We start from the raw sequence: 55313 nt of genomic DNA, 5'->3' as shown, positions 1-55313 counted from the left end.
TGCGGGTTGAGCGCCATGTAGTCGGGAGTGCGGTGGTCCATCCTCGGCAGGCTGACGAAGCGGGGCTCGTAGTCGAGCCCCTTGAGCGCCAGCGCGATGCGCAGCCGGTACGAGGTCGACGACCTGAAGAAGGTATGGAGCGAGCGCATCGCCGCAGCAGTCAGTTTGACGCGGCGTTGAGGATTTCGTCGGGCGTCGATGAGACGACCTCGACATATTTGGGCACGAACTTGCGGCCCTCGATCAGGCCGACGAAAGCCGGCTTGATTTCTTCGGCCAGCACCTTGCGGATCTTGGCGTGCTCGACGATGTCCGACCACTCGGCAATGAGGAAGAAGCGTTGCGGATCCTCGGTGTCGCGGCACAAGACGCCGTCCTTCACCTGGGCCCAGGATTTGTGCATCGGGTTGCCGTCCGAATAGTCGAATTCCTCGAACAGCTGGACGAATTCGTCCTCGCGTCCGGCCTCGACCCGAAAGTCGTAGATGTGAAGGAAGTTACCCTTCGTCGCCAGTGGTTCCTGCGCCATGGTGCTCTCCTTTTCCAGTGTTCCCAATAATCATCAGTGTACCGCCTTTTATTGCATGCGCAAGGCGCAATGCCTTGCTGGGAAAGGGATTCGCAGCCGTCGGCTTGCCTTCGATCGGCCTGTTACTTCGCTGAAAATATGCGGCGGTACCGCTCTTTCCCGCCGATCGGGCAAGAGCTAGACATTGGGTAATCGCAAGCGAGGGAAAAAGCGTGGCAGCCAAGTCGGCAAAGACGACAGGGACACGGAAAAAGGCGGCGGCCGAGCCGCACCAGCCAAATCCCGAGTTGCAGCAGCTCATCGAAAGGCTGCCATTGTGGAAGCGGCCGGGCTATCTCATCCGCCGGCTGCACCAGGTGCACTACGCCCTGTTTTTCGAGGAATGCGAGGGCTTCGGCATCACCCCGGTGCAATACGGGCTGCTGACCATCCTCTCCGGCAATCCCGATTCCGACCAGATCTCCCTTGCCCAGGCGCTCGGCATCGACCGCACCAATGTCGCCGACGTGCTGTCACGGCTGGCCCAGCGCGGGCTTATCGAGCGCACCCGCAGCACCGAAGACAAGCGCATGGTGCTGGCGCGGCTGACCGCCGAAGGGGAAAAGCTTGTGGCGGCCATGCACCCGGCGATGAGCCGTGCCCAGGACAGGCTGCTCGACACGCTTGCTGACAAGGAACGCGAGGCGTTCCTGTCGACGCTGATCAAGTTGCTCGAGGCCAACAACAAATATGGCCGGGCGGCCCTTGCCACCGCCAAGTTCGGCGACTGACCGACAGTCATTGGTTGCTGTCCGCGCGGCCTACCGGTTCCAGCAGGCGACGAGATGGCCGGGCGAGCGCTCCGACAGCTTGGGCGCTTCCTTGCGGCACTGGTCCGACGCCAACGGGCAGCGCGTCGAGAAGCGGCAGCCGGGCGGCGGGTTGACCAGGTCGGGAATCTCGCCGCCATAGACGATGCGCTTGCGCTGGCGCTGGGTGCGCGGATCGGGCACCGGCACTGCCGACAGAAGCGCCTCGGTATAGGGATGGATAGGATGATCGTAGAGATCGTCCCGGTCGGCGATCTCGACCATGCGCCCGGCATAGAGGATCGCCACCCGATGCGAGATGTGGCGAACGACGGAGAGATCGTGGGCGATGAACAGGTAGCTCAGGCCCAGCTCCCGCTGCAGGTCTTGCATCAGGTTTACCACCTGCGCCCGCACCGACACGTCGAGCGCCGACACCGGCTCGTCGGCAACGATGAACTCGGGCTGCAACGCCAGCGCCCGGGCGATGCCGATGCGCTGACGCTGCCCCCCGGAAAAAGCGTGCGGAAAGCGGTCATGCGCATCTGCTGGCAGGCCGACGACGCGCAGCAGTTCGGTGATGCGGTCGCGCGCCTCGTCGACATGGCGCACCAGCCCGTGCACCAGCAGCGGTTCGGCGACGAGGTCGATCACCCGCATGCGCGGATTCAGGCTGGAATACGGATCCTGGAACACCAGCTGCATGTTGCGGCGGAGCTTTCGCAGCGCCTCACCCTTGGTGTTGGTGATGTCCTTGCCCTGGAAGACGATCTTGCCTGACGACGCACTGATGCGGCGCAGCACCGCGCGGCCGGTGGTGGTCTTGCCGGAGCCGGATTCGCCGACCAGCCCGAGCGTCTCGCCGGGCCTGAGGTCGAAGGAGATGTCTTCCAGCGCCTTGAACGCCTTGGGCCGCCCCCAGAAGCCTTGCGCGCCGGTTTCGTAGGTCACGTCGAGCCCCTGCACGCTGAGCAGCGGCGGTGCTGGCGGCTGGGCTGGCACGGGGTTGAGCATCGATAATTCCTGTCAGGGGAAGGACGGCGACATCAGCGGCGTCGCCCAGGCCGGCACCGAGGGCTGCCAGCAGGCGGCTTCCGCGTTCGGGCGGATATGTTCGAGCTGCGGCGCCTTGCGGCAGGCCTCGCCCGACAGCGGACAGCGCTGCTGGAACGAACAGCCCTCGGGCGGTGTCACCAGATTGGGCGGCGTTCCCTCTATCGAGACCAGCCGGTCCGACACCTCGTCGAGCCGCGGCGTCGAGCGCAGGAGCCCTTGCGTGTAGGGATGCGCCGGGCGCTCGAACACGTCCTCGGCAAGGCCGGTCTCGATGATCTGGCCGGCATACATCACCGCAACCCGGTGACAGAGCCCGGCGACGACGCCGAGATCGTGGGTGATCAGCACCACCGAAAGGCCGAGCGACTGCTGCAGTTCGGCCAGCAGTTCGAGAATCTGCGCCTGGATGGTGACGTCGAGTGCCGTCGTCGGCTCGTCGGCGATCAAAAGCTCGGGCTCGCAGGCAATCGCCATGGCGATCATCACGCGCTGGCGCATGCCACCTGAGAATTCGTGCGGATACTGTTCAAGCCGTCGCCGCGGCGCGCTGATGCCGACGGCCGCAAGCAGCTCCTCGGCGCGGTTGCGCGCCTGGGTGCGCGTCATGGCAAGATGCCGTTCCAGCACCTCGCTGATCTGCGTGCCGACCTTCAGCACCGGGTTCAGCGAGGTCATCGGGTCCTGGAAGACCATTGCCACTTCCTTGCCCCTGATATCGCGGGCGAAGCGCTCGCCATCGGTGCCGAGCAGCGAGCGTCCCTTCCACCTGATGTCACCGGAGGCGATGCGGCCGGGCATGTCGATCAGCCCCATCACCGCCTGTGCCGTCACGCTCTTGCCCGAGCCGGATTCGCCGACCACGCCTAGCGTCTCGCCGCGGCCGATGGATAAGGTCACGCCGCGCAGGCCGTGCACCAGGCCGCGCCGGGTGTCGAACTCGACCTTGAGCTTCTCGACTTCGAGCAGCGGCATGCCCGTGCTGTTGGCGACGTTCATGAGCGGCCTCCCTGGCTCTTGGCTTCGGGGCTTTGCATCTTCGGGGCGCGGCGGGCCTGCCGGGCGGCCAGCTTGGCGCGCTGGTAAGCGAAGCGCTTCTCGCGTTCCTGCGGGTCGGTGGTGACGCGCACCCAGCTGGCAAAGAGGTTGACGGCGAGCACGGTGACGGCGATCGACAGGCCGGGGAAGGTGATCAGCCACCAGGCGACGAAGATGTAGTCGCGGCCGTTGGCGACATCCAGGCCCCAGCTCGTCGCCGGCGGCTGTACGCCGAGCCCGAGGAAGGACAGGGCTGCTTCCGCCAGCACGATGTTGGTGAATTCGAGGATGCCGAGCGTCAAAAGCGGCGAGATCAGATTGGGCAGGATGTGGCGGAACACCACCCTGGATGTCTTGCAGCCGATCATTTCGGCAGCCTCGACATAAGGCGTCTGGCGCACCGAAAGCACGATGCCCCGCACGACGCGGGCATAGACCATCCAGTTGGTGATCGCGAGCACGATGATCATCGTCGTCATGCTCGGGCCGATGACCGAGATCACCAGCAGGATCAAAAGCAGGCCCGGGAAGGCCACCTGTACGTCGACGATGCGCATGATGATGGAGTCGGCGCGGCCGCCCTTGAACCCGGCCCACAGGCCGAGCACCACGCCGAAGGTTCCCGCCGACAGCACCACGACAACGCCGACCAAAAGCGAGGCGCGGGCGCCGTAGATGACGCGCGAAAGCACGTCGCGGCCGAGATGGTCGGTGCCCAGGATGTGGTCCCAGCTGCCCTTGGGCAGCCAGGCCGGCGGCTTGAGCCTTGAGACGACCGACTGCGCTGCCGGATCGTAGGGCGCAATCAGCGGCGCGAAGATCGCCATCAGCAGAAGTGCCACGATGACAGCGAAACCGAGCGTGCCGAGCTTGTCAGGCCAGAGTTCGCGGCCGAACTCGTCGAGCTTTGCCCAGAGGGACGGGCCGCGCCTTGAGGTCTTGGCGGTCACGACCGGCGTCGTCACAGGCATGGGGATAGCCATCTCAAGCCAACCTTATCCGGGGATCGATGAGTTTGTAGATGACGTCGAGGCCGACATTGATGACCACGATCAGCACCGCCACCGTGAAGACGATCGCCTGCAGCAGGAACAGGTCGCTCTTCTGGATCGCCTGCATGGCCGTCAGCCCGAGGCCGGGCCAGGCGAACACGGTCTCGACCACGACGGTGTAACCGGCCAGCGCACTGATCAGCTCCCAACCTGCCAGTGTCACGAACGGCACCAGCGTGTTGCGCATCGCATGCACCATGACGACGCGCGGAAAGCGCAGTCCCTTGGCGCGCGCTGTGCGCACATATTGCTGATTCAGCTCGTCGATCATCGACGAGCGCACCAGCATCACCAGCCGCGCCAGCGACGGCATGGCGAGCGTGATCGCCGGCAAAATGAAATAGGGCAGGCCGCCCATGCCCGATGTCGGCAGCCATCTCAGCGTCACCGCAAAGAACACGATGAGGATGAGCCCGAACCAGAATTGCGGCAGCGACAACCCGAACAAGCCTACGAAAACAGTGGTACGGTCCACCCATCCGCCGGGCCTTAGTGCCGCGATCGCGCCCAAAGGCAGCGCCAGCACGATCGCCAGGCCGAGGCCGGCGCCGATCAGCATCAGCGTGTTGGGCAGGCGTTCGAGCACGACATCGAGTGCCGGCCGGCGCTGCCACAGGCTTTCGCCGAAATCGAGCCGCGCGAGATCGCCGACGAAATCGACGAACTGCTCGCCCATCGGCCGGTCGAGGCCGAATTGCTGTGCGAAGGCCGCGCGCTGCGCGTCGGTTGCCGAAAGCGGCAACATGACCTTTACCGGGTCGCCGACCATGCGGGTGGCGATGAAAACGATCAGAGTCACACCGATGACGACAAGCAGGCCTTGTCCGATGCGGCGGAGCAGAAAACCACCCATAGCCCTCTCCATTGCCTGAAGCCGGCTCCCCCGAGCCGGCCTCAGAATTTCCGGGGTCCGCTTATGTTTTTATGTCGGACCCGCGTTCTCCAATATTATTCCGTGACCTTCATCTCCTTGACCAGGAGTTTGGAGTCGACACGCGGCTGCCATTCGAGGCGCTTGGAGAAGCCGTAGATGTCCTGCTGGTTGAGCAGCGGGACGAGATACGACAGATCGTACGACTTCTTGGTGATGGCGTCGTACATGGCCTGGCGCTTCTCGACGTCGGTCTCGATCCTGGCGGCGTTGATCTGGTCCGACATTTCCTGGTCGCTGTTGGACGCGGAACTCGCCTTGCTCTGTAGCACCGATGTCATTTCACGGTCGACGTCGAGCAGTTCGTTGGAGTTCGACAGGAAGACCGCATCCGGCCGCTTGTTCTTGTCGAACAGCTGGTTGAGGTACTCGCCGAAGTCCTCGATCTTGATGTCGACGTTGAGGCCTGCATCCTTCCAATAGGCGCCGACGGCCTCGATCAGTTCGCGGTCCTTGAGCCAGCGGCCGGCTTCGCCGACGAGCTTGACGGTCTTGCCCTCGGCGCCCGCTTCCTTGATCAGGGCCTTCGCCTTGTCGACGTCGAACACGTAGTCAGGCAGCGCCTTGTTGTAGCCGAAGGCCTTGGGGTTGACGACCTGTCCCTTGGCCGGCGTGGCGTAGCCGCCAAACAGGCTCTCGGCTAGCGCCTTGCGGTCGACCGAAATGTTCATGGCCTCGCGGACGCGCGGGTCCTTTGTCACCTCGTTGTCGGTCGACACGATCATGAGCGTCGTTTCGAGGCCGCTGACGGCCGCGAATTTCGGCGCCTGCTCGGCGAATTCCGGCAACAGGTTGGTGATGACGTCGAGCTCGCCGGCCATCAAGCCCGACAGGCGGGTGCCGGACTCGCCGACGAACCGGTAGGTCACCTTGTCGATCGCAGGTGCACCGCCCCAATAGTCGGCGTTCTTCTCCAGTACGATATCCTGGCCGCGGTTCCAGCTGGTGAACTTGTAGGGACCGGTGCCCGAAGGCGCCTCGGCAAACTTGGCATCGCCCGAATAGGCGGCCGGGATCATCTTCATCCAGTACATGCGCGACGGCAGGATCGGGTCGGGACCTGAAGTCAGGATGCGCACGGTCAGGTCGTCGACCTTCTCGGCGCCGGTGATGGTGCCGAAATAGGCCATCTGCTCGGACTTCAGCGCCGGGTCGATGACGCGCTTGACGCTGTTGACCACGGCGTCCGCATTGAACGCCTCGCCATTGTGGAACTTGACGTCGGGCCGGAGCTTGAACTCCCAGGTCTTGGCGTCGACCTGCGTCGGGGCCGCAGCCGCGAGGCCCGCGACCAGCTCGCCCTCGGGCGTGCGCGCCATCAGCGTTTCATAGACGTTGTCATTGATCGCGCGCTCGCCGCCGTCGTCGCGCACCTGCGGATCGAGTGTCGACGGCTCGGAGCCAATTGCGATGGTGATGTCTGCTGCCTCCGCCGTCAGCGGCGAAAGCGCCATGATGGCCGCCAAGGCGGCACTGCTTGCCAGTCTCGTCAATAAGTTCATCGGTCCACCCATTAGCTATGACAATAAAAGCGAGCGAAGTGCGCAGTCTTGAGCTGCGCTGATATCGCGGGTCGCCACATCCCTCGGCAAGAAGAGTGGATTGTATGCAATCGACTGTCAAGCGAATGTTGATCAACTTTTGGCCTGGCATGATGCGGTCAACTGAAGGTGCCCTGAAACATCAATCAAATAGTTGAAATTGCTCAAAATTTAGAACGCGATTGCTGAAATTTCGTTCATGAATAGCAGCTGCGCAGATCGCGATAGCCAGCTTTCTGGTCATTTCTTGCATATAGTATACCAAAAATGGCCACGAAATGGCCAGACGGGACGCTGTTATGGCTGTTTCCAGGGGGAAGACCGAGTGCCAATAGAGCGCGGGACCGACCCTGGCATCAAGAGTTTTCGATGCAACCAGACACAGTTTCGTATTATCGTGTCTACCGGGACGACTTTATTCTCGGATGCGTGTTGCTGACGTCATTGGTGATGACGCGCCTCATTCTGGCAATAAATCTTCCGGACTTTCGTCAGCTGCTATCGCAATTCGCGAACCGAGGGCTACCAGGCATTTGGATCATGCCTGGCATCGGGCTTCGCCGGTCGAGTTGGGATATTGACTGACCAAGATTCCGCTTGGCGTCCAATTTGTCGGTTACCTGCTCGGCGACTATGCGCTGCTTGTCGCCGCCGGTCAGCTCGAAATGCGCTGTTCCCCGCCTCTTTAGGCGCGGGTGTCACGCCTGGCTGAAATAGCGCGGCGGCAGGTGCACGGCATCCGGGTTCAACCGCTCGAACACCGCAGCCATGTCGAACAGCCGGTTCTCGGACCCGCTTGCGCCCAGAATCTGCACGCCTGCCGGCATACCGCTTGCCGCCTTGCCGAAAGGAAAGGCAAGTGCCGGGTGTCCGGTCAGGTTGGCCAGGATGTTGGGGATTGGCTCCTCAAGAAAGTAGAACTTGTCGACTGTCCTGAGCGGTCCGGCCGAGGCGAGCGCCCCCGGCATCAGCAGGGCATCGACCCGCGCCAGCTGCGTATCGAGCTTGTGCCTAAGGATGCCGCGCAGCCGTTCGGCTGCCACGAGGTCGGTTGCGGCAAGGCATTCACCCGCCAGCGAGCGGCCGCGGAACATTTCGCCGAAGGCGGAAAAATTGCTGCGCACCTCGGTGCCGTATTGGGTGGCGATCTCGGCCATCATCACGATGGCGCCGGGCGCGTGGAAGGTCTCCAGCGGCGGCAGGTCGACTTCGACGATCTCGCCGCCATGGCTGGCGAAAAGCTCAAGCGTCTTGGCCATTGCCGCCGCCATCTCGGGCCTCAGCTTGTCGCTAAGCCCCCAGCCGTCTGGCGATATGCCGAGCCGCATGCCGGCGAAGCCCGGCTCGTCGGCATAGGGCGGCCGCGTCCATTTTGTGCCCGACATCACGGCATGCAGGATGCGGCAGTCCTCGACCCGTGCCGCGATTGGGCCGCAATGGTCCATCGAGCGGGCAAGCGTGTCGACGCCGTCGACCGGCACGACGCCGAAGCCCGGCTTCAGGCCGACCATGCCGCACATGGTCGAGGGCAGGCGGATCGAGCCGGCCGTGTCGGTTGCAACCGAGCCCTTGCACAGCCCGCCGGCGACGGTCACGCCCGAGCCGCTCGACGATCCTCCGGGAAACATCTCGGTATTCCAGGGGTTGCGCGCCGGCGGAAACGGCAGGTCAAAAGACGGTCCTCCGAAGGCGAGCTCATGGCAATTGGCCTTGCCGATGACGATGGCGCCTGACGCTCGGAGGCGGCTCACGACTGGCGCGTCGGCCTTTGGCTTCCTGCTGAGCCGCGAATGCGAAGCGCCGGTGTTGGGCATGCCGGCGACATCGACAATATCCTTGACCGAGACCGGCACACCGGCCAACGGGCCGACCTTCTCGCCGGCCGCGATCCGCGCGTCGAGCGCCCTTGCCTCCGTCAGCGCCGCATCAGTCGCGACATGGACGTAGCCTGACAACGCGCCGTCGAAACGCGCGATGCGGTCGAGGAAATGGGCTGTTACCTCCACCGCGGAAATCTCCCGCTGCGCCACCCCTGAAGCGATCTGTGCGATCGGCATGCGCTCGAACGGCGTCATCGTCCGACACCCTTGTCGTGCTCGGCGAGCAGCTCGGCCACGCGCCTGGCCAGCCGGTCGAGGATGGCTGTGCCGCGGGCGAAGTCGGCGACCTCGGCAGCAGATGCTTCCTGAGGCAACGAGATCGCCGGGCCCGCCGGCGTCGGCGTGGGAGGCGTGGTCACTTCACGCATGGTTCCTCCACATCGAGGCAAATTTGGAATTGATCAGTATACATCTGATGTGCATTCTGCATTTAGAGGATGTAGGGAGAGAGATTGGATTTGTTGGAAAAGCGCTTTGACGTCGTGGTGGTTGGCGGTGGCATTGTCGGCCTTTCGGTAGCTCTGGAAGTCCAGTCGCACGGTCTCTCGGCAGCCATAGTCGATCCAGGCGTGGTCACCGACCGAGCGTCCTACGGCAATGCTGGGGTGCTCAGCCGTGGCTCGATCTTCCCGATGGCTGCGCCCGGCATCCGCTCCCGTTTGCCGCGTTATGCGCTTGGACGCGACATTGCCGTCCGCGCCCGCTTGCGCTCGCTGCCACATCTGTTGCCCTGGCTGACGCGTTTCCTGGTTGCTGCGGAGGAAGGCGCCTGGCGCCGCGCGGCCGCCGCTCTCGACCCGATGGTGGCGCAAGCCTTCGACCGTCATGTCGCGATGGCCGAACTGGTCGGCGGCCGCCATCTCATCAAGCGCAATGGCTGGTTGAGGCTCTACCGCAACGCCGAGGAGCTCGCCGGCAGCAGGCTCGAACGTGAGGTGCTTGCCCAGCAGCGCGTCAGCTTCCACTGCCTCGACGAGGACGAGATCCGCCAGCTCGAACCGCATCTTGCCCACCGCTTCACCCACGGCATCTTTTTTCCCGACACCGGCTCGGTCGAGAGCCCGGGCGAACTGGTCGAACTGTATCGCGCTGCCGCCGAGGCGCGGGGCGCCGCCTTCGTCGCCGGAGCGGCCGATGCAATCATCGAGGCCGAGGGGGGAATGGCCGTTCGGGCAGGCAACCGCCGCATCGAGGGACGTCATGTTGTGCTGGCAGCCGGAGCACGTTCGGCAACGCTTGCCGCAACCCTCGGCTATCGTTTCCCGCTGGCGGCCGAACGCGGCTACCACCGCCATTTTGAGTTGCCCGACGGTGTCGAGCTGCGCCGTCCGGTCTATGACGCTGCCGGCGGTTATGTACTGTCGCCGATGAACGGCAAGGTCAGGCTGCTCAGCGGCGTCGAGCTGGCGCGGCCCGACGATCCGCCTGACCACGTCCAGATAGAGGCTGTCGAGCCCGATGCGCGCAGGACGCTGGCCTTCACGCAGCCGGTCGAGGACACGCCGTGGCTGGGCAGCCGCCCGTCGACGCCTGACGGGCTGCCGGTTATAGGTCGCGCCGCGCGCCATCCACACCTGGTCTTCGCCTTCGGCCACGGCCATATCGGCTTCGCAAACGGTCCGGCCACAGGGGCTATCGTTGCCAGCCTGGTCGCCAGCCAGAAGCCGCCGCTGCCGGTCGAGGCTTTTTCGCCGGCCCGCTTTGGCGGCTAGGCAACCCATGGCAAACCGGCTCACGGCAACGTCAGCCCGCCGTCGACATGCAGTGCCTGGCCGGTGATCTGGCTCGCCTCCCGCGACAACAGGAACTGGATCGCCGCGGCCACATCGGCCGGTTCGGTCAGCCGGCCCGTCGGTGTCACCGCGATGGCCTTTTCCAGCGCCGAACTGGTGGCCGCGAAATGCCCCTTTGGGTCCTTGCGGGTGAAGCCGGGCACCACGCAGTTCACCGTCACGCCCTTGGGCGCGAGCTGGACCGCCATCGATTTCGCCAGGGCCTCCAGCGCACCCTTGCCGGCCGAGGTCGCCGGGAAGTGGATGTCGGCGGTGCCGAAGATATGGGCGACGAAGGAACTCACCACCACGACGCGGCCCAATTCGGAGGCCTCGAGATCGGCCATGGCCGCATTGACCAGCCTGAGCAGCGCCGTTGGCATCGTGGCGAAGGCCTGCTCCAGATCCTGAGGCTGCACTTCGCCCAGCGTCGAGCGCGCCGCCTGGGCGGCGTTGCTGACGATCTGGTCGACGCGGCCGAAGCGCTCGCGTGCCGCCGCCACCATCCTGGCCGGCACCTCGGGGTCGGCCAGATCGCCGACGACCATGTCCACCACGGCACCTTTCCGCCCGCAGATCTCGGCCACTTCGCCCAGACCTTCGGCGTTCTTGCGCGTGTGCAGCACCAGGCCGACGCCCGGCGCCGAAAGCCGCCGCGCCGTCTCGGCGCCGATACCGCTGGCTGCCCCGGTGATGAGCACGATGCGATCGAATGTCCTGGCCAAATCCCTGTCCCCGCTCTGTTGAGAAATATGTCTAGAGGCTGACGGCTCACGCGCCCAGAGCCAGCCCGTCTTTGCGTTTGTCCGAACCGCCGAGCAAGCTGCCGTCCGCGTCGCGCAGCACGAACTGCGCGCCGCCGAAATCGCTGCGTCCACCAAGCTCGCCAGCACCTTCGGGGTCGGTGTAGCCGGCGTCGCGCAGGGCGCGTGCGATCCTGTCGGGCGTGCCCGGCTCGATCGCCAGTTGCTTCGCGCCTTCCAGCCGCCAGCGCGGCGCATCGATTGCCGCCTGGAGCTTCTCGTTCCAGGCCGCCAGCCGCACCATCATCTGCACATGGCCCTGCGGCTGCATTGCTCCTCCCACCACGCCGAAGCCGCAGTGGAAACGGCCGCCCTTCAGCGCTGCCGCTGGCACGACCGTATGATAGGCGCGCTTCGACGGTCCCGGCCCGTTGATATGTCCCGGTTCCGAAAAGCCAAAGCCACGGTTCTGAAGCACGAAGCCATGACCCGGCACGCCGATGCCTGAGCCGAAGCGTTTGAAGATGCTGCTCATCAGCGTCACCGCCAGGCCGTCGCTGTCGACGACCACGGTGCACACTGTATTCCCGGCTGGATCGGCCACCGTCTCCTTGGCATGCGCCAGCGCCCGGCCCACCGCCTGCACCATGGCAAGCGTGGTGCCGGGGTCGTCACGTTCCAGCGGCAGGGCGTCCAGTTCCTCCAGCGCGTCAAGCACTGCCACGCCATGGGTGTTGGGCGGGCATTCAAGCATGGTCAGCCCACGAAAGCTCCGACGCAGCGGCTCGCCGAAATCGCCGCGATGGGCGGCGAAGTCTCCTGCGGACAGCACGCCGCCGCATGCCTGATTGGCGGCAGCTGCGCGCTGCGCCGCGTCGCCGAGATAGAAGGTATCGGGTCCGTCGGCTGCGATAGCCTGCAGGACTTTCGCCAGTTCGGGATTGGCGAAGCGTTCGCCCGCGCGCGGCGCGTTGCCTGAACGGTACATGGCGGCCGCGGCCGCATCGCCCTTGATGATCGGTTCGAACAGCGCCCATTCGCGCGCCGCAATGGGCAGCACCTCGAAGCCGCCGGCGGCAAGCGCGACGGCAGGCGCCAGCAGCTGCGCCATCGGCAACCGGCCGTGGCGCATATGCAGGTCGAACCAGCCGCGCACGGCACCTGGTACGGTCACTGACAGGGCGTGTCGTTCGGGGATGCGCCGGTTGGGCAGCCGCTCCAAGATATCGGCGGTCAGCGCCGCCGGCGCCCGGCCGGTGCCGTTGTAGCTTGTGCCACGGCCATCGGGCTCGACCAGCATGGCCAAGAGGTCGCCGCCGATGCCTGTTGCCATCGGCTCGACCACCCCGAGGATGGCGTCGGCCGCGATCGCCGCATCGACCGCCGAGCCGCCGGCCGCCAGCATGTCGATTGCCGTGCGCGCCGCCAGCGGATGGCCTGTCGCCACCATCGCGTTCTGGCCACGTACGCCGTTCGCCGGATCGTTCATCTCAGCCATTCCTTTCCTCGCTCCGGTCATTCGAGCTACGACATACTGTATGCGCATGCTTGAAACATGCGGACGAAGCGACTGTAGAATGCGGCTTGCGTCAATGTCAATTTGGTATACAGTATTCCAAATCAGATTTGAAAAAGCCATTCAGCCGACAGGGGAACCCGATGACTGTGCCGATGAACCCGGATGAATTTCGCACTGCGCTGGAAAACGCCATCAAGGGCAAGAGCGCCAACAAATCGCCGTTCTCGATGGCCTGGGCCAGCGGCAAGCTGAGCCGCGACCATCTCTCGCGCTGGGCCGAGAACCACTACCACTATGTGGGGCCGTTCGCGGATTACCTCGGTTACATCTATTCCCGCATGCCCGAGCAGTATGTCGAGGCCAAGGATTTCCTGCTCGCCAACATGTATGAGGAAGAGATCGGCGGCGACCGCCACACCGATCTGCTGATACGTTTCGGCGAGGCTTGCGGCACATCTCGTGAGCGCATGACCGACCCGGAAAACATGTCGCCGACGACGCGCGGCCTGCAGAGCTGGTGTTACGCGGTGGCGATGCGCGAGGACCCGATCGTCGCCGTTGCCGGGCTTGTCGTCGGCCTCGAATCCCAGGTGCCGTCGATCTACCGCAAGCAGACGCCGACGTTGCGCGACAGCTACGGCTTTACCGACGAGGAAGTCGAGTTCTTCGACCTGCACATCGTCTCCGACGAAATCCACGGCGAACGCGGCTACCAGATCGTGCTGGAGCATGCCCGCACGGTCGAGATGCAGGAACGTTGCCTGAAGATCTGCGAGGTCGGCGCCCAGATGCGCCTGCTCTACACCACCGCACTCTACAACGACTATGTCGCCGAGGATGTGAAGCTCGGCCGCGTCGCACCCATGGAGCCGGAGCTTGCCGGTATCGGCGGGGTTTGAGGCTCGCACATGCCGACAGTCGTGATCCACAAAAACGGTGAAGCCTTCACAGGTGAGGTCAAGGACGACACCAACCTCGTCGTCCGCGCCGGCATCAAGCAGTTTCCCTATCCGCACCTCGCCTACAAATGCGGCATGGGAAAATGCGGCACCTGCGCCAGCCGCATCCTGGCCGGCGCCGAGCACCTGCCGCCGCCCAACTGGAAGGAGAAGAAACAGCTCGGCGACAAGCTCGACGAGGGTTTTCGGCTCGTCTGCCAGCTGTGGATCAAGAACGACATCGAGCTCCGCCAGGAGAAGGTGACGGAGCAGGCCTAGCGCAATTCCAGGAAAAGTGGGCAGCGGTTTCCGTCCGGAATTGCGCAAAGCAGAGCCAGCCGAGCCGGAAGGCGCGGCACTTCCCGAACAATTTTGCCGGCAATGCTTCGGTGGCGTCGGCGTGATCAGCAATCAGCACGAGGTGGACAATGTATGTGGTTCTGACGACCAAGCCGGGCGAATTCCGGACCGAGATGAGCCCCGGCGTACAGCCGGTCGAGACCTACGACTACATCTTCTACGGCCGCAAGCGCGCCAGCTTCACCATCGCCAAGCTGACCGATCAGGACCAGACGCGCATCCGCATCGTCGAGGACGAGCCGCCGCAGATCGAGAACAACGTGCCCTGCAAGCTGTTCGAGAAATTCTCGTCCGTCGAGGAAGCCCGCCACGAGCTCAAGACGCTGACCACCTACGGCAGCATGGACATCCAGCTCAAGCTGGTCTGACCGGCCAACAGCATCGAACGCGCCGATGATCAACATCACCTTCATCACCAACGACAACAAGCAGGTGTCCGCGCCCGAAAACAGCAATCTGCTGCGCGTGTCGCTGCGCGAGAAGGGGGGCATCCCCTTCAAATGCGGCGGCGGGCTGTGCGGCACCTGCAAGTGCCGGATCGAGACCGGCATCGAGAACACCGATGCCGTCAAGCCCAAGGAACGCAACCACCTGACGGCAGACGATCTCGCCGCCGGCTTCCGCATGGCCTGCCAGACCTTCGTGCTCGGCGACGTCGCCGTCTCCTGGGTGCCAAAAGGACGCTGACGCGCCTTCGAACGCAGAACGACTTCCGAAAGCAAACGACCAATGACTGAGCGACACCTGAACTACATCGCCGGCGAGTGGCAGCCCGCTTTCGGCGGCGCCACTTTCGAGGACCGCAATCCGGCCGACGAGCGCGACCTCATCGGCCTGTTCCCGGATTCGGATACCGTCGATGTTTCCGCCGCCGTTGCCAGCGTCTCAACGGCCTGGCCGGCTTGGGCGGCGCAGTCGCCGGAGGTTCGCGCCGACGTGCTGTTCCGTGCCGCCGACATCATGGCCCGTCGTGCCGACGAGATCGCCGCAGAGCTGACCCGCGAGGAAGGCAAGACGCTTAACGAGGCGCGCAACGAGGCAAGGCGCATCGCTGCCAACTTCCGCCTCTATGCCGGCGAGGCGCTGCGCCTCAATGGCGAGACCTATCCGAGCGAAAGCGCCCAGCTGGTGCTGTCTCTGCGCCAGCCGGTCGGCATGGTCGCCGTCATCACCCCGTGGAACTTCCCGCTGTCGATGGCCGCCCGCAAGCTTGGCCCGGCCCTTGCCGCCGGCAACGGCGTCGTCTTCAAGCCGTCCGAGGTCACGCCCCTGATGGGCCAGCGCCTCGTCGAGGTGCTTCTTGAGGCCGGCCTGCCGCCCAAGCTTGTGGCGCTCGTCCAGGGCAAGGGCGCCAAGGTCGGCCAGGCGATCACCGCGAGCGCAGGCGTCGATGCGCTGACCTTTACCGGCTCCTATGCGGTCGGCAAGCAGATCGCAGCGTCGCTCTCCACCGACACCCGCGTCCAGCTCGAGATGGGTGGCAAGAACGCGACCGTCGTGCTTTCAGACGCCAGCATCGACAAGGCCGTCGCCACCATCGAGCGCGGCGCCTTCGGCCTCACCGGACAGGCCTGCACCGGCACCAGCCGTGTGCTCGTCGCTCGCCCGCTCTATGCCGAACTGGTGGCGCGGCTCGAAAAGTCTGTTGCCGCCATCAAGGTCGGGCCGGGCACGGCAGACGGCGTGCAGATGGGCCCGCTTGCCACCCGGGCGCAATACGACAAGGTCTTGGCCTATGTCGGCATCGCCCGCGAGGAGGGCGGCCGCGTCGTCGGTGGCGATGCTTTGCGCGAGGCCGACCAGAGCCTTGCGCATGGCTATTTCGTTCGCCCCGCCGTCGTCTCCGATCTTCCGGAGACCAGTCGCCTTTGGCGTGAGGAGATTTTTGGACCGGTCGTCGCCATCCGTCCCATCGACAGCCTAGACGAGGCGATCAGGCTGGCCGACGATACCGAATACGGCCTCGCCGTCTCGCTGGTGACCGGCGATCTGCCGTCGGTGCTGCGTTTCGCCCGCGAGACCCAGCACGGCATCGTCAAGGTCAACAGCCCAACGACTGGCGTCTCGCTCAACGCGCCGTTCGGCGGCCTCAAACATTCGAGCAACCAGGCGGCCAAGGAGCAGGGCGGCGCCAACGTCATGGACTTCTACAGTCGCATCAAGAGCGTCTATCTTGGGGCCTGACATGCTCCAGCGCCTGACTGAGCTGATGCCCGGCGACTTCGTGCCGGGCCATCTGTTCGGCATGGGCGCCATGGTCTTCGTCGCCGCCTTGCTGCAGGGCATAGGCGGTCTTGGCTTTGCCATGGTTTCGGCGCCGCTTGCAGTGCTGTTCTTTCCCGAAATGGCGCCCGGGCCGCTGCTGGTGCTCGGTGCCGGCCTGGCGCTGCTTGGCCTGCTCCGCGATTTCGATGCCGTCGACTGGCCGAGCGTCACCACGCTGATGGTCGGGCGTGCCGGCGGCACGCTGCTTGCGGGCGCGACGCTCGCGGCCTTGCCCACCAATGCATTCTCGATCGTCTTTGCTCTGTTGATCCTCGCGGGCGTCGGCCTCAGCTTCGCCGGCTGGAAGGTCAGGGCATCTCACCCCAACATGGCGATCGCCGGCCTCGCCTCGGGGCTGATGGGCACCATAACCTCGTCGGGCGCGCCGCCCTTCGCCATTGTCATGCAATATGTGCCGCCGCGTCAGATGCGGGCGACCATCAGCTGTGTCTTCTTCGCCGGCGCCATCCTGTCGCTGCTGATGCTCGCTTACGTCGACCGTTTCACACTGCCGCAGCTCTGGCTCGGCATCCTGTTGTTCCCGCTGATGCTCGGTGGCTTCTTCGTCTCCGGCCGGTTCCATCGCTATTTTTCGCCGCGTGGTGTTCGTTTGCTTCTGCTCACCATGTCCGGGCTCGGTGCGCTTGGCATTCTCGCGAGGACGGTTGTCCAATGAGCCTGCCTCACATCACGGATGAACTGGTCGAGGCAGCCGTCTCCGCCGCCGATGCACGCGCGGCGCTGGCCGATGCCTTCCAACGTTTCGGGCGTGAGGAAGCGGCGATGCAGCCACGCATCCGCAGCGAGGCCGCTGGCATCAAGTTGTCGACCCTGGGCGCGGTCATCCCCGGTCAGGACGTGGTTGGCGCCAAGGTCTACACCACCATCAAGGGCCAATTCTCCTTCATCATCCTGCTGTTTTCCTCGGTCGACGGCCGCGCGCTCGCCACCTTCGATGCCGGCGCCATCACAAGGCTGCGCACCGCCGGCTGCTCTGTCATCGCAGCACAGCAACTTGCCCGTCCGGAAGCTGCGACGCTCGCGGTCTTTGGCTCCGGTCCGCTCGGCCGGGCACATGCCATCCAGATGGCCGAAGTCTTCCCGCTCAAGCGTGTGCTGTTGGTCAGCCGCTCGTCCGATCCTGCCCTGGCGGCCGGGCTGGAAGCTGCCTGCGGCGTCCCTACGCGACTGGCCACAGCAGAACAGGCGGCGTCAGAGGTCGACATTCTGATCACCGCCTCGCGCTCGCCATCAGCGCTGTTTTCCGGTGACCTGCTCAAGCCCGGGTCTTTCATCGCCGCCGTCGGTTCGAGCCTGCCCAACACGCGCGAGCTCGACGACCGGGCAATGGCCCGTGCTTCGCTTGTCGCCGTCGAATGGCGCGAACAGAGCCTGCGCGAGGCCGGCGATCTCGTGCTGGCAGATTCCGCGGCGCTCACGCCGGACAAGATCGTCGAACTCGGCGAGATCCTTGCCGGCAAAGCACGCGGCCGCACCAGCGCGGACGAGATCACCATCTACAAGTCCGTCGGTGTCGGCTTGCAGGACATCGCGTTGGCCGGATTGGCTTATCGGCGGATCGTCGGCGGCTAGCCGTGGACGTCAGGCGTGGGCCGCGCTGATGGCAGCGGCCACCGAGAAGCCGCCGACGATCAGGGCCGCCGCCCGGTAGGAGTGCCGGCGGAGCGCCGCCGGAAGTGCCGCGCCCAGTGCCGTCCAGCCGATGCCGGCCAGCGAGGAAAGCAGCACGAAGCAGGCCACGCCGGCCGGCTGACTGTCTGCCATCAGACCCGGGATGACGATGGTGCCGACCAGCATCGCCTTGGGGTTCAGCATAGTCGTCACGATCACGCGCCAGAATGCACCCTGCCTCGCCTTGATGTCGGGCACGACCGGCTGCCGCCACAGCCTGGCCGCCGAAACCAGCAGCCAGGCCGACGCGATGGCCCTCATGACGGCGAGCGCCACTGGCGTGCCGTGAAACTGCTCCTGGAGCACCAGGAACAGGCTGACGGCAAGTGCATAGCCCAGCGCCTCGGCCAGAGGCAGGTGGAGCGCCTTGCGCAATCCCATCGCCGCGCCCGATGCGGCCAGGATGGTGTTGGTCGGCCCCGGCGTCAGCAGGATGGCCAGGGATGCGGCGACAAACGACAGGACTGACATCGGGGTATCCATGGCTGCGTGAAGCTCTCGGCCATTTATGCCCGCGCATGGAGGCCGACCTTGACCCAGGTCAAGCCGTTGTCCAGCAGTCATGCTGGGACGACGACAATCTGCGCCATCGCCTCTGAAATTGCGCCTGCGCCGATCGTCTGCCTCTACCCTTTCTTCGCGGCCTGTCGAGCCTGCTGCAGGCTGACCACTCCGTCCCTGGAGATCGTGTAGTTGCCGCCATTTCGGGACACGACCAGCCGCTTGGCTTTCAGCACCTTGAACTCGGCGAGGCCGGCGCCCTCGAGGGACCAGCCCTCGCGGGTGACGAACGATGCTTCCAGAGGTCGGTTCCTGGCGTCCTTTTCAAGGATGATCGTGCCGCCGAACGACAGCACTTCGAGCGCTTTGCGCTCCTTCTTCGAGATGTTCATGATGTTGAGTGTCCGCAATCCCGGCGACCAGGCACCGGGCGTCATCCATTATGGCAAGCTGTGGGCTCACCGATTTGGCTGAACACGGCCCCGGTCCACGCAATGCGTGAAGCGGGGCTTTAGCGGGACTCAAAAGAACAGGTCATGATGGTGCGGAGCTATAGGTCCGATTGCGGCGGGCTCAAGGCGGCCCCGCCGGCGATAGCGGTCAGCGACCCTGCAAAACCCGGATCAGCTTGCTGTTGTCCGCCGTGCGGGAATCGAGATTGACGTAGTCCTGGTAGGTGATGCGGTTGCTGGCCATGCCGTTGATCAGGCGCTTGCAGAAGGTGGCCGCATAGTTCTTCGGATCGATGTTGAACACCGCGGCCATCTCGGCCTTGTCCTTGGCCGAGCGGGCATTCTCGTCCTTGATGCAGCTGTTCATCGTTTCGCGCTTGAGGGCAGGGCTGCCGGCCAGAGTCGTCTGGGCGGTCTTGTATTCGCCTTGAGACATGGTGGTGCAACCAGCGAGAATTACGGAGATGCCGAGGAGCGCAGCCAAACGAATCATTCTTACACATTCCAAATGTTCTGAATATTTTTCTCGAAATGATCAGAACTGAATGCTGCCTGCAATCGCAAAGGTATTTCAGGAAAACTTGATATTAAAGGATCGAACTGGCGATGTCGTCCAGACAAGTGCTTCGGTGTCTACCACCACCGTGGACTTGGCTCGCATATGATCATGTAGCATTGCATGTAGCGAGCATATTCGGCCGTGCCCGGTTGCGGCCATTTGCGGCTGTCGCTGTAGCCTTTCAGCAGGCTGGAGCACTCGCTCCTCTCGGGATCCATGAAGTCGAAGACGATTGTGGCAGGCGAAATCATCGTCATGCCCGCCAAGATAAGGCACCCAAGACCTGCTGTCAGGAAAAGGTGGACATTGCGCATGGATACACCAAATACAAGAAAGGTGAATTCTTGCGACTACATGCCGAAGGCATCAAGAAATACGGATAAGAAGGCGTTTACGTCAAGTCGTCAATTTGGAACGACTTGACAGTGCAAAGGGATGGCCCATGCCATCTATGGGACGGCGCAGGTGCTTATGGCGCCGACTTCATTTGCCGTTGGCAAAACCGATGGTCGCTGCCGCCTAATCCTGCGGAATTTCCGCGGCATTGTAGACATGCCGTGCGGCGAGCAAGGCCGCGAGTTCGCTGTCCCCGGCGATCACAGCGCGCAGGATGCCGGCATGCTCTTCCCAGTTCTGGCGGCCGCGGCGCTTGCTGACAGGCGCAAACAGCATCACCGTGCGGTCGCGCAGCGAGCGCACCATGTCCTGCAGCACCGAATTGGCGGCAACAGTCGCCAGCGCCTCGTGGAATTCGGTGTTCTGGCGCGACAGAAGAACGGGATCATCGGTGTCGGCGAGCTTTGCGCCGTCGTCGAGGATCTTCTGCAGGGCGGCAATCTGCTCGGGGTCATGGCGCTTGGCCGCAAGCTTGGCGTTCAGCGCCTCGAGCGTCGCGCGCACTTCCACCAGTTCGTGCTTCTGCTCTTCAGTGAAAACGGTGACGGATGCGCCGCGGCGCGGCTCGATGGTGACGATGCCCTCGGCGGCGAGCTCGCGCAGCGCCTCGCGCACCGGCATGCGCGACACGCCCATCTCTTCCGAAAGCTTGCCTTCGACCAGTCGTTCGCCGACGCCGATCTCGCCGCTGACGATGCGCTCGCGCAGCGCATTGGTGATCAGCTTGGTCAGTGGCGCGTGAATTTCACCCAAAATGGCGGTCATGTGCACTTCCTGGTAGCGGTGCGAATCAACCTGCGGAAGCAATTCCTTAGGGAGGATGATACAGGCGAGCAAGGATTGATTACAATATTCAATCCTGCGCAGCTTTTGGGATGATCCGGGCCGTTCATGCCGCGATCTCCTTCCACAGCCCGAGTCTTGCGCCGCCTTCGAGTGCGCCGAAACGCGAGACGCGACGCTGCTCGCCAAATGTCATGACAGTTGCTTCAGCGGCCTCGGGGTCGAGCGGCCGCCAGTCGTGCAAATGAGCAGACGGCGTGCCATCGCTCACGAAGGCGGCCCACGCCGCCATCATTGCCGTGGAAAGAGCGTCAGCCTCTGCACCTGCGCCTATCTTGCCTGAGAGATGCGGATGCCCGTGCATGCCGAAGACGAAGGGCACGCAGGCCGCATGTGGCGTGCCGCCGGTTTTCGCCAGTGGCCAGGCGAGATCGTAGAGGAAGGCCGGCTGGCCGCATCCCGCATGCCGCTGCGCCAGCCGCAGGATTGGCGCCCGGAAGACGAGGTCGCCATAGATCGCCAGCCATCGCACGGTGGCGTCGGTGCCCGGCATCGCCTCGCGATAGGCCTCATCAACCATCTCAGGGCTGAGTGCGTCCTCAAAAGCGTAATGCAGCGGCAGGAGCCTGGCGATGGCCGCGCCAAGTGCCGCCTCATCGGCGGGTGGCGCCAGCGGCGACAGGCTGGTGCCGTCGGGCAGGGCGAGGTCGTACCAGAATTTCGCCTCGTCGCGGGTGAAGCCGGTGAGTAGCGGCACGTCGGCCGGTTGTCCGTCATGCGGCCATGCGAGTACCAGCTGGCCATCGAGCGTCGGCGCCGTGCGCGGCCGTGGGAACCGTCCGGCAAAACCGCCGTCGCGCAGCAACGCTGCCTCGCGCTTGACGATGTCCATGCCGTCGAGTGCGCGCAGACCACCAGCATCGGTGCCTAGTGCCGCCGCCACCGCCTCGGTGTACTCGGCCGCCTCCTCCAGTCCGACGAACATCGGCGGGCGAAACAGTGGTGGGCTCTGGGCGATCACACCACGAAACAGGCATCGGCACGCGGGGTTCTGGGCCATCAGCACGGCGTTTGCCGCCCCGGAGGATTGCCCCGCCATGGTAACCCTGGCCGGGTCGCCGCCGAACGCTTCGATGTTGTCACGCACCCAGCGCAGCGCCGCGATCTTGTCCTGCATGCCCCAGTTGGCGTTGAGACCTGTCTCGGGGTCGGTAAGATCGGGATGCGCCAGCCCGCCCAGCGGCCCGAGCCGGTAGTTCGCCGTCACCACCACGATGTCGTGCTCGCGCGCCAGCCGGCTGCCGTTGCACGCGGCAGCGCCGCCATGGCCATTGCGTGTCGCCCCGCCATGGAACCACACCATGACGGGAGCGCGCCGCGCGTTCTCAGGTGCCCAGACGTTGAGCGTCAGGCAGTCCTCGTCCATGCGTTGGATCGGCTCGTTCAGCCATGTCTGGCTGTCGCTGAGCAGTTGCGGTGGCGCAGCGCCGATGCGGTCGGCGGCGCGAATGCCGCGCCAGCCCGGATGCGGTCGCGGCGAGCGCAGGCGGAGTTCGCCGACCGGTGCCGCCGCATAGGGAATGCCAAGAAAGCGCCCGACGCCGTCGCGGCTCATTCCCGCGATACGGCCTCCTGATGTCTCGGCGACGCTGTCCATGTGCGGCCTTTGGCGCCTACTCCGCCGGCACCAGCGTGTGCTGGAAATTGAAGGCGTCGGAATAGATGAAACCGGGATTGGCACCGCGTTCGACGAACAGTTTCTTGGCGCTGGCGATCATGTTGGGCGAACCACACATGTAGATGGCGTGTTCGGAGAAGTCGCCGATGTCCTCGGCCGCCACTTCCTGCACATAACCCTGCCGCCCATCCCAGTCCGGCCCGGGGCGAGAAAGCACCGGCACATACTGGAAGTCGCACAGCCGCTCGCCCCACGACTGGATCTCGTCATGCAGATAGAGGTCCTCTTCCGTCCGCATGCCCCAATAGAGGCTGACGGGCGGGCAGTCGGGATCGTCCATCAGCGATTCCAACATGCTCTTGATCGGTGCCAGTCCGGTGCCGGTCGCCACCATCAACAGTGGCCGGAAGTCCTCCTTGCGGCAGCAGAAAAGGCCATGCGGCAGCTCCACATCCAGCCGGTCGCCGGGCTTGAGCGTGCTCAGGTGCCCGTCGGTGAAATGGCCGCCGCTCACCCGACGGATGTGCAGGTCGACGGTGCGGCCGTTTGGCGTTGAGGCCATGGAAAAGCTGCGCTTGTTGCCGTCGCCAAGCATGACGTTGAGATATTGACCGGGCCGATAGACCAGCCCTTCGGCATTGGGCAACGCAAGTGTCAGATGCACCACGTCGCGGCCCATCGCCTCGACGGCTGCCACCTCGGCGGTATACCGTTCCGGGTCCGAGCACGGTTCCATCGGCCGTTCGGTCGAGATCACGAGGTCGCTCTCGGGCCGCGCCTGGCAGGCTAGTGCGAAGCCCTCATCCTCGTCTTCGGGCGACAGCGCCAGCGGATATTCTTCGTAGCGCACGCAGCCTTCCATCAGCCGCACCCGGCAAGTGCCGCAGCCGCCCTCGGTACAGTCGTGCAGCAATTGCACGCCCTGGCGGATCGCCGCCATCAGCACGGACTCTTCTGAATCGACGGTGAACTGATCCTCGGTCTCGAGGACGCGCACAACATGGCCCATCCATGTCTCCACTGAAGGCTGGGGCGGGTAGCCCGCTGCTATTTCTTGATGTCGGCCTGCACCATCACCTTGTGGCCTTTCGGCTCCAGCAGCATGGCCAGCGCCTGCAGCGCCGCCAGCCCGCAGGCGATGTCCTGTTCGCCATTGCCGCCGCTCAGGCCGACGCCGCCGATTACCTCACCATCGACGACGACGGGAAAGCCGCCGACAAAGGCGGCGAAACGGCCCTCGAAGCTGAGCTGGATGCCGAAGGCTTCGTTGCCCGGCAGGGCAGGGCCGTTCGGCGGGGTGGTGAACAGGTGGGTCGAGCGCTTGTGGCCGGCGGCGGTGAAGGCCTTGTTCCAGGCGATCTGTGGTCCGGTCACCCGCGCGCCGTTCATGCGTTCGAGCGCGATCGGATAACCGCCGTCGTCGGCGATGCAGACGGTTTCGGGAACGTTCAGCTCCAGCGCCTTGGCCACCGCCGCCGCCACCATGACGCGGGCTTCTTCGACTTCGAGTTTGAGGACCTGCTTCACGTTTCCGTCCCTGTCATGCCTATGGCTTTATTGCGCTTTTCGGCGGGGCCCGAACATATGCCCCGCCGCTTGCCTCCTGGTCAGGCGGCGAGGTTCAGTTCTTCGAGCGGCAGCTCGGAGGCGACATAGTCATTGTAGAGTGCCGTGGTGTAGAGCAGCCGCATCTGGGCGCCGACCTCGCAGATCTTGAGGCAGCGTTGCTGCATCTCGACGCTGCGGGCGTGCTCCAGAACGATCTGGTAGCCGCGTTCGCCGTGGATCTCGTCGGAGACGATATGCAGGTCGAAGAATTCGACTTCCTCGTCGGTGAAGCCGTACTTGTCGCGCAGCGTGGGCGTCTGCTTGCGGTAGATAGACGGCACCTGGGATTCCAGGCCCACCACGAGGCCGGCGACGGCGACGATGGGATCTTCGCGCATGGCGACTGAGTAGCACCAGCTCTGCAGGGCGCGCGTCGTCGGCGACATGTTCTCGGGGTCACGAATTCTGGCGGCCGTCGTGCCGCAGGCCTCACCGAAGCGGATCAGCAGATCGGTATGGCGGTCGCCGCCGATCTCTTCCTCATACATGTTGGCGAGCAGGAAATCCTTGGCCTCGGTGTAGCCCTCGGGCATGCGCGCGTAGATGTAGCCGAGGTAGTCCGCGAACGGTCCGACATAGTGGTAGTGGTTCTCGGCCCAGCGGGCGAGGTGCTCGCGGCTCAGCTTGCCGCTGGCCCAGCCGACGCTGAAGGGCGACTTGTTGGCGCTCTTGCCCTTGATGGCGTTTTCGAGCGCGGTGCGGAATTCGTCCGGATTCATGGCGACGGTCATTCAATGCTCCCCGAGGGCTACTGGCCTGTTCAATTTGGAATACTGTATACCAAATTGCTTTGCGTGCAAGCCCTGGCATTGCGCCGGACCCTCCCGCCTGGGTTGCCGCCCATCCACTGGTCAGGCAGCGGCAGTTCGGTTAGCTTTGTTTGTCCGAAACAATCGGGTGAACCTTTTTGCGGCGACACGCGACTATGCAGACAGGAGCCCGGCGGTGACCCCGGCCATGAACATCGCATCCGACCCCATGTCAGATCGCGAGCTCGTCGGCCGGGTCGCAAACGGCGACCGCGCCGCCTTGCGGCTCCTGTTCACGCGTCACCACGCACGGGTCTACCGTTTCGTGGCGCGCCAGACGGGATCTGAAGCCGTGGCGGATGATGTAGCAAACGAGGTCTTTCTGGAGTTGTGGCGCCAGGCGCCGCAATTCGAGGGCCGGTCGGAGGTGTCGACCTGGCTGCTCGGCATTGCGCGTTTCAAGGCGTTGTCCCAGGTGCGCAAGCGCAAGGAGGACTGGCTCGACGACGACGATGCGGCGGCCGTGCCCGACGATGCCGACACGCCCGAGGTCGTCACCATGAAAAAGGACAAGGGGGCCGCCCTGCGCGGCTTCGTCAATGCACTGGCCGAAGAGCACCGCACGGTCATCGACCTTGCCTATTACCATGGGAAATCGGTGACCGAGATCGGCGAGGTGCTCGACATTCCGGTCGCCACCGTCAAGACGCGGATGTTCTACGCCCGCAAGAAGCTGGGCGAGGCCCTCAAGGCCGCCGGATATGACAGGGGCTGGCCATGAGCGCTGCCGAAAAGATGACACGCCGAGATGAGATCGAGACGCTGCTGCCCTTCTACCTCAACGGTACGCTTGAAGGAGCGGAGCTGGCAGCCGTCGAGGACTGGCTCGCCAGCGACCCCGCCGCCATGGATGCGCTCGAAGCCGCCGAGGCCGAGTTCTCTGGCACTATGGCCGCCAACGAGGCGATGCGCCCGCCCGCCGATGCCCTGAGCCGGTTCTCCAGGATGCTCGAGGCCGAAGCCGGCCCCGCGCGTGAGCGCCGGTCTCAATCCTTCCTGGCACGCGCCTGGCAGGGTTTCATGGGCCTGCCGGTCGGCGTCGCCTGGGCTGCCGCAGCGGCTCTGCTCGCCTTCGTCGTCGTCCAGGGCGTCATGGAACGGCCCGGCGCCGGCGGCAACAATTTCGAAGTCGCCGGCACCGGCGAGGACGCAGCAAAACTGCCCTTCGCGCTGGTCACATTCAAGCCGGACGCCAGGATGTCCGAAATCGCGGCACTGCTTGGCGACGAAGGCGCAAGCATCATCGACGGCCCGACCGCAAGCGGCGTCTTCCGCGTCGCCATCAAGGCCGAAACGGTCGCCGACTACGATCGCATCCTCGGTGTCATCGCGGCGTCGCCGGTCGCCGACACGGTGACCGCTGGCCGGAAGCCTCAGGGATGAAGAGGCTTGGGGGCAGGGCCTGGCTGATGCTGGTGGCGGCACTGTTCGCCGCCAGCCCCGCCTTCGCCCAGACCAACGACCCAAACCTCACGCCCGAGCAAATCGACTGCCTGAGCAAGGCCACCGCCGCAACTGCCGCCGACTGCCTGAAGCCAGGCGGCGGAGGCGGAGGAGCGGGCGGCAGTGGCGCCGGAGCATCCGTCGGCCTGCCCGACATGCTGGTCGATCTCTTCGCCAATCCGGGTGGACCTTCTGCGCCCTCGACCACGTCGCCGCCATCGACGGTACCTCCGTCCAGCGTGCCGGTGCCCACGCCCAATCCGCAGCGCGGCGACGGCGGCCAGGCGTCCGCCTCCGATCCCGCCAGCTCGACGCCCTCTCCGCCGGCGCCGCCGCCGAACCAGGCATCGCCTCAGGGCACAGCCCTTGCTGTGGCGCCGCGTGCTATCGAGGGCGCCTTCGTGCCTGACGAGGTGCTGGTGACGGTCGATGGCGGGCCCGCAGTCGCGCAGGCAGTCGCTCAAAGCTTCGGCCTCGATATCCGTTCGCAGCGCCAGTCGCTGCTGCTCGGCACAAGCCTTGTCCGCTACGGCATCCCCGACGGCCGGCCGGTTCCGATCGTGCTCGCCCAGCTCGCCGGCGATGGCCGCACCACGGCGCGCGAGCCCAACCACATCTACGAGCTGCAGCAGGCGGCCGCTGCACCCAATTTCGCCTTCCAGCGCATCGCCCTCGACGAGGCTGAGGCCAACGGCGAGAATGTCGGCATAGCCGTCATCGACACCGCGCTGGACGACACCCATCCGGCTCTCAAGGACGTGATTGCTGGCGAGTTCGATGCCATGCCCGGCGTCAAGATCACTGCCCGCGACCACGCCACCTCGGTTGCCGGGCTGATCGCCGGCAAGGGCGCGTTCAAGGGCATGGCCCCGGGCGCAAAAATCTTCCATGCCCGCGCCTTCGAGGGCGGCAAGTCCAACATGGGCATCATTCTCGATGCGCTCGACTGGGCAGCAGCGCAGGATGTGCGCATCGTCAACATGAGCTTCGTCGGGCCCAAGAACGCGCTGCTCGACCAGGCCTGCCGCGCCGCCCGTGCTCGTGGCCTGATCCTTGTCGCCGCAGCCGGCAACAACGGCCCTGGCGCACCCTATGGCTACCCGGCAGCCTACAACGGCGTCATCGCCGTCACCGCCACGGATGCGAAAGACGCGCTGATGAAGCAGGCCAACCGCGGGCCTTATGTCTATGTCTCGGCGCCCGGCGTCGACCTCATGGCGCCCGTCGGCGGGGGCGTCGATCTCGTCACCGGCACGTCCTTCGCCGCTGCCGTCGTCAGCGGCGCCATCGCCAACATCCTCCACAAGTCGCCCGACCGCAGCGCCGACTGGGTGGAAAAGGCTCTCGCCGACACGGCCGTCGACCTTGGCGAAAAAGGCCGCGACGCCGACTTCGGCTTCGGGTTGATCAACACGAAAGCGGCTGAAGCGGTGAAGGAGTAGCGGCGTCCTCTGTTTTGCGCCAAGTGGAAAGCCCACCGAGGTGAAGAGCCACCTCAAGTGCAGCGGGGGCACTGCAGCTGCCTCCCCGTCCATGCAAGAATGTGCCGGAGCGCGTCGCCGACCAGTTCACGGCCGCCCCCATGCATGATCCACGCGCCCCTTACCGCGCGCCCGCAATCGATCCACGCACGACGAGATCCACCGGCCACACCTCGCCGCGTGCCCCGTCCTCGAGCCCCGAAATCCGTGCCGCCAGTCGCTCGGCGACGCGCGCTCCGGCGGCTCGGATCGACGAGCGTGTTGTCGTCAGCGGCACCGAAAAATGCTCCGGCCGCAGCCAGGGGAACACGTCGTCATGGCTGACCAGCGACAGGTCGCGCGGGATCGACAGATTGAGGTCGCGCGCGGCACGCACGACGCCCAACGCCATGATCAGGCTCGAGCAGACGATGGCCGTCGGCCCGCCCGACGTTTCGAGCAGGCTGCGCGCGGCGCGATAGCCGTTCTCCTCGGTCATGGCGACCGAGCGGATGTTGTTGGGCTCCAGAACCAGCCCACTGGCGCCGAGCGCCCGCCGCATGCCGCGCTCGCGGAAGATGGCAAAGGTCTGGGTCTCGTCGCCGTTGATCAGCCCGACGCGCTTGTGGCCGAGCTGCAGCAGAAGCCGCGTCGCATCGTGGAAGGCGCCGTCATTGTCGATGTCGATGAAGGGGTAGTCGAAGTCGAGCCCCTCGCTGCGCCCGTGCACGATGAAGGGAATGCCGAGCTGGTGGACAAGGGCAATGCGGGTGTCGGCCTCGCGCGGCGCCGAGATGTAGAGCGCGTCGACCTGCTTGTTGGCGATGACGCGCCGATAGGTCGTCTCCTCGTCCTGGGCATCCGCAGGGCTCAGCGCCAGGTCTAGCTCGTGGCCGCGGGCATAGTCGCCGAGTCCGGACAGGAACTCGACGAAATGCGGGTCGATGTCAACGGCGGCACCGGTTGGCATGACGTAGCCGATCATGCCGGCCTTGCCGGTCGCCAGCCGTCGCGCGCTCGGGTTCGGCCGGTAGCCATGGCGCTTGGCCGCGTCCATCACCCGCCGCCGCGTCTCCTCGCTGACTTCGGGGTAACCGTTCAGCGCACGGCTTACCGTCGTCTGCGAAAGCTCGAGCATCTGCGACAACTGTTTGAGGTTCACCGTGCCCTCGAATCTCAAAGCGCTTTAAATTCGCCGCCCCGCCCAAGCGGGCGAGTGTCGGCAGCATGCCCCAAGATAGGCGTCCCGAACGCCGCTTTGAAGCAGAATTTGCTGCTGCAGCGCCAAAAAATCGTGCTGCGCCGCACATCGCTACTAATTTAAATCGATTAGCTACACGAGGCTCTTGACTCGTTGGTCGTTCGGTGGCGTGATGAGTGCAGCCAAAGCGCTTTGAAATGCCGTTGCGTAACGCGGTTGCAGGCCGCGCGATCATCGGGCACAGTTCAAGGCGTCTCGGCCGGCGGAGGGAGGTTCCGCCGGAACGTTCGGAACCAACGTTTTCGATCCACTGGGAGGACAATCATGAGGAAGACCCTGTTGCTGGGTGTGGCGCTTGCGGCCGTCGCCCTGAGCGCCCCCGCATCCGCGGAGCTGAAGTTCAAGCCGGGCGAAGACCCGCGCTTCACCTGGTCCAATTTCGACGACCTCAAGAAGGTCGACCTCAAGGGCGAGACGCTGACCGTGTTCGGGCCCTGGCGCGGCGAGGACGAAAAGCTCGCCCGCTCGGTGCTCGACTATTTCTCGGAAGCCACCGGCGCCGAGGTCAAATACTCCTCGTCCGAAAACTACGAACAGCAGATCGTCATCGACACCCAGGCCGGCAGCCCGCCCAACATCGCCATCCTGCCGCAGCCCGGCCTGATCCAGGATCTCGCTTCCAAGGGCCTGCTCTCGCCGCTCGACGAGGGCACCGCCAGCTTCGTCAAGGAGAACTACGGCGCCGGCCAGTCCTGGGTCGATCTCGGCACCTTCAAGGACAAGGACGGCAAACCCGGCTTCTACGGCTTCCCCTTCAAGGCCGACCTGAAGTCGCTGGTCTGGTATGTGCCTGAGAACTTCGAGGAAGCCGGCTACAAGGTTCCCAAGACCTGGGAGGACATGCAGGCACTGACCGACAAGATCGTCGCCGATGGTGGCGTGCCGTGGTGCATCGGCCTGGGGTCGGGCGGCGCCACCGGCTGGCCGGCCACCGACTGGGTCGAAGACATCATGCTGCGCACGCAGTCGCCAGAGACCTACGACAAGTGGACCAAGAACGAGATCCCGTTCAACGATCCGGCCGTCGTCAACGCTCTCGACATCTTCGCCAAGATCGCCACCAACGACAAATATGTCGACGGCGGCAAGGCGGCGGTCGCCGCGACCGACTTCCGCGACAGCCCCAAGGGCCTGTTTGCGGTCCCGCCCAAGTGCTACCTGCACCGCCAAGCGTCGTTCATCTCGTCCTTCTTCCCTGAAGGCACCAAGCTCGGCCAGGATGCCGACTTCTTCTACCTGCCGCCGATGGCGGCCAAGCCCGAGCTCGGCAATCCGGTGCTCGGTGGTGGCACGCTGTTCACCATCGCCAAGGACTCCAAGGCGGCGCGCGCCTTCATCGACTTCCTGAAGATGCCGCTCGCCCACGAAGTCTGGATGGCCCAGTCGGGCTTCCTCACCCCGCTCAAGACGGCCAACAAGGAAGCCTATGCCAACGAAGCGCTGAAGAAGCAGGGCGACATTCTCGTCAATGCCTCGACCTTCCGCTTCGACGGATCCGATCTGATGCCGGGCAAAATCGGCGCTGGTGCGTTCTGGACCGGCATGATCGACCTCGTCGGTGGCAAGGCTCCGGCCGATGTCGCCGGCGACATCCAGAAGAGCTGGGACGCGATCAAGTAACAGCGTCTGGCTAGCCCCCTCGTCTTGCCGCCTTGCGGCCGCCTTCTCCCGCCAGCGGAGAAGGTACCGGCGGCGCCGTTCCCGGTTACCCCCTCCCGCTAGGAAGAGGTTGCCCCGGGTTGCCGCGAAGCGCAGGCGAGGGGGCGTCCTTCCGACACTGGCAGTCTGCTCGAACAGCCCGTTGAAAAGGGACTAATCCCATGACGGCACAGATACTTTCAGCCATTTTCACAATCATCGTCGGCGTCGGCGGCTGCGTCGTCTACTACTGGGGCGCCAACAAGCTTCTCGACCTTGCCTTGCCGTCGCGCGGCGTCTCGGGTGCTGCGGCGGTCGACAACCTGCGCCGCCAGGGCCTTATCCGGCCATGGCTGTTCGTCGGTCCGGCGATGCTGATCGTCACCGTCTATCTCGTCTATCCTGTCATCGAGACGCTGCGCCTGTCCTTCATGGACCGTGCCGGCCAGAACTTCGTCGGTCTCGCCAACTACAGCTGGGCCTTCGGCGACCGCGAGTTCCGCAACTCGATCTTCAACAACCTGCTGTGGCTCGCCGTCGTGCCCGCCGCCTGCACCTTCTTCGGCCTGATCATTGCCGTGCTGACTGACAAGATCTGGTGGGGCAACATCGCCAAGAGCCTGGTCTTCCTGCCGCTCGCCATCTCGTTCGTCGGCGCCAGCGTCATCTGGAAATTCGTCTACGAATACCGCGCCGACGGCCAGACCCAGATCGGCATCCTCAACGCGGCCGTGCAATATTTCGGCGGCAATCCGCAGGTGTGGATCTCGACGCCCTTCTGGAACAACTTCTTCCTGATGATCATCCTGATCTGGATCCAGACGGGCTTTGCCATGGTCATCCTGTCCTCGGCCCTGCGCGGCATTCCCGAGGAGACCATCGAGGCGGCCGTCATCGATGGCGCCAATCCGTTCCAGATCTTCTGGAAGATCATGGTGCCGCAGATCTGGGGCACGATCGCCGTTGTCTGGACCACCATCACCATCCTGGTGCTCAAGGTCTTCGACATCGTCCTGACCATGACCAACGGCCAGTGGAACAGCCAGGTTCTGGCCAATCTCATGTTCGACTGGATGTTCCGTGGCGGTGGCGACTTCGGCCGCGGCGCGGCGATCGCCGTCATCATCATGCTGGCCGTCGTGCCGATCATGATCTGGAACATCCGCCAGGCCAATCGCGAAGGCGGGGGAGGGCACTGACATGGCCGCTTCAAGGGGAAAGTCCTTCATCGGTCGTTTCGGCGTCCATATCGCAGTGCTCGTCTTCGTCACCATCTGGACCATCCCGACGCTGGGCATCCTCGTCAGCTCCCTGCGCGACAAGGACCAGCTGGTGGTCTCTGGCTGGTGGACGGCGCTGTCGACCTCGTCCGAAACCCAGGCCGGACGAACCGACACTGCCGAAAAGCAGGTCGAGAAGGACGGCAAGTTCCACATCATGGGCAACCTGTTCGGCGCCGGCGATGCGCGTACGGTCACGGCGTTCGGCACCAAGGCGCAGCAGCCGACGCAGTTCGAAGCGGGGACCGTCGCCGACCTCGGCGAGGGCGTCGTCCTCAAGGTCTCCGACGACGGCTCCTATGTGATGTCCTCGCCCACGGCATTCGAGGGCAGCCGCGGCCAGCGTATCTATTATTCGGCTTCGATGCCGCCGCGCTTCACCCTCGACAACTACCGCACGGTGCTGTTCTCCGAGGGCATCGGCCGTTCCTTCATCAATTCGCTGACGGTCACCATTCCGGCCACCATCATCCCGATCCTGATTGCCGCCTATGCCGCCTATGCGCTCGCCTGGATGCGCTTTCCCGGCCGCGCGCTTTTGATCGCCGTCATCATCGGCCTGCTCGTCGTGCCGCTGCAGATGTCGCTCATTCCGCTGCTCAAGCTCTACAATGGCGTCGGCCTGTTCTTCGGCGTGCCGGCCAAGACCTATCTCGGCATATGGCTGGCGCATACCGGCTTCGGCTTGCCCTTCGCCATCTACCTGTTGCGCAGCTACATCGCCGGCCTGCCACGCGAGATCATGGAGTCGGCCCGCATCGACGGTGCCAGCGACTTCGAGATCTTCGTCAAGATCGTCTTGCCGCTGTCCTTCCCGGTGCTCGCCTCCTTCGCAATCTTCCAGTTCCTCTGGGTCTGGAACGACCTGCTGGTAGCGATGGTTTTCCTCGGCTCAGGCTCCGACCAACTGGTGCTGACCGGCAAGCTCAATGCGCTGCTTGGCTCGCGCGGCGGCGACTGGGAAATTCTCACCACCTCGGCCTTCGTCACCATCATTGTGCCGTTGATCGTGTTCTTCTCGCTTCAACGCTATTTCGTCCGCGGCCTGCTCGCGGGCTCAGTCAAGGGAGGCTAGCTCCATGCAGGCCGCAATGCGCAAGTTCGAAAACCCTGAGACCGCAGTCGACCGCGACTGGTGGCGAGGGGCGGTGATCTACCAGATCTACCCCCGCAGCTTCCAGGACTCCAACGGAGACGGTATCGGCGACCTCAAGGGCATCATCTCCCGCCTTCCGCACATTGCGGAACTTGGCGCCGACGCGGTCTGGATTTCGCCCTTCTTCAAGTCGCCGATGAAGGATTTCGGTTACGACATCTCGGACTATCTCGACATCGACCCGATGTTCGGCACGCTCGCCGACTTCGATGCGATGATATCGGAAGCGCATCGCCTCGGCCTCAAGGTGATGATCGACGGCGTCATCTCGCACACCTCCGACCTGCACCCCTGGTTCAAGGAAAGCAGGTCGAGCCACGACAACGCCAAGGCCGACTGGTACGTCTGGGCAGACGCCAAGCCCGACGGCAGCCCGCCTAACAACTGGTTGTCGATCTTCGGCGGCTCGGCCTGGCAGTGGGACACCAGGCGCATGCAGTACTACCTGCACAATTTCCTGGCCGAGCAGCCCGATCTCAACTTCCACAACCGTGACGTCCAGGATGCATTGCTCGACGTCACGCGTTTCTGGCTGGAGCGCGGCGTCGACGGCTTCCGTCTCGACACCATCAATTTCTACTTCCACTCGGCCGGCCTCGAGGACAATCCGGCGCTGCCTCCGGAGGAGCGCAACGACCAGACCGCACCGGCTGTGAACCCCTACAATTTCCAGGATCACATCTACGACAAGAGCCGGCCCGAGAATCTCGAATTCCTCGCCCGTTTCCGCGCCGTGCTCGACGAATATCCGGCGGCCGCTGCTGTCGGCGAAGTCGGCGATTCCCAGCGTGGTCTGGAGGTCGTGGCGTCCTACACCGCCGGCGGCGACAAGGTGCAGATGTGTTACGCCTTCGACTTCCTGGCGCCCGAGAAGATCAGCGCCGCCAAGGTGCGTTCCGTGCTCGAGGACTTCGGCAAGGTCGCCAGCGACGGCTGGTCGTGCTGGGCCTTCTCCAACCACGACGTCGTCCGTCACGCCTCGCGCTGGGGCATGGGCGAGGCCGATCGCACCGCCTATCTCAAGGTTGTCTCGGCACTTCTGATGTCGCTGCGCGGCTCGGTCTGCATCTACCAGGGCGAGGAGCTCGGCCTGACCGAGGCCAATCTCGCTTTCGAGGACCTGCAGGATCCCTATGGCATCCGCTTCTGGCCCGAGTTCAAGGGCCGCGATGGCTGCCGCACACCGATGGTGTGGAACAAGGATGCCGCCAATGGCGGCTTCTCCAAGGTCAAGCCGTGGCTGCCGGTGCCGGCGGACCATCTGGCGAAAGCCGTCGACACCCAGGAGGGCGATGCCGCCTCGCTGCTCGAACATTACAGGCGCTTTCTTGCCTTCCGCCGTGCCCATCCGGCCCTTGCCAAGGGCGATATCTCGTTCCTAAAGGCCGAGGGCGATGCCATTGCCTTCAGCCGCCGCGAGGGCAACGAGGAGATCGTTTGCGTCTTCAATCTCGGCAGCACACCGGCTACGGTCGATCTGGGAGGTCGTGGCCTGCAGCCCCTTCAGGGGCATGGGCTCGATGGCAAGACCGATGCCGGCGCAGTCCGGCTCGCTGGTTACGGCGCCTGGTTCGGGCGCTTCGTCTGACCGCAAATTAGGTACTGGGAGGAAACCATGGCCGATCTAACGCTCAGGGACGTTAAGAAGTCCTACGGCAACCTGAACATCCTTCATGGCATCGACCTCGACATCAAGTCGGGCGAATTCATTGTCTTCGTCGGCCCCTCGGGCTGCGGAAAGTCGACGCTGCTGCGCTCGATCGCCGGGCTCGAGGAGATCACCGGCGGCGAACTGCATATCGCCGGCGAGAAGGTCAATGATGTGCCGCCGTCCAAGCGCGGTATCGCCATGGTGTTCCAGTCCTACGCGCTCTATCCGCACATGACGGTCTACGACAACATGGCCTTCGGCATGAAGATCGCCGGCGAGAGCAAGGCCGAGATCGACAAGCGGGTGCGTGCCGCGGCCGATATCCTGCAGCTGACCAAATATCTCGACCGCCTGCCCAAGGCGATGTCGGGCGGCCAGCGCCAGCGCGTCGCCATCGGCCGCGCCATCGTCCGCAACCCAAAGGTCTTCCTGTTCGACGAGCCGCTGTCCAACCTCGACGCGGCACTCCGTGTCGCCACCCGCATCGAGATCGCCAAGCTCAAGGAATCGATGCCCGAGACGACGATGATCTACGTCACCCACGATCAGGTCGAGGCGATGACCTTGGCCGACCGCATCGTTGTGCTCAAGGACGGCCGTATCGAGCAGGTCGGCTCGCCGATGGAGCTCTACAAGCACCCGGGCAACCTGTTCGTCGCCCAGTTCATCGGGTCGCCGGCCATGAACATCCTGCCCGCCACCATCGAGCGTGCTGGCGAGACCAGCCTCGTTACCCATGTCGCCGGCCGCAAGACGCCGGTACCGGTCGCCACCCCCGCAGACGCCCAAGGCAAGGCCGTCAGCTTCGGCGTCCGCCCCGAGGATCTCTACGTCGCCACCAATGACGATTTCCTGTTCGAAGGCATGGTCGATTATGTCGAGCAGCTCGGCGAGGTCCAGCTCGTCTATGTCGACATCGGCCGCCCCGAGCAGCCACTGACCGCCAAGCTGCCCGGCAATGTCGAGATCAAGCGCGGCACGGTGATCCGGCTTTCCGCCAGCCCCGACGATCTGCATATCTTTGACGGAGATGGGCGGTCGTATGACCGGCGGCGGACCGCTGTCGCAGCATAGGGCTTTTTGACCAAGCGCTTGTGGATTTGCCTTTTGTAGTTGGCCCCGACGGCAGGTTCGAGGGTGAGGCTAGATGCGACGTCCCCCTCTCCCTGCCTGCGGGGGAGGGCAAGCGTGAGGGGGCAATCCGGTGATGTTGCCGCCCCTCATCTGCCTGCCCGCATTCGATGCTCCAAATGCCAAGCAGTGGCTTTTCGTCCGCCGCGCGGACCGCATCTCACCTCCCCTTAAGGACGGGGAGATGCGCTACCCGGCGAACTTATTCCACCGTCACCTGCCTCTGCTTCAGCTCCGTCCGTCGCTTGGAGGCGAAGAACGCCGATACGAATGTCAGGCTCATCAACAGCACGATCGTCGGCGCAGGCGCGCTGTCGAGGAAAAAGCTGAGGTAGACGCCTGACAACGAGCACGAGACCGCCACCAGGACCGACACGAGGAGCATGCGCTCGAAGCGGTCGGTGACAAGGTAGGCGATGGCGCCCGGCGCGATCAGCATGGCGATGGCGATGATGATGCCGACCGCCTTCAGCGCCCCGACGATGGTCAGCGACAACACCACGAGTAGCCCGTAATGCAATAGCCTGACCGGCAGGCCGATGGCCTGCGCGTGCTGCGGGTCGAAGGCGTGCAGCAGAAGATCGCGGCGGAAGAGGCCGATGGCACCGGTCGCCACCAGCGCGATCACGCCGGCCTCCACCACGTCGCGCCAGCTCACGCCAAGCATGTCGCCGAACAGGATGTGGTCGAGATGCACGTCGGTCTGGATCTTGGTGTAAAGCACGATGCCGAGGCCGAACATGCCAGAAAAGACAATGCCCATGACGGTGTCTTCCTTGATCCGGCTGTTCTGCTTGAGATAGCCGGTCGCCAGCGCGCAGGTCATGCCGGCGGCAAAGGCACCGACCGCCAGCGGCAGGCCGACGATATAGGCGAGCACCACACCCGGCAGCACCGCATGGCTGATGGCATCGCCCATCAGTGACCAGCCCTTGAGCACCAGGAAACACGACAACAACGCCATCGGCACCGCGACCAGCAGCGAGATGGCAAAGGCCTGCTGCATGAACGGGAAAGCGAAGGGCAGGGTAAGGGTTTCGATCATGGTCGTACCTCGCCGGAGGCGCCTTCCTTCTCCCCTTGCGGGAGAAGGTGCCCCGAAGGGGCGGATGAGGGGTGCTGGACGGAGTGCAATTGAGCAACAGATTCGTATGGAAGCGCTGCACTTCTTCCAACACCCCTCATCCGACCGCCCCCTCGACAAGCTCGGGGTCGGCCACCTTCTCCCGCAGGCGAAGAAGGAAGATTTTGCGCGGCGCTCATACCCCTGCCTCCAGCTCCAGCCGTGCCCGCCGCCGCGCCGCCAGCATCCCGTGCTTCGGCGCAAAGACGAACGCCATCAGGAAGATCAGCGTCTGCAACACCACGATAATTCCCCCGGTCGCCCCGTCGAGAAAGTAGCTCGCATAGGCGCCGACGAAGCTGGTCGCGCTGCCGATCAGGACACTGATCACGATCAGCCGCGGAAACCGGTCGGTGAGCAGGTAGGCGGTCGCGCCCGGCGTCACCACCATGGCGATGACCAGGAACGCACCCACCGTCTGCAGCGCTGCCACCGTCGAGGCCGACAGCAGCATGAAGAACAGCACCTTGAGCAGATCAGGATTGAGCCCGATCGAACGCGCGTGGTTCTCGTCGAAGAAGGCGACCATCAGGTCTTTCCATTTGGCGAGCAGGATCGCCAGCGAAATGCCGCCGATCAGCACCAGCTGCAGCGTATCAGTGGGTGTCACCGCCAGGATGTTGCCGAGCACGATGGTCTGGATGTTCACCGAGGCCGGCGACAGCGAGATCATGAACAGGCCGAGCCCGAAGAAGGAGGTGAAGATCAGCCCAATGATGGCGTCTTCCTTCAGCTTGGTGCGCTGGTTGAGGAACAGCATGGCGCCCGCCGCCAGCCCGCCCGACAGGAACGCGCCGAGCGCGAAGGGCAGGCCGAGCATGTAGGCGCCGGCGACGCCGGGCACGATGGAGTGCGAGAGTGCGTCACCGATCAGCGACCAGCCCTTGAGCATCAGATAGGCCGACAGGAAAGCGCAGACGCCGCCGACAAGCGCTGACACCCACATCGCGTTGAGCATGTAGCCGTAGCCGAACGGCTCGAACAGCGTGGAGATCATTTCCGTCGCCCGCCTTTGCCAGCGGCATCGTCATTGCCGTTGCCGTCGCCATAAATGACAAAGGGACGCTCGTCGTCGGTCAGCACCGTCACCTGCCGCGTGTCGGCATCGTCATGCAGTTCGGAGCCGCCGAGGATGAACTGGCGCAGCACGCCGCCGAAGGCCTTTTCGAGATTGGCCTTGGTGAAGGTTTCGGCCGTCGGGCCGGCTGCCAGCACCGTCCGGTTGATCAGCACGGCGCGGTCGCAGAAGCGCGGCACCGAACCCAGATTGTGGGTCGACACCAACATCACCCGGCCTTCGTCGCGCAGGCCCTGCAACAGCGAGATGATCGCTTCTTCGGTGCGCACGTCGACACCGGTGAAGGGCTCGTCGAGCAGGATCAGTTCACCCTGCTGCGCTAGCGCGCGGGCCAGGAACACGCGCTTCTTCTGCCCGCCGGAGAGTTCGCCGATCTGGCGCTTGCGGAAGTCGACCATGCCGACACGTTCGAGCGCGGCATCCACCGCCTCGCGGTCGATGCCGCGCGTCATCCGCAAAAAGTTCATGTGGCCGTAACGGCCCATCATGACGACGTCCTCGACAAGGACGGGGAAATTCCAGTCGACGTCTTCGCTCTGCGGTACATAGGCGACGAGGTTTTTCCTGAGCGCTTCGCGTGCCGGCTGGCCCAGGATCTCGACGCTGCCCGATGCCAGCGGCACGAAGCCCATGATCGACTTGAACAGGGTCGACTTGCCCGAGCCGTTGACGCCGACAAGTGCCGTGATGGTGCCGCGTGGAATGGCGAAGGAGGCGTTGCGCAGCGCGGTGTGGCCGTTGCGATAGGTCACCGAGATGTTGGCGACGTATAGCCCGTCGCCGGGAGTGGCCGCCGCCTGGGGCCGCCCTTTCAGGGGCATGGTCATTGGGTCAGCCCCTTGACGATGGTCTGGGTGGTGACGCTCAACAGGTCGAGATAGGTCGGCACCGGGCCGCCCTCGTCGCTCAGCGAGTCGACATAGAGCACGCCGCCATATTTTGCGCCGGTCTCCCGGGCGACCTGCTCGGCCGGCTTCGACGACACGGTGCTTTCGCTGAACACAGCCGGAATGTTGTTGGCCCTGACGAGGTCGATCACCTTGCGCACCTGCTGCGGCGTACCCTGCTGGTCGGCGTTGATCGGCCAGAGATAAACCTCCTTCAGGCCGAAATCGCGCGCCAGATAGGAGAACGCGCCCTCGCTGGTGGCGAGCCAGCGTCGCTCAGCCGGAATGGTGTCGATCGCCGCATGGATCGGCGCCACCGTCGCCTTGATCTTGTCCGAATAGTCAGCCGCGTTCCTCGCGTAGGTCGCGGCATTGGCAGGGTCCTTCTCGGCAAAGGCCTTGCGGATGTTCTCGACATAGATCAGCGCCGCTTGCGGAGACATCCAGGCATGTGGATTGGGCTTGCCGCTATAGGGTCCCTCGGCGATGCCCATCGGCTCGACGCCATCGGACACCACGACCTGCGCCACTCCGTCGAGATTGTCGAAGAACTTTTGGAACCACAGCTCAAGGTTCAGCCCGTTCCACAACACCAGGTCCGCCTTCTGCGCCCGCAGCATGTCGCCTGGCGTCGGCTGATAGTTGTGGATCTCGGCATTCGGCTTGGTGATTGATTCCACCTCGGCGGCATCTCCGGCGACATTGCGGGCAATGTCGGCGATCACGGTGAAGGTGGTCGCCACCTTCATCTTCTCGGCCATGCCTTCGGTGGCTGAGAAGCCAAGCATGGCAATGGCGGCGAGGGCGAGGCTTAGTCGTTTCATCTTTATCCCGTTTCCCTGTGCGCAGGCCCGGTCCGGCCGGCAGCATGGCGGCGAACGTAACGGCAGCCCTCCGGCGTGTCAATGCAATTGCAAATCGTTTGCAAGTAGATATCTCGATGACGGGCTGGCTCGATGCCGACCAGCAGGCTCTCCGGTTGATCGGGATGCCACCTGGTCGGTGCGAGCCAGGCGCACCAAACAGATCGGATACCAACGAAACGAACACCGTTGACCGGTATCGGAGCATGCTGCTGCCAATTGCCCCGCCCATGCATCCATTCGGGCCTCGGCGCGTTTCCGTTTGCCAATCCCAAACAAGGAGAACGGTCGTGTCAGCCAATTCAGCCATTCGCGAGCATATGGAAGTCATCGGCGCCGACGGCGTCCACATCGGAACTGTCGACAAGGTCGAGAACGGCCGCATCAAGCTGACGAAAAAAGACAGCGGCGAAGGCCGTCACCGCGGCCACCATCACTATATCTCCACGGCACTCGTCGCCGAAACCGAAGGCAACAAGGTGCGCCTCTCGGCCAACGCCGATGTTGCGGTCACCTTTGAGGAAGAGGGCAAGGCGGGCTAGGCGGTAACGGGGCGGGCTGCCGGGCAGTCCCCATCGTCCCCACCCAGCCTGCAGTCTGCCGCCGGTTGCGCCGAGGTGACGCAAATTGTGCCACCGACGCTCTCGTGGCTGTGCGGTCCTGGCCTTACCGTTGAAATCTCTGATGCGCGGCGACAGCCAGCGTGATCGTCTCGGGCAGATCAGGCCGAACTCTTTCTGCCGCTTTAGCTTGCGCCGTGAGCGGTCGTCGGATGGCGCGCATTGCCAAGCCGGAGCGACGCCCCGCTCAGCCCACCTGACAGACGCCCCCGCATCCGCCTCACCCGGTGGTGATTTTCCGCGACCAGACGGGGAAGAGTTTCCACGGACTTTTTGACAGTCTCGCCCATGCCCGGGTCTGCGCGACGTTGCTTGGCTCCCAGGTGTTCTGCGCTCGACTGGGATGACGGACGCGACCTGCCTGCTCCCCTTGTGGGAGAAGGTGGCCTCGTGAAGCGAGGTCGGATGAGGGGGCTGGAAGAAATGAAGGATGCAGAAAACAACCACTGAATGGTGCACAATTCCAAATGCTCCACTCCGTTCTGCGCCTCTCATCCACCCCCTTCGTTGCAGCCTCTCCCACAAGGGGAGAAGGACGTACGCACACACCTCATCTGGGGAATGTGCGCATAAACTTTTGCAACTGGGTGTCATCTGGCACATAGTCGCGCAATGAAGAAGACTGCCCCCAAACCCGTCCTCAAGAAGCCGGATTATGAAAAGGCGCTCCGCAAGGCGGGCATTCGCGTCACCCGTCCACGCAAGGTGATTCTCAACATCCTGCGCGAGACGGAAGATCATCCGGACGCACTCGAGATATTCCGCCGCGCCGAGCAGGTCGACAAGAGTATCTCGCTGTCGACGGTCTACCGCACCATGAAGCTGCTCGAGGAAATGGGCGCCATCCACCGCCATGCCTTCGAGGGCGGTCCATCACGTTTCGAGCAGGCTGGCGGCGACCATCACGACCATCTCATCGACATCGACACCGGCGACGTCATCGAATTCCGCTCCGACCGCATCGAGCAGCTACAGCAGGAAATCGCCGCCGAACTCGGCTACGACATCGTTCATCACCGGCTCGAACTCTACGGCCGCCGCCGCCGTTCCAACTGAGCCGCCGGCTCCGCGCACGGTGAGTTGAACGCGGCTTCTGGCCGGTGCCGGGCCGTCGAGTTGACCTTGGCGTGCGGGCAGGTCAATCATGCCGCCGCACGCCCTTCAACCACATCAGCACAAGGAAACGAGACCATGGAAAAAGCCGAAATCGGACTGATCGGCCTGGGCACGATGGGCTCGAACCTGGCGCTGAACATCGCTGAGAAGGGCCACCGCATCGCCGTGTTCAACCGCACCCCGGCGCGTACCGAGGCCTTCATGGCGAATGCCGGCGACCTGCGCGACAGGATCGTGCCCTGCGCCTCGATCGAGGAGCTTGCGGCTGCGATCCGCCCGCCGCGGCCGATCATCATCATGGTGGTGGCCGGCGATCCGGTCGACCAGCAGATCGCGGCCCTGCGCCCGGTGCTGGCCGCCAACGACATCATCATCGACGCCGGCAATGCCAATTTCCGCGACACCATGCGCCGCTTCAAGGAGCTCGACGGCTCGGGCCTGACTTTCATCGGCATGGGCGTGTCGGGCGGCGAGGAGGGCGCGCGCCACGGTCCTTCGATCATGGTCGGCGGTGCGCCCGAATCCTGGACCCGTGTCGAGGACGTGCTGACCGCGATCTCGGCCAAGTACAAAGGCGAGCCCTGCGCCGCCTGGCTCGGGCCGAACGGCGCCGGCCACTTCGTCAAGACTATCCACAATGGCATCGAATATGCCGACATGCAGATGATCGCCGAGATTTATGGCGTGCTGCGCGACGGCCTCGGCATGGCCCCGAAGGAGATCGCGCCGGTCTTTTCAGGCTGGAACAAGGGTCGGCTCGAATCCTACCTGATCGAGATCACCGCGACCGTCTTGTCCGCCGACGATCCCAAGACCAGCCGTCCGGTGGTCGACATCATTCTCGACCGTGCCGGACAGAAAGGCACCGGCAAATGGTCGGTCATCGAGGCGCAGCAGCTTGGCATTCCGGCGACGGCCATCGAGGCTGCGGTCGCAGCACGCGTGCTGTCGTCGATGAAGGACGAGCGCCTGGCCGCCGAGAAAGCCTATGGTGCCCGTTCGGGCAAGCTGTCGGGCTCGAAGGACGAGCTGTTGGCCGATCTCGAACTGGCGTTGTTTGCCGGCAAGATCGCCGCCTACGCGCAGGGCTTCGCTGTCATGGCCGGCGCGTCGAAGGAGTTCGGCTGGAACCTGCCGATGCCGACCATTGCCAAGATCTGGCGTGCCGGCTGTATCATCCGCTCGCAATTCCTCGACACCATCGCCGAAGCCTTCGGCAAGGCCGACCAGCCGACCAATCTTCTGATGGCGCCGGCCTTCGTCGAGATGATGGGCAAGGCGCATCCGTCGCTGCGCCGCATCGTCGCCCGCGCCGCCGAGGCCGGCCTGCCGGTGCCGGCCCTGTCGTCGGCTCTGGCCTATTTCGACGGCTATCGCCAGGGTCGCGGCACCTCCGATCTCATCCAGGCGCAGCGTGATTTCTTCGGCGCCCATGGCTTCGAGCGCGTCGACGCGCCGGGCGCGCACCATGGTCCATGGGGCAGCGAAGGGTAGGGACGTAGGGCCAAGGTTCGCGCTGCCCCTCATCCGCCTGCCGGCACCTTCTCCCCGTGAACGGGGAGAAGGGACACTGCCGCGACGCCTACGCCCTTCGCCGGTTTACAGGGAGAGGGCAAGGGCGGGAGGCAATCTCAACCGGGCTCAGTCGTTCGGTTTTCCCGACGTCTCATAAGCTTCGACCGCCCTCGGCTTGCTGAGGCTCTGCAGTGAGCCGATGTCGCGGCCGGCGATGCGGCCGAGCACGGCGGTGGCGAGTTCATGGCCGGCCAGCCGTACGTCCTCGTTGACGACATAGAGCTGCGGGCGCAGCAGGTGCAGCAGCCTGGACGACTGCTTGGAAACGATGTCGACGTCCTCGCCGACCTTGAAGCCGGCATCCTCGACGCCCGCGACCAGAGCGAAGGTGCCGGCACCCGCGCCGCTGACGAAGGCGTCGGGACGGCTCTGCCGACGCATCAACTCTGACGTGACGGCGCGGATTTCGTCGATTGAGTGATCGACGGTTGCGGTTGGGAACGGCACCTCGGTCAGGCCGTGCACCATCACGGCATCGGCAAAGCCGTCGCGCATGTGACGGTAGTAACTGAGGTTCGGCGGCGGGGCGAGAAGCGCCAGCCGCTTGCGGCCGAGGGCAGCCAGCGTCTTCACCGCCTCTACCGAATAGGCATAGTTGTCGAAATCGTGGAACGGGTGCTCGATGCCCATGTGAGTGCGGCCGTGCGTGGCGAAGGGAAAACCCCGCTCGGTCATGTAACGCACGCGCTTGTCGTCGGGTTCGGTGCGCGAGATGATGACGCCGTCGGCCGACGCCGTCTCGACGACGTAGCGCACCGGCTCCAGCGCGTCGTTGCTGCGCGAATAAGGTGTCACCACGAGGTGGTAGGGCGTGTGCGCCAGTGCCTCCGAGATGCCGTAGATCAGGTCCGACACGAAGCCGCCGACCTGCTCCTCGGTGTCGAGCACGAGGCTGATGACATTGGTCTTGCCGGTGCGCAGGCGCACGCCGGCGCGGTTGGGGCGGTAGCCGATCTGGCGGGCGACGAGTTGCACCCGGCGTTTGGTCTCGGCGCCGATTTCGGGCGCGTCTTTCAGCGCCCGTGACACCGTCGTCACGCCGAGGCCGGTCATGAAGGCGATGGTCTTCAGCGTCGGCGGCTGGCTGCCGGCTGCCACCTGCTCGCCGCTGTCATCGGGCGGTGTTCGCTCGTCCATGGTCATCTTGCCCGCCGTCTCGCCTCGTCTTGCATATCGCACCCCCAGCATGGACCTTGCAAGTCGCATGAGCAAGAACTGTAACGTTACAGAAAATTATTTGAGACAAAAATTCGACGCCAGACGAGCCATCCAGGCGATCGCAGATCCCGCGCCGCAGCATTGCTAATGTCGGTTGATTCCTTTGGTGATTTCTTCTGGGAATGCTGCAATGCAAAGTAACATGACGACGTTTCCGGCTGCCGCTTTGAACGGTGCTTTAGTTCGTGTCCCGAAAGAAATCGCGCTCGCGCCGTCTCCCGGCCATTGCGCAGGCTCGAGACTTCGCCTAGCCTAAATCTGTAACGTTTCAGATTCAGGGAGGAGTACGATGCGTTATAGGCTTCTGACCGCCGCGTTTGCGGCGGGGGTCGTGTGCGGGGCAGGGCCTGCGGCGGCGACCGACCTCGAGGTGACACATTGGTGGACCTCGGGCGGCGAGGCGGCGGCAGTCGCCGAATTCGCCAAGGCGTTTGACGCGACCGGCAACAAATGGGTCGACGGCGCCATTGCCGGTTCGGGCGACGTTGCCCGGCCGATTATGATCGGCCGCATCACCGGCGGTGACCCGATGGGCGCAACCCAGTTCAACCACGGCCGCCAGGCCGAGGAGCTCGTCCAGGCCGGGCTGATGCGCGATTTCACCGAACTGGCCGAAAAGGAAGGCTGGACCAAGTTCATCCATCCCAAGAGCCTGCTCGACGGCTGCACGCTTGATGGCAAGATTTACTGCGTGCCGATCAACATCCACTCGCAGCAATGGCTGTGGCTGTCCAACAAGGCCTTTGCCGATGCCGGCGTGGCCGTTCCCAAGAACTGGGACGAGTTCGTGGCTGCCGCTCCGGCGCTCGAAAAGGCCGGCATCGTGCCGCTCGCTTTGGGCCAGCAACCGTGGCAGACCACGCTCGCCTTCCAGGTGATCCTCGTCGCGCTGGCTGGTCCCGACACCTTCCAGAAGGTGTTTGGCGACAAGGACGCGACGGTCGCCGCGGGACCCGAGATGACCAAGGTGTTCGCGGCAGCCGACCAGGCCCGCGCCATGTCGGCCAAGTCGAACGTCCAGGAATGGAACCAGGCCACAGCACTTGTCATCAACGGCAAGGCTGGTGGCCAGATCATGGGCGATTGGGCCCAGGGTGAGTTCCAGGTTGCCGGTCAGACTGCCGGCAAGGACTACACCTGCCTTCCGGGGCTCGGCGTCAACGAGATCATCTCGACGGGCGGTGACGCCTTCTACTTCCCCAAGCTCAAGGACCCTGAAAAGTCCAAGGCACAGGAAGCACTGGCTTCGGTGATGCTGTCGCCGGCGACGCAGGTTGCCTTCAACCTCAAGAAGGGCTCGCTGCCGGTGCGCGGCGACGTCGACCTCAACGCTGCCAACGACTGCATGAAGAAGGGCCTGGAGATCCTCGCCAAGGGCAACATCATCCCTGCGCCGGATCAGCTGATGTCGGCCGACGGCGTGACCCAGGTCAACGACCTGTTCGTCGAGTTCTTCGGTAACAAGAACCTGACGGCCGCCGACGCCCAGAAGCGCTTCGTCGACATCATCGCCGCTGCCGACTAGGCCATTTCCGGGTTCCCGATCCCGGCCTTGGCCAAGATGCTGCAGTCAGTACAGCGGCGCTCTGCCGGTCCCCGCACAAGGGGGCCGGCAGATTGGCCGGGTCCCCAGATGGAAGCCGACCGATGACACCTGGATATCAGGGCCGGCCGAGCCGGTTGTTCCGAAACCTCAACGCCAAGATCGCTTCGATCCCGATGGTGCTGACGGCGCTCGTCATCTTCGTCGGCGGAACGGCGTGGACGGTCGTCTATTCCTTCACCAACTCGAAGCTGTTGCCACGGCTCAATTTCGTCGGCCTCGAGCAGTACCAGCGGCTGTGGGCGACGCCGCGCTGGCAGATCGCCGTCGAGAACCTTGCCATCTACGGCCTGTGCACGCTGGTGTTCTCGCTGGTCATCGGCTTCGTTCTGGCGGCGCTGATGGACCAGAAGATCCGTTTCGAAAACACCTTCCGCACCATCTTCCTCTATCCTTTCGCGCTGTCCTTCATCGTCACCGGCCTTGCCTGGCAATGGATCCTCAATCCGGATTTCGGCATCCAGCAGGTGGTGCGCAATCTTGGCTGGGAAAGCTTTGTCTTCGACCCGCTCTACAATGCCGACATCGTCATCTACGGCATCCTGATCGCCGGACTGTGGCAGGGTACGGGGCTGATCATGTGCCTGATGCTGGCCGGCCTGCGCGGCATCGACGCCGACATCTGGAAGGCCGCCCGCGTCGATGGCATCCCGACATGGAAGACCTATGTCTTCATCGTCATCCCGATGATGCGGCCGGTTCTGGTGACCACGCTGGTCATCATCGCCAGCGGCATCGTCAAGGTCTACGACCTCGTCGTCGCCCAGACCAGCGGCGGCCCCGGCATCGCGTCTGAAGTGCCGGCCAAATACGTCTACAACTACATGTTCCTGGCGCAGAACCTGGGGCAGGGCTTCGCCGCCTCGACCATGATGCTGCTGTCGGTGGTCATCGTCATCGTGCCATGGGCCTATCTCGAATTCGGCAGGAGGCGCAGCCATGGCTGAGCAACTGGCGCGCGCCGCGCCCGACCTCGATGTTGTGCCCGCCCTGACCGCTCGGTCCGCTGCGCTTGCCGGACCGCAGGGGCCGAAGCCACGGCGGCGCTTTTCCCGCCGCAACATCTTCATCTACGGCACGCTGGCGCTGTTTGCCGTCTACTACCTCCTGCCGCTCTACGTGATGGTGGTGACGTCGCTGAAAGGCATGCCCGAGATCAGGCTCGGCAATATTTTCTCGCCGCCGGTCGAGATCACCTTCGAGCCCTGGGTGAAGGCCTGGTCCCAAGCCTGCACCGGGCTCAATTGCGACGGGCTGTCGCGCGGCTTCTGGAACTCGGTGCGCATCACCGTGCCGTCGGTGTTCCTGTCGATCGCAATCGCCTCGGTCAACGGCTACGCGCTCGCCAACTGGCGCTTCAGGGGATCGGAGGTGTTCTTCACCATCCTGATCGTCGGGGCCTTCATTCCTTACCAGGTGATGCTCTATCCGATCGTCATCGTGCTTCGCGAGATCGGCCTCTATGGCAGCCTGTGGGGGCTGGTGCTGGTGCACACGATCTTCGGCATGCCGATCCTGACGCTGCTCTTCCGCAACTATTTCGCCTCGCTGCCGGAAGAGCTGTTCAAGGCCGCCCGCGTCGACGGCGCCGGCTTCTGGACCATCTATCTCAGGATCATGCTGCCGATGGCGCTGCCCATCTTCGTGGTGGCGATCATCCTGCAGGTCACCGGCATCTGGAACGATTTCCTGTTTGGCGTCGTCTACACCAAGCCCGACACCTATCCGATGACCGTCCAGCTCAACAACATCGTCAACGCCGTCCAGGGCGTAAAGGAGTACAACGTCAACATGGCGGCAACGCTGCTTACGGGACTGGTCCCGCTCATCATCTACTTCATCTCCGGCAAGCTTTTCGTCCGCGGCATCGCCGCCGGCGCGGTCAAGGGTTGAGACGATGACGAATGTCCAGGTCAAGGACGTGTCGCTGAGCTTTGGGGCCTATGACGTGCTGAAGCAGCTCAATCTCGATGTGCCCGAAGGCGAGTTCCTCGTGCTGCTCGGGCCATCCGGCTGCGGCAAGTCCACGTTGCTCAACTGCATCGCCGGCCTGCTCGACGTGTCCGAGGGGCAAATCTTCATCAAGGGCAAGAACGTCACCTGGGAGGAACCCAAGGACCGAGGCATCGGCATGGTGTTCCAGTCCTACGCGCTCTATCCGCAGATGACAGTGGAAGGAAACCTGTCCTTCGGCCTGAAGACGGCGGGCATGGCCAAGGACGAGATCGCAAGGCGTATCGCCCGTGCGGCCGAGATCCTGCAGATCGAGCCGCTGCTCAAGCGCAAGCCGGCAGCACTTTCTGGCGGCCAGCGCCAGCGCGTAGCGATCGGGCGGGCACTGGTGCGTGACGTCGACGTGTTCCTGTTCGACGAGCCGCTGTCCAATCTCGACGCCAAGCTGCGTTCGGAGCTGCGCGTCGAGATCAAGCGCCTGCACCAGAAGCTCGCCAACACCATGATCTACGTCACTCACGACCAGATCGAGGCGATGACGCTGGCCGACCGCATTGCCGTCATGAAGGGCGGCGTGATCCAGCAGCTCGACGCGCCGCAGGTAATCTACAACAAGCCGGTCAACCGCTTCGTTGCCGGCTTCCTCGGCTCGCCGGGCATGAATTTTCTCGACGGCGAGCTCGAAGCCGGCGTTGAGCCGGCTTTTGCGACAACCGCGACAAGGATCCCGCTCGGCCGCTACGGTTTTGGCGGCACGGCCAGGCCAGGCAAGGCCGTGTTCGGTGTGCGCCCCGAACACATCGCCACAGGCGATGCCGCCAATGCCATGCCCTATGCCGCCGACGCGAGGGTCGAGCTGGTCGAGCCGATGGGCTCGGACACGCTGGTCTGGACGAAGCTCGGCAGCCAGAGCCTCGCCTTCCGCGTCGAGGCCGAACGCCATCTGGCTCCAGGCGATCAGCTGCGCATCGGCTTCGACCCGGCGCGCGCCTCGCTGTTTGACGGCCAGAGCGGCAACCGCATCTGACATCACCTCCCAACGAACGGACAGAACCATGGACTGGTCATTCCAACTCTACAGCGCCCGCAACTACCAACCCTGGGACAAGGTGCTGCAGGCGCTCGCCAGCGTCGGCTACAAGGAGGTCGAAGGTTATGGCGGGGTCTATGACGACCCGCAGGCTTTTCGCGCCCTGCTCGACCGCAACGGCCTGTCCATGCCGAGCGGCCATTTCGGCATCGATCTGCTGGAGCAGGATTTCGCCAGGGCGGCCACGATTGCGACGACGCTCGGCATGAAGCTCATAGCTTGTCCCTGGCTCGAGGTGGTCGACCGGCCGACCGACGCCGATGGATGGCGGGCATTCGGCAAGCGCCTCGGTGCCATCGGCGCGAAGGCCAGGGATGCCGGGTTCGATTTTGCCTGGCACAACCACGACTTCGAGTTTTTGACCCTTGCCGGCGGGCTGGTGCCGCAACGCCTCATCCTGGAAGCCGCACCCGACATCGGGTGGGAGATGGACGTCGCCTGGGTGATCCGCGGCGGCTCCGACCCGCTGCACTGGATCGAGGAGTTCGGCCCGCGCATCCTGGCTGCCCACGTCAAGGACATCGCCCCGCATGGCCAGGCAGCCGACGAGGACGGCTGGTCGGACGTTGGCCACGGCACCGTCGACTGGGCCGGGCTGGTTGTAGCGCTGCGCAAACGCACGCCGGCCAGATACTTCATCATGGAGCACGACAATCCGGCCGATTTCGAGCGCTTCGCGCGCCGGTCCATCGCCACCGCAAAGACCTTCTAGGGGACGACCGACATGGCAAGGAAACTTGGAGTAGGGGTGATTGGCTGCGGCAACATCTCGAAGACTTACTTTCAGCGAGCGCCCCAGTTCCGGGGCATCGAGATGCGCGCCTGCGCCGACATCAACATGGATGCGGCCAGGGCGCGGGCAAAGGAGTTCAATCTGCGGGCAGAGACGGTCGAGGACCTGCTCAAGGCCAAGGACATCGACATCGTCGTCAACCTGACGGTGCCTGCGGTGCACTACGATGTGTCGAGGCAGGCCATCGACGCCGGCAAGCATGTCTATTCGGAAAAGCCCTTCGTGCTCGCCATCAAGGACGGGCTCGACCTGAAGAAGCGCGCCGACAAGAAGGGCGTGCGCATCGGCTCGGCACCAGACACCTTCCTCGGTGGTTCGCACCAGTTGGCGCGGCACCTCATCGACACGGGCAAGCTCGGCAACATCACGAGCGGCACCTGCCACGTGATGAGCCACGGCATGGAGCACTGGCACCCCAATCCCGATTTCTTCTTCCAGCCCGGCGGCGGCCCGATCCTCGATCTCGGGCCCTATTACATCGCCAACCTCGTCCAGCTCATCGGGCCGGTTGCGCGGGTGGCGGCATTGTCGTCGATCCCGGCGAAGGAGCGGACCATCTCGTCCAAGCCGCGTGCGGGTGAAAAGATCCCTGTCACCACGCCGACGACGATCCTGGCGCTGATCGAGTTCGAGAACGGCGCTGTGTTTACCTTCAATGCGAGCTGGGATGTCTGGGACAATGGCCATGCGCCGATGGAGCTCTATGGCGAAACCGGCACCATCCACATGCCCGATCCCAATTTCTTCGGTGGCGAGCTGAGCTACACCAGGGGTAGCAAGCCGGTGAAGGCGCTGCCGAAATGGGATCATCCCTTCGGCGTGCCCAACGAGAAGCATGCCCATGGCATGATGGCCAACTACCGCACCGCGGGTCTGGCCGACATGGCGCTGGCGATCATGCATGGCCGGCCGCACCGCTGCTCGCTGGAACTCGCGAACCACGTCATCGACGTCATGACCGGCATCCTGAAGTCGGGCGAGACCAGGAAGTTCGTCGAGATGCAGACGACCTGCGAGCGGCCCGAGCCGCTGGGGCCTGCCGCTGCAAGGGGGCTGCTGGCATCGTCGAAATAGGCTAAGAGAGGGGATCGGCGTCACCAGCCGATTCCCCTTTCCATTCGAGGACAGCATCATGACCTGGCAACCGGCCGCGAATCGTTACGAAAACATGGTCTACAATCGCTGCGGCAGGTCGGGCCTCAAGCTGCCGGCGATCTCGCTCGGCCTGTGGCACAATTTCGGCGATGACACGCCGCACGCGACCAAACGCGCCATCTGTCAGAAGGCCTTCGATCTCGGCATCACCCATTTCGACCTCGCCAACAACTACGGCCCGCCGGCCGGCTCTGCCGAGACTGCCTTCGGCGAGATTCTACGCACCGATTTTGCCGGTCTGCGCGACGAGATGATCATCTCGACCAAGGCCGGCTACGACATGTGGCCTGGGCCGTACGGCGAGTGGGGCAGCCGCAAATATGTGCTGGCGAGCCTCGACCAGAGCCTGAAGCGCATGGGCCTCGACTATGTCGACATCTTCTACTCGCACCGCTTCGACCCGGAAACGCCGCTCGAAGAGACCATGGGCGCGCTCGACCATGCCGTGCGTTCGGGCAAGGCGCTTTATGCCGGCATTTCGTCCTACAACGCCCAGCGCACCCGCGAGGCCGCCGACATTCTGAAGCGGCTTGGCACGCCCTGCCTGATCCACCAGCCGAGCTACTCGCTGATCAATCGCTGGGTCGAGGATGACGGCCTGCTCGACGCGCTCGACGGTCTCGGTATCGGCTCGATCGTGTTCTCGCCGCTGGCGCAAGGCATGCTGACCGGCAAGTATCTCGGCGGTGTGCCGGAAGGCAGCCGTGCGTCGCAGGGCAAGTCGCTGCGCCCCGCCTTCCTCAACGACAAGAACCTCGCCAACATCCGCGCTCTGAACGCTATCGCCGAGCGTCGCGGCCAGACACTGGCGCAGATGGCGCTGGCCTGGGTGCTGCGTGGCGGCCGCGTCACTTCGGCGCTGATCGGCGCCAGCCGTCCCGAGCAGGTCGAGGATTGTGTCGGCGCGATCAAAAACCTCGCCTTCACCGAGGCCGAGCTCGCCGAGATCGACACCCATGCGCGCGAGGCCGACATCAACCTGTGGGCCCGCTCGTCCGAACGCGAAGGCCCGGCACGGCAGAAGAAGTAAGCCAGCGATAGCCAATCCCTCTCCCTGTCGAAGGGGGGAGGGGCCATGCTTGGCGGTTGGGGAATGCCCAACATTGTATTTGGCGGCCGGACGCGCTAGCAAAATCATGTGCCAATCGCCACATTGGGGCGAAGGATTGTTCCATGAGGCAGCATTTGCCGGCATGGAAAGGTGCCGCCCGGTTTGCGCCGGGCAGGGAAAGGTAAAAGCATGGCGGCGCGGGCTACGCTGACGAAGAACCAGCAGAAGGTGCTCGGAAAGCTCGAAGTGGCGAGCGGGCCGCTCAGCGCCTACATGCTGCTTGACCAGCTGCGCGACGACGGTTTTCGTGCCCCGCTGCAGGTTTACCGTGCGCTCGAGGTTCTGGTGAAGGACGGCTTCGTACACCGCCTCGAAAGCCTCAACGCCTTCGTCGCCTGCGCCGAGCCGCACGACCACAGCCACCACAACCACCGCATGACGGCCTTTGCCATCTGTGACAATTGCGGCCAGGTCACCGAGATTTCGGACGAGCTGATCGGCAAGCGCCTTGACGACTGGGTCGGCTCGACCGGCTTTGTCGCCAAGAAGGCGGTCATCGAATTCCGCGGCACCTGCGCCAAATGCGCGGCGATTGCCGCCTGATCAATTCCGGGAAAATACGCGGTTGCCCTTTGCGAACCGCTCCGGGCGCTAGCGCGCCGTCGAAAACGCGAACCAGATCGCAACGGCCGCAAGCAGCGCCGACAGCCCCCGTCGCGCGATCTTTTCGATCCTGGGGTTGTTGAGCAGCGGCTCGAGCTGGCTGGCCAGCACCACGATCAGGAAATGGATGATTGTCGCGACCGCGACGTAGATGGCGGTCAGCGTCAGTGTCTGCGACAGCACCGGGCGATCGGCGACGATGAAGGTCGGCAGCACGGCGACGTAGAAGATCGCCGCCTTGGGATTGAGCAGGTTGGTCACCAGCCCGCGGGTGAAGTAGCGCCGGTCGGCGTCTCCGCCTTCGGGCACGGCCTCGCCTGGGCCGCGCCAGCCTTCATAGGCCAGGTAGAGCAGGAACAGGACGCCACCCCAGCGCAGGCCTTCGTAGAGCAGGGTCGAAGTGTGGATCAGTTCGGTGACGCCGAGCGCTGCCACAACGCCGACGATGGCAAGGCCGAGCGCGATGCCTGCTACTGTGGCGAAGCCGGCACGGCGACCTTCGCCCGCCGACACCAGTGCCAGATAGGTCATGTTCGGCCCCGGCGTCAGCTCGATGATGAGCGACGTCAGGGCGAAGGACAGCAACGTCGACAGGCTGGACGACGTCGCGAACTCCATCTCAGTGCGCCTCGTCCCAGCTGTCGGCGGCGTTGGCGTCGACATGCAGAGGCACCGACATCGACACAGCCGGCATGGCGGCGTTTTCCATGACGTGGCGGACGACGGGGATCGTCGCCTCGACCTCGTCCTCGACGGTCTCGAAGATCAGTTCGTCGTGCACCTGCAACAGCATGCGTGCCGACAGCTTGGCCTCGGACAACGCGCCCTCGATGCGGATCATGGCGCGGCGGATGATGTCGGCGGCCGTCCCCTGCAGGCGGGCATTGATCGAGGCGCGTTCGTTGAAGGCACGCACCGACGGGTTGGAGGAGCGGATTTCGGGGTAGTGGATGCGGCGGCCGAAGATGGTCTCGACATAACCCTTGTCGCGGGAGAACGCCTTGGTCTCGTCCATGTAGGCGCGGATGCCTGGGAAGCGCTCGAAATACTTCTTGATGTAATCGGAGGCTTCCTCGCGCGGGATCGACAGCTGGTTGGCGAGGCCGAAAGCCGAGATGCCGTAGATGATGCCGAAATTGATCGCCTTGGCGCGACGGCGCACTTCCGACGGCATGCCCTCGACCGGCACCGAGAACATTTCGGATGCCGTCATGGCATGAATGTCGACGCCGTCGGCGAAGGCCTGCTTCAGCTGGGCGATGTCGGCGACATGGGCGAGCACGCGCAGTTCGATCTGGCTGTAGTCGGCCGAGATCAGCTTGTTGCCCTTGTCGGCGATGAAGGCGGTGCGGATCTTGCGGCCTTCGGCCGTGCGGATCGGAATGTTCTGCAGGTTCGGGTCCGACGACGACAGGCGGCCGGTGGTGGTGGCGGCCAGCGCGTAGGAGGTGTGGACGCGCTTGGTCTCGGGGTTGATGAAGCCGGGCAGCGCGTCGGTGTAGGTCGATTTCAGCTTGGTCAGCTGGCGCCAGTCGACGATCTTGCGCGGCAGCTCATGGCCTTCGGCGGCGAGGTCTTCCAGCACCTGGGCCGAGGTCGACCACTGACCGGTCTTGGTCTTGGTGCCGCCGGGCAGGCCCATGCGGCCGAACAGGATGTCGCCGAGCTGCTTGGGCGAACCGATGTTGAAGCGCTCGCCGGCGATGCTGTTGATCTCGTCTTCGAGCCGCGCAGCGCCCTGGGCGAGTTCGCCCGACAGCCGCGACAAGATCTGGCGGTCGACCGAGATGCCCCGCTGTTCCATGCGCGCCAGAACCGGCACCAGCGGTCGCTCCAGGCGCTCATAGACCGAGACCAGGCCCTTGGCGGCTAGGCGCGGCTTGAGCACGCGCCACAGCCGCAACGTCACGTCGGCATCTTCGCTGGCATAGGCCGACGCCTTGGCGATGTCGACCTGGTCGAAACCGATGAAGCTCTTGCCGGAGCCGGCCACGTCCTTGAACGGGATCGGCGTGTGGCCGAGCCATTTTTCCGACAAGGAGTCCATGCCGTGGCCGCCATTGGTGCCGCCGTCGAGCACGTAGGAGATCAGCATCGTGTCGTCGAACGAGTGCACGTCGATGCCGTAGCGGTTCATCAGCACCAGATCGTACTTAAGGTTCTGCGCCACCTTGAGCACGGAGGCGTCCTCGAGCAGCGGCTTGAGTGCTGCGATCGCCTCGCGCATCGGGATCTGGTTCTCGACCAGCCCGCCGCCAAGCAGGTCGTCGCGGCCGCTTTTGTGACCAAGCGGCACATAGGCGGCGCGCCCTGGTGCGGTGGCGAGAGAGAAGCCGACGAGCTCGGCCTGCATCGGGTCGAGCGAAGTGGTCTCGGTGTCGAAGGCGATGACGCCGGCCTCGGCCGCCTCGTTGACCCAGGCTTTCAGCGTGGCGAGGTCGCGGATCGTGACATAAGCGCTGTGGTCGAATTTTTCCGCCGCGGCAGCCTCTGCGAGCTTGTTGGCGAGGGCTGTGGGAGTGTCCCCATCGGCGGCGACGGTCGCGACGGGCGTTGCTGCAGCCACGTCGGCAGCTGTGGCCGGAACGGTCGTCGCTGGCGCAGCAGGAGCAGCACCC

The 55313-nt window shown here is 64.3% G+C and carries 55 protein-coding genes (2 of these 55 only partly in view); 28 read left to right on the top strand and 27 right to left on the bottom strand.

What is annotated here, in order from left to right; translation table 11 throughout:
- Both maiA and NDO48_RS22355 read right to left on the bottom strand, forming a co-directional pair.
- Window positions 1–149, bottom strand: the start of a protein-coding gene (maiA, locus tag NDO48_RS22360) for a maleylacetoacetate isomerase (RefSeq protein ID WP_267322373.1). It extends 493 nt beyond the left edge of the window; 149 of the gene's 642 nt are visible here — the first part of the coding sequence; its start codon is at window positions 147–149; its stop codon lies off the left edge, out of view.
- Window positions 150–160: 11 nt separating this feature from the next.
- Window positions 161–529, bottom strand: a complete 369-nt coding sequence (locus NDO48_RS22355; protein WP_267322372.1) for a hypothetical protein — start codon at window positions 527–529, stop codon at window positions 161–163.
- A gap of 212 nt (window positions 530–741) precedes the next feature.
- Here NDO48_RS22355 and NDO48_RS22350 point away from each other — a divergent pair, with 212 nt between their 5' ends.
- Complete coding sequence (locus NDO48_RS22350) at window positions 742–1299, top strand: MarR family winged helix-turn-helix transcriptional regulator (RefSeq protein WP_018425834.1); 558 nt, start codon at window positions 742–744, stop codon at window positions 1297–1299.
- A gap of 30 nt (window positions 1300–1329) precedes the next feature.
- Here the strand turns inward: NDO48_RS22350 and NDO48_RS22345 are convergent, their stop codons facing one another.
- The 7 genes from NDO48_RS22345 to NDO48_RS22315 form a co-directional block, all read right to left on the bottom strand.
- On the bottom strand, window positions 1330–2331 hold the full coding sequence (locus NDO48_RS22345; RefSeq protein WP_267322371.1) for an ABC transporter ATP-binding protein: 1002 nt from the start codon (window positions 2329–2331) through the stop codon (window positions 1330–1332).
- A 12-nt stretch (window positions 2332–2343) separates the two neighbouring features.
- On the bottom strand, window positions 2344–3369 hold the full coding sequence (locus NDO48_RS22340; protein WP_267322370.1) for an ABC transporter ATP-binding protein: 1026 nt from the start codon (window positions 3367–3369) through the stop codon (window positions 2344–2346).
- Window positions 3366–4379, bottom strand: a complete 1014-nt coding sequence (locus tag NDO48_RS22335; protein ID WP_267322369.1) for an ABC transporter permease — start codon at window positions 4377–4379, stop codon at window positions 3366–3368. The genes NDO48_RS22340 and NDO48_RS22335 overlap by 4 nt, the downstream gene beginning before the upstream one ends.
- 13 nt (window positions 4380–4392) lie before the next feature.
- A complete protein-coding gene (locus tag NDO48_RS22330) occupies window positions 4393–5313 on the bottom strand; it encodes an ABC transporter permease (protein WP_018425838.1) in 921 nt (306 codons plus the stop codon).
- Between the two features lie 95 nt (window positions 5314–5408).
- The gene (locus tag NDO48_RS22325) at window positions 5409–6893 is read right to left on the bottom strand and encodes an ABC transporter substrate-binding protein (protein ID WP_026226765.1); all 1485 of its coding nucleotides are present in this window, start codon (window positions 6891–6893) and stop codon (window positions 5409–5411) included.
- A 737-nt stretch (window positions 6894–7630) separates the two neighbouring features.
- On the bottom strand, window positions 7631–9007 hold the full coding sequence (locus NDO48_RS22320; protein ID WP_018425840.1) for an amidase: 1377 nt from the start codon (window positions 9005–9007) through the stop codon (window positions 7631–7633).
- Entirely contained in the window at window positions 9004–9180 is a 177-nt protein-coding gene (locus NDO48_RS22315; protein WP_018425841.1) for a hypothetical protein, read from the bottom strand. The genes NDO48_RS22320 and NDO48_RS22315 overlap by 4 nt, the downstream gene beginning before the upstream one ends.
- Before the next feature lie 84 nt (window positions 9181–9264).
- Between NDO48_RS22315 and NDO48_RS22310 the strand changes: the two genes are divergently transcribed.
- Window positions 9265–10524, top strand: coding sequence for an NAD(P)/FAD-dependent oxidoreductase (locus NDO48_RS22310; RefSeq protein WP_267322368.1), 1260 nt, complete (start codon window positions 9265–9267; stop codon window positions 10522–10524).
- 20 nt (window positions 10525–10544) lie between these two features.
- Here the strand turns inward: NDO48_RS22310 and NDO48_RS22305 are convergent, their stop codons facing one another.
- Together NDO48_RS22305 and NDO48_RS22300 are read right to left on the bottom strand one after the other, a co-directional pair.
- Window positions 10545–11309, bottom strand: coding sequence for an SDR family NAD(P)-dependent oxidoreductase (locus tag NDO48_RS22305; protein ID WP_267322367.1), 765 nt, complete (start codon window positions 11307–11309; stop codon window positions 10545–10547).
- A 46-nt stretch (window positions 11310–11355) separates the two neighbouring features.
- The gene (locus NDO48_RS22300) at window positions 11356–12825 is read right to left on the bottom strand and encodes a gamma-glutamyltransferase family protein (protein WP_267322366.1); all 1470 of its coding nucleotides are present in this window, start codon (window positions 12823–12825) and stop codon (window positions 11356–11358) included.
- A 161-nt stretch (window positions 12826–12986) separates the two neighbouring features.
- On the opposite strand from NDO48_RS22300, the gene NDO48_RS22295 reads away from it, so the two are divergent.
- From NDO48_RS22295 to NDO48_RS22265, 7 genes are all read left to right on the top strand, one after another.
- The gene (locus NDO48_RS22295; RefSeq protein ID WP_018425845.1) at window positions 12987–13745 is read left to right on the top strand and encodes a TenA family transcriptional regulator; all 759 of its coding nucleotides are present in this window, start codon (window positions 12987–12989) and stop codon (window positions 13743–13745) included.
- A 9-nt stretch (window positions 13746–13754) separates the two neighbouring features.
- Entirely contained in the window at window positions 13755–14063 is a 309-nt protein-coding gene (locus NDO48_RS22290) for a 2Fe-2S iron-sulfur cluster-binding protein (RefSeq protein WP_018425846.1), read from the top strand.
- Window positions 14064–14212: 149 nt separating this feature from the next.
- Window positions 14213–14512, top strand: a complete 300-nt coding sequence (locus tag NDO48_RS22285; RefSeq protein ID WP_018425847.1) for a hypothetical protein — start codon at window positions 14213–14215, stop codon at window positions 14510–14512.
- A 25-nt stretch (window positions 14513–14537) separates the two neighbouring features.
- Entirely contained in the window at window positions 14538–14831 is a 294-nt protein-coding gene (locus NDO48_RS22280) for a 2Fe-2S iron-sulfur cluster-binding protein (RefSeq protein ID WP_018425848.1), read from the top strand.
- A gap of 42 nt (window positions 14832–14873) precedes the next feature.
- On the top strand, window positions 14874–16328 hold the full coding sequence (locus tag NDO48_RS22275; RefSeq protein WP_267322365.1) for an aldehyde dehydrogenase family protein: 1455 nt from the start codon (window positions 14874–14876) through the stop codon (window positions 16326–16328).
- A 1-nt stretch (window position 16329) separates the two neighbouring features.
- Window positions 16330–17085 carry a sulfite exporter TauE/SafE family protein gene (locus NDO48_RS22270; protein WP_051091881.1) on the top strand — a complete coding sequence of 252 codons (756 nt, stop codon included), beginning with the start codon at window positions 16330–16332 and terminating at the stop codon, window positions 17083–17085.
- Complete coding sequence (locus NDO48_RS22265) at window positions 17082–18002, top strand: ornithine cyclodeaminase family protein (protein WP_267322364.1); 921 nt, start codon at window positions 17082–17084, stop codon at window positions 18000–18002. The genes NDO48_RS22270 and NDO48_RS22265 overlap by 4 nt, the downstream gene beginning before the upstream one ends.
- 9 nt (window positions 18003–18011) lie before the next feature.
- On the opposite strand, the gene NDO48_RS22260 is transcribed toward NDO48_RS22265, so the two are convergent.
- The 8 genes from NDO48_RS22260 to NDO48_RS22225 form a co-directional block, all read right to left on the bottom strand.
- Window positions 18012–18572, bottom strand: coding sequence for a LysE family translocator (locus NDO48_RS22260; RefSeq protein ID WP_018425852.1), 561 nt, complete (start codon window positions 18570–18572; stop codon window positions 18012–18014).
- 155 nt (window positions 18573–18727) lie between these two features.
- Entirely contained in the window at window positions 18728–18994 is a 267-nt protein-coding gene (locus NDO48_RS22255) for a YjhX family toxin (protein WP_026226767.1), read from the bottom strand.
- Window positions 18995–19202: 208 nt separating this feature from the next.
- Complete coding sequence (locus tag NDO48_RS22250) at window positions 19203–19490, bottom strand: hypothetical protein (RefSeq protein WP_267322363.1); 288 nt, start codon at window positions 19488–19490, stop codon at window positions 19203–19205.
- A 642-nt stretch (window positions 19491–20132) separates the two neighbouring features.
- The gene (locus NDO48_RS22245) at window positions 20133–20774 is read right to left on the bottom strand and encodes a GntR family transcriptional regulator (RefSeq protein WP_026226768.1); all 642 of its coding nucleotides are present in this window, start codon (window positions 20772–20774) and stop codon (window positions 20133–20135) included.
- A 124-nt stretch (window positions 20775–20898) separates the two neighbouring features.
- The gene (locus tag NDO48_RS22240) at window positions 20899–22449 is read right to left on the bottom strand and encodes a carboxylesterase/lipase family protein (protein WP_267322362.1); all 1551 of its coding nucleotides are present in this window, start codon (window positions 22447–22449) and stop codon (window positions 20899–20901) included.
- Between the two features lie 16 nt (window positions 22450–22465).
- Window positions 22466–23479 (bottom strand): 2Fe-2S iron-sulfur cluster-binding protein, encoded by a 1014-nt coding sequence (locus NDO48_RS22235; RefSeq protein WP_267322361.1) that lies wholly within the window; start codon window positions 23477–23479, stop codon window positions 22466–22468.
- 38 nt (window positions 23480–23517) lie between these two features.
- Window positions 23518–23997, bottom strand: a complete 480-nt coding sequence (locus tag NDO48_RS22230; RefSeq protein ID WP_267322360.1) for a GlcG/HbpS family heme-binding protein — start codon at window positions 23995–23997, stop codon at window positions 23518–23520.
- Between the two features lie 80 nt (window positions 23998–24077).
- The gene (locus NDO48_RS22225; protein WP_267322359.1) at window positions 24078–24809 is read right to left on the bottom strand and encodes a TenA family transcriptional regulator; all 732 of its coding nucleotides are present in this window, start codon (window positions 24807–24809) and stop codon (window positions 24078–24080) included.
- Between the two features lie 226 nt (window positions 24810–25035).
- Between NDO48_RS22225 and NDO48_RS22220 the strand changes: the two genes are divergently transcribed.
- Genes NDO48_RS22220 through NDO48_RS22210 form a run of 3 tightly spaced genes read left to right on the top strand, consistent with a single transcriptional unit; the run spans window position 25036 to window position 27772 of the window.
- Window positions 25036–25608, top strand: a complete 573-nt coding sequence (locus NDO48_RS22220; RefSeq protein ID WP_267322358.1) for a sigma-70 family RNA polymerase sigma factor — start codon at window positions 25036–25038, stop codon at window positions 25606–25608.
- Window positions 25605–26270: an anti-sigma factor gene (locus NDO48_RS22215; protein ID WP_267322357.1), complete on the top strand. Its 666-nt coding sequence runs from the start codon at window positions 25605–25607 to the stop codon at window positions 26268–26270. The genes NDO48_RS22220 and NDO48_RS22215 overlap by 4 nt, the downstream gene beginning before the upstream one ends.
- Complete coding sequence (locus tag NDO48_RS22210; protein WP_267322356.1) at window positions 26267–27772, top strand: S8 family serine peptidase; 1506 nt, start codon at window positions 26267–26269, stop codon at window positions 27770–27772. Before NDO48_RS22215 ends, NDO48_RS22210 begins: the two co-directional genes overlap by 4 nt.
- Window positions 27773–27932: 160 nt before the next feature.
- Here the strand turns inward: NDO48_RS22210 and NDO48_RS22205 are convergent, their stop codons facing one another.
- On the bottom strand, window positions 27933–28952 hold the full coding sequence (locus NDO48_RS22205) for a LacI family DNA-binding transcriptional regulator (RefSeq protein WP_026226771.1): 1020 nt from the start codon (window positions 28950–28952) through the stop codon (window positions 27933–27935).
- Window positions 28953–29315: 363 nt separating this feature from the next.
- Here NDO48_RS22205 and NDO48_RS22200 point away from each other — a divergent pair, with 363 nt between their 5' ends.
- The 5 genes from NDO48_RS22200 to NDO48_RS22180 all read left to right on the top strand — a co-directional run bounded on the left by NDO48_RS22200 (window position 29316) and on the right by NDO48_RS22180 (window position 35850).
- On the top strand, window positions 29316–30671 hold the full coding sequence (locus NDO48_RS22200; protein ID WP_018425865.1) for an ABC transporter substrate-binding protein: 1356 nt from the start codon (window positions 29316–29318) through the stop codon (window positions 30669–30671).
- Between the two features lie 200 nt (window positions 30672–30871).
- On the top strand, window positions 30872–31888 hold the full coding sequence (locus tag NDO48_RS22195) for a carbohydrate ABC transporter permease (protein WP_018425866.1): 1017 nt from the start codon (window positions 30872–30874) through the stop codon (window positions 31886–31888).
- Between the two features lies 1 nt (window position 31889).
- Window positions 31890–33044, top strand: a complete 1155-nt coding sequence (locus NDO48_RS22190) for a carbohydrate ABC transporter permease (protein WP_018425867.1) — start codon at window positions 31890–31892, stop codon at window positions 33042–33044.
- Between the two features lie 4 nt (window positions 33045–33048).
- Window positions 33049–34713 carry an alpha-amylase family glycosyl hydrolase gene (locus NDO48_RS22185; RefSeq protein WP_018425868.1) on the top strand — a complete coding sequence of 555 codons (1665 nt, stop codon included), beginning with the start codon at window positions 33049–33051 and terminating at the stop codon, window positions 34711–34713.
- A 27-nt stretch (window positions 34714–34740) separates the two neighbouring features.
- Window positions 34741–35850, top strand: a complete 1110-nt coding sequence (locus NDO48_RS22180) for an ABC transporter ATP-binding protein (RefSeq protein ID WP_018425869.1) — start codon at window positions 34741–34743, stop codon at window positions 35848–35850.
- A gap of 259 nt (window positions 35851–36109) precedes the next feature.
- Here NDO48_RS22180 and NDO48_RS22175 read toward each other — a convergent pair whose 3' ends face one another.
- From NDO48_RS22175 to NDO48_RS22160, 4 genes are all read right to left on the bottom strand, one after another.
- Complete coding sequence (locus NDO48_RS22175) at window positions 36110–36952, bottom strand: metal ABC transporter permease (protein WP_018425870.1); 843 nt, start codon at window positions 36950–36952, stop codon at window positions 36110–36112.
- Window positions 36953–37166: 214 nt separating this feature from the next.
- A complete protein-coding gene (locus tag NDO48_RS22170) occupies window positions 37167–38027 on the bottom strand; it encodes a metal ABC transporter permease (protein ID WP_018425871.1) in 861 nt (286 codons plus the stop codon).
- On the bottom strand, window positions 38024–38935 hold the full coding sequence (locus NDO48_RS22165; RefSeq protein ID WP_018425872.1) for a manganese/iron ABC transporter ATP-binding protein: 912 nt from the start codon (window positions 38933–38935) through the stop codon (window positions 38024–38026). The genes NDO48_RS22170 and NDO48_RS22165 overlap by 4 nt, the downstream gene beginning before the upstream one ends.
- Window positions 38932–39819, bottom strand: coding sequence for a metal ABC transporter substrate-binding protein (locus NDO48_RS22160; protein ID WP_026226774.1), 888 nt, complete (start codon window positions 39817–39819; stop codon window positions 38932–38934). The genes NDO48_RS22165 and NDO48_RS22160 overlap by 4 nt, the downstream gene beginning before the upstream one ends.
- Before the next feature lie 359 nt (window positions 39820–40178).
- Here NDO48_RS22160 and NDO48_RS22155 point away from each other — a divergent pair, with 359 nt between their 5' ends.
- The 3 genes from NDO48_RS22155 to gndA all read left to right on the top strand — a co-directional run bounded on the left by NDO48_RS22155 (window position 40179) and on the right by gndA (window position 43088).
- Window positions 40179–40400 carry a DUF2171 domain-containing protein gene (locus NDO48_RS22155; RefSeq protein WP_018425874.1) on the top strand — a complete coding sequence of 74 codons (222 nt, stop codon included), beginning with the start codon at window positions 40179–40181 and terminating at the stop codon, window positions 40398–40400.
- Window positions 40401–41090: 690 nt separating this feature from the next.
- Window positions 41091–41534 carry a Fur family transcriptional regulator gene (locus NDO48_RS22150; protein WP_018425875.1) on the top strand — a complete coding sequence of 148 codons (444 nt, stop codon included), beginning with the start codon at window positions 41091–41093 and terminating at the stop codon, window positions 41532–41534.
- 135 nt (window positions 41535–41669) lie between these two features.
- Window positions 41670–43088, top strand: coding sequence for an NADP-dependent phosphogluconate dehydrogenase (gene gndA, locus NDO48_RS22145; RefSeq protein ID WP_018425876.1), 1419 nt, complete (start codon window positions 41670–41672; stop codon window positions 43086–43088).
- Window positions 43089–43235: 147 nt separating this feature from the next.
- Here the strand turns inward: gndA and NDO48_RS22140 are convergent, their stop codons facing one another.
- Complete coding sequence (locus NDO48_RS22140; RefSeq protein WP_040456431.1) at window positions 43236–44306, bottom strand: LacI family transcriptional regulator; 1071 nt, start codon at window positions 44304–44306, stop codon at window positions 43236–43238.
- Between the two features lie 370 nt (window positions 44307–44676).
- On the opposite strand from NDO48_RS22140, the gene NDO48_RS22135 reads away from it, so the two are divergent.
- The 8 genes from NDO48_RS22135 (at window position 44677) to NDO48_RS22100 (ending at window position 52635) form a co-directional block, all read left to right on the top strand.
- Complete coding sequence (locus NDO48_RS22135; protein WP_018425878.1) at window positions 44677–45912, top strand: ABC transporter substrate-binding protein; 1236 nt, start codon at window positions 44677–44679, stop codon at window positions 45910–45912.
- 122 nt (window positions 45913–46034) lie between these two features.
- Window positions 46035–46937 carry a carbohydrate ABC transporter permease gene (locus NDO48_RS22130; RefSeq protein ID WP_026226776.1) on the top strand — a complete coding sequence of 301 codons (903 nt, stop codon included), beginning with the start codon at window positions 46035–46037 and terminating at the stop codon, window positions 46935–46937.
- Window positions 46930–47883 carry a carbohydrate ABC transporter permease gene (locus NDO48_RS22125; RefSeq protein WP_018425880.1) on the top strand — a complete coding sequence of 318 codons (954 nt, stop codon included), beginning with the start codon at window positions 46930–46932 and terminating at the stop codon, window positions 47881–47883. Before NDO48_RS22130 ends, NDO48_RS22125 begins: the two co-directional genes overlap by 8 nt.
- A gap of 4 nt (window positions 47884–47887) precedes the next feature.
- Window positions 47888–48970: an ABC transporter ATP-binding protein gene (locus tag NDO48_RS22120; protein ID WP_018425881.1), complete on the top strand. Its 1083-nt coding sequence runs from the start codon at window positions 47888–47890 to the stop codon at window positions 48968–48970.
- Between the two features lie 28 nt (window positions 48971–48998).
- Window positions 48999–49745, top strand: a complete 747-nt coding sequence (locus NDO48_RS22115) for a sugar phosphate isomerase/epimerase family protein (protein ID WP_018425882.1) — start codon at window positions 48999–49001, stop codon at window positions 49743–49745.
- Window positions 49746–49757: 12 nt separating this feature from the next.
- Window positions 49758–50900, top strand: a complete 1143-nt coding sequence (locus NDO48_RS22110; RefSeq protein WP_026226778.1) for a Gfo/Idh/MocA family protein — start codon at window positions 49758–49760, stop codon at window positions 50898–50900.
- 58 nt (window positions 50901–50958) lie between these two features.
- Window positions 50959–52011 (top strand): L-glyceraldehyde 3-phosphate reductase, encoded by a 1053-nt coding sequence (gene mgrA / locus NDO48_RS22105; RefSeq protein WP_018425884.1) that lies wholly within the window; start codon window positions 50959–50961, stop codon window positions 52009–52011.
- 210 nt (window positions 52012–52221) lie between these two features.
- Window positions 52222–52635, top strand: coding sequence for a Fur family transcriptional regulator (locus NDO48_RS22100; protein WP_018425885.1), 414 nt, complete (start codon window positions 52222–52224; stop codon window positions 52633–52635).
- A 48-nt stretch (window positions 52636–52683) separates the two neighbouring features.
- Here NDO48_RS22100 and NDO48_RS22095 read toward each other — a convergent pair whose 3' ends face one another.
- A complete protein-coding gene (locus NDO48_RS22095) occupies window positions 52684–53313 on the bottom strand; it encodes a LysE family translocator (RefSeq protein WP_018425886.1) in 630 nt (209 codons plus the stop codon).
- 1 nt (window position 53314) lies between these two features.
- Window positions 53315–55313, bottom strand: the 3' portion of a protein-coding gene (gene polA / locus NDO48_RS22090) for a DNA polymerase I (protein WP_018425887.1). The gene runs 965 nt beyond the window's last position; 1999 of the gene's 2964 nt are visible here — the last part of the coding sequence; its start codon lies off the right edge, out of view; the stop codon is at window positions 53315–53317.

Source organism: Aminobacter sp. MET-1 (assembly GCF_026521175.1).
Taxonomy (GTDB): Bacteria; Pseudomonadota; Alphaproteobacteria; order Rhizobiales; family Rhizobiaceae; genus Aminobacter.
Note: the sequence above shows the minus strand (reverse complement) of the source record. Positions and strands in the feature narration are given on the sequence as shown.

What these genes read in the sequence shown, in the direction of transcription:
- NDO48_RS22355 (WP_267322372.1), bottom strand. Translation starts at nt 529, where the DNA reads ATGGCGCAGGAACCACTGGCGACGAAGGGTAACTTCCTTCACATCTAC.
- NDO48_RS22345 (WP_267322371.1), bottom strand. Translation starts at nt 2,331, where the DNA reads ATGCTCAACCCCGTGCCAGCCCAGCCGCCAGCACCGCCGCTGCTCAGC.
- NDO48_RS22340 (WP_267322370.1), bottom strand. Translation starts at nt 3,369, where the DNA reads ATGAACGTCGCCAACAGCACGGGCATGCCGCTGCTCGAAGTCGAGAAG.
- NDO48_RS22335 (WP_267322369.1), bottom strand. Translation starts at nt 4,379, where the DNA reads ATGCCTGTGACGACGCCGGTCGTGACCGCCAAGACCTCAAGGCGCGGC.
- NDO48_RS22330 (WP_018425838.1), bottom strand. Translation starts at nt 5,313, where the DNA reads ATGGGTGGTTTTCTGCTCCGCCGCATCGGACAAGGCCTGCTTGTCGTC.
- NDO48_RS22325 (WP_026226765.1), bottom strand. Translation starts at nt 6,893, where the DNA reads ATGAACTTATTGACGAGACTGGCAAGCAGTGCCGCCTTGGCGGCCATC.
- NDO48_RS22320 (WP_018425840.1), bottom strand. Translation starts at nt 9,007, where the DNA reads ATGACGCCGTTCGAGCGCATGCCGATCGCACAGATCGCTTCAGGGGTG.
- NDO48_RS22315 (WP_018425841.1), bottom strand. Translation starts at nt 9,180, where the DNA reads ATGCGTGAAGTGACCACGCCTCCCACGCCGACGCCGGCGGGCCCGGCG.
- NDO48_RS22300 (WP_267322366.1), bottom strand. Translation starts at nt 12,825, where the DNA reads ATGGCTGAGATGAACGATCCGGCGAACGGCGTACGTGGCCAGAACGCG.
- NDO48_RS22295 (WP_018425845.1), top strand. Translation starts at nt 12,987, where the DNA reads ATGACTGTGCCGATGAACCCGGATGAATTTCGCACTGCGCTGGAAAAC.
- NDO48_RS22290 (WP_018425846.1), top strand. Translation starts at nt 13,755, where the DNA reads ATGCCGACAGTCGTGATCCACAAAAACGGTGAAGCCTTCACAGGTGAG.
- NDO48_RS22285 (WP_018425847.1), top strand. Translation starts at nt 14,213, where the DNA reads ATGTATGTGGTTCTGACGACCAAGCCGGGCGAATTCCGGACCGAGATG.
- NDO48_RS22280 (WP_018425848.1), top strand. Translation starts at nt 14,538, where the DNA reads ATGATCAACATCACCTTCATCACCAACGACAACAAGCAGGTGTCCGCG.
- NDO48_RS22275 (WP_267322365.1), top strand. Translation starts at nt 14,874, where the DNA reads ATGACTGAGCGACACCTGAACTACATCGCCGGCGAGTGGCAGCCCGCT.
- NDO48_RS22270 (WP_051091881.1), top strand. Translation starts at nt 16,330, where the DNA reads ATGCTCCAGCGCCTGACTGAGCTGATGCCCGGCGACTTCGTGCCGGGC.
- NDO48_RS22265 (WP_267322364.1), top strand. Translation starts at nt 17,082, where the DNA reads ATGAGCCTGCCTCACATCACGGATGAACTGGTCGAGGCAGCCGTCTCC.
- NDO48_RS22260 (WP_018425852.1), bottom strand. Translation starts at nt 18,572, where the DNA reads ATGTCAGTCCTGTCGTTTGTCGCCGCATCCCTGGCCATCCTGCTGACG.
- NDO48_RS22255 (WP_026226767.1), bottom strand. Translation starts at nt 18,994, where the DNA reads ATGAACATCTCGAAGAAGGAGCGCAAAGCGCTCGAAGTGCTGTCGTTC.
- NDO48_RS22250 (WP_267322363.1), bottom strand. Translation starts at nt 19,490, where the DNA reads ATGTCTCAAGGCGAATACAAGACCGCCCAGACGACTCTGGCCGGCAGC.
- NDO48_RS22245 (WP_026226768.1), bottom strand. Translation starts at nt 20,774, where the DNA reads ATGACCGCCATTTTGGGTGAAATTCACGCGCCACTGACCAAGCTGATC.
- NDO48_RS22240 (WP_267322362.1), bottom strand. Translation starts at nt 22,449, where the DNA reads ATGGACAGCGTCGCCGAGACATCAGGAGGCCGTATCGCGGGAATGAGC.
- NDO48_RS22235 (WP_267322361.1), bottom strand. Translation starts at nt 23,479, where the DNA reads ATGGGCCATGTTGTGCGCGTCCTCGAGACCGAGGATCAGTTCACCGTC.
- NDO48_RS22225 (WP_267322359.1), bottom strand. Translation starts at nt 24,809, where the DNA reads ATGACCGTCGCCATGAATCCGGACGAATTCCGCACCGCGCTCGAAAAC.
- NDO48_RS22220 (WP_267322358.1), top strand. Translation starts at nt 25,036, where the DNA reads ATGAACATCGCATCCGACCCCATGTCAGATCGCGAGCTCGTCGGCCGG.
- NDO48_RS22215 (WP_267322357.1), top strand. Translation starts at nt 25,605, where the DNA reads ATGAGCGCTGCCGAAAAGATGACACGCCGAGATGAGATCGAGACGCTG.
- NDO48_RS22210 (WP_267322356.1), top strand. Translation starts at nt 26,267, where the DNA reads ATGAAGAGGCTTGGGGGCAGGGCCTGGCTGATGCTGGTGGCGGCACTG.
- NDO48_RS22200 (WP_018425865.1), top strand. Translation starts at nt 29,316, where the DNA reads ATGAGGAAGACCCTGTTGCTGGGTGTGGCGCTTGCGGCCGTCGCCCTG.
- NDO48_RS22195 (WP_018425866.1), top strand. Translation starts at nt 30,872, where the DNA reads ATGACGGCACAGATACTTTCAGCCATTTTCACAATCATCGTCGGCGTC.
- NDO48_RS22190 (WP_018425867.1), top strand. Translation starts at nt 31,890, where the DNA reads ATGGCCGCTTCAAGGGGAAAGTCCTTCATCGGTCGTTTCGGCGTCCAT.
- NDO48_RS22185 (WP_018425868.1), top strand. Translation starts at nt 33,049, where the DNA reads ATGCAGGCCGCAATGCGCAAGTTCGAAAACCCTGAGACCGCAGTCGAC.
- NDO48_RS22180 (WP_018425869.1), top strand. Translation starts at nt 34,741, where the DNA reads ATGGCCGATCTAACGCTCAGGGACGTTAAGAAGTCCTACGGCAACCTG.
- NDO48_RS22175 (WP_018425870.1), bottom strand. Translation starts at nt 36,952, where the DNA reads ATGATCGAAACCCTTACCCTGCCCTTCGCTTTCCCGTTCATGCAGCAG.
- NDO48_RS22170 (WP_018425871.1), bottom strand. Translation starts at nt 38,027, where the DNA reads ATGATCTCCACGCTGTTCGAGCCGTTCGGCTACGGCTACATGCTCAAC.
- NDO48_RS22165 (WP_018425872.1), bottom strand. Translation starts at nt 38,935, where the DNA reads ATGACCATGCCCCTGAAAGGGCGGCCCCAGGCGGCGGCCACTCCCGGC.
- NDO48_RS22160 (WP_026226774.1), bottom strand. Translation starts at nt 39,819, where the DNA reads ATGAAACGACTAAGCCTCGCCCTCGCCGCCATTGCCATGCTTGGCTTC.
- NDO48_RS22155 (WP_018425874.1), top strand. Translation starts at nt 40,179, where the DNA reads ATGGAAGTCATCGGCGCCGACGGCGTCCACATCGGAACTGTCGACAAG.
- NDO48_RS22150 (WP_018425875.1), top strand. Translation starts at nt 41,091, where the DNA reads ATGAAGAAGACTGCCCCCAAACCCGTCCTCAAGAAGCCGGATTATGAA.
- gndA (WP_018425876.1), top strand. Translation starts at nt 41,670, where the DNA reads ATGGAAAAAGCCGAAATCGGACTGATCGGCCTGGGCACGATGGGCTCG.
- NDO48_RS22140 (WP_040456431.1), bottom strand. Translation starts at nt 44,306, where the DNA reads ATGGACGAGCGAACACCGCCCGATGACAGCGGCGAGCAGGTGGCAGCC.
- NDO48_RS22135 (WP_018425878.1), top strand. Translation starts at nt 44,677, where the DNA reads ATGCGTTATAGGCTTCTGACCGCCGCGTTTGCGGCGGGGGTCGTGTGC.
- NDO48_RS22130 (WP_026226776.1), top strand. Translation starts at nt 46,035, where the DNA reads ATGACACCTGGATATCAGGGCCGGCCGAGCCGGTTGTTCCGAAACCTC.
- NDO48_RS22125 (WP_018425880.1), top strand. Translation starts at nt 46,930, where the DNA reads ATGGCTGAGCAACTGGCGCGCGCCGCGCCCGACCTCGATGTTGTGCCC.
- NDO48_RS22120 (WP_018425881.1), top strand. Translation starts at nt 47,888, where the DNA reads ATGACGAATGTCCAGGTCAAGGACGTGTCGCTGAGCTTTGGGGCCTAT.
- NDO48_RS22115 (WP_018425882.1), top strand. Translation starts at nt 48,999, where the DNA reads ATGGACTGGTCATTCCAACTCTACAGCGCCCGCAACTACCAACCCTGG.
- NDO48_RS22110 (WP_026226778.1), top strand. Translation starts at nt 49,758, where the DNA reads ATGGCAAGGAAACTTGGAGTAGGGGTGATTGGCTGCGGCAACATCTCG.
- mgrA (WP_018425884.1), top strand. Translation starts at nt 50,959, where the DNA reads ATGACCTGGCAACCGGCCGCGAATCGTTACGAAAACATGGTCTACAAT.
- NDO48_RS22100 (WP_018425885.1), top strand. Translation starts at nt 52,222, where the DNA reads ATGGCGGCGCGGGCTACGCTGACGAAGAACCAGCAGAAGGTGCTCGGA.
- NDO48_RS22095 (WP_018425886.1), bottom strand. Translation starts at nt 53,313, where the DNA reads ATGGAGTTCGCGACGTCGTCCAGCCTGTCGACGTTGCTGTCCTTCGCC.